The organism is Duganella guangzhouensis, from assembly GCF_009674535.1.
Taxonomy (GTDB): domain Bacteria; phylum Pseudomonadota; class Gammaproteobacteria; order Burkholderiales; family Burkholderiaceae_D; genus Rugamonas; species Rugamonas guangzhouensis.
The window spans coordinates 1-56773 of the sequence record NZ_WKJK01000019.1; the positions used below are offsets into that span (position 1 = coordinate 1).

At 61.9% G+C, this 56773-nt stretch carries 55 protein-coding genes and 1 tRNA gene (1 of these 56 cut by a window edge); 42 read left to right on the forward strand and 14 right to left on the reverse strand.

The window, feature by feature from the left end; genetic code table 11:
* Positions 1-90: 90 nt before the first annotated feature.
* A complete protein-coding gene (hemB, locus tag GJ699_RS27275) occupies positions 91-1098 on the reverse strand; it encodes a porphobilinogen synthase (protein ID WP_154382388.1) in 1008 nt (335 codons plus the stop codon).
* The gene (yihA, locus tag GJ699_RS27280; protein WP_154382390.1) at positions 1091-1807 is read right to left on the reverse strand and encodes a ribosome biogenesis GTP-binding protein YihA/YsxC; all 717 of its coding nucleotides are present in this window, start codon (positions 1805-1807) and stop codon (positions 1091-1093) included. The genes hemB and yihA overlap by 8 nt, the downstream gene beginning before the upstream one ends.
* Positions 1808-1959: 152 nt before the next feature.
* On the opposite strand from yihA, the gene GJ699_RS27285 reads away from it, so the two are divergent.
* The 6 genes from GJ699_RS27285 to GJ699_RS27310 all read left to right on the forward strand — a co-directional run bounded on the left by GJ699_RS27285 (position 1960) and on the right by GJ699_RS27310 (position 8578).
* Complete coding sequence (locus GJ699_RS27285; protein ID WP_154382392.1) at positions 1960-2634, forward strand: c-type cytochrome; 675 nt, start codon at positions 1960-1962, stop codon at positions 2632-2634.
* 121 nt (positions 2635-2755) lie between these two features.
* Positions 2756-4837 carry a cytochrome c biogenesis protein ResB gene (locus GJ699_RS27290; RefSeq protein WP_154382394.1) on the forward strand — a complete coding sequence of 694 codons (2082 nt, stop codon included), beginning with the start codon at positions 2756-2758 and terminating at the stop codon, positions 4835-4837.
* A gap of 13 nt (positions 4838-4850) precedes the next feature.
* The gene (gene ccsB, locus GJ699_RS27295) at positions 4851-6005 is read left to right on the forward strand and encodes a c-type cytochrome biogenesis protein CcsB (RefSeq protein WP_154382618.1); all 1155 of its coding nucleotides are present in this window, start codon (positions 4851-4853) and stop codon (positions 6003-6005) included.
* Positions 6006-6076: 71 nt separating this feature from the next.
* Positions 6077-7048 (forward strand): protein-methionine-sulfoxide reductase catalytic subunit MsrP, encoded by a 972-nt coding sequence (msrP, locus tag GJ699_RS27300; protein ID WP_154382396.1) that lies wholly within the window; start codon positions 6077-6079, stop codon positions 7046-7048.
* Positions 7048-7656, forward strand: coding sequence for a protein-methionine-sulfoxide reductase heme-binding subunit MsrQ (gene msrQ / locus GJ699_RS27305; protein WP_154382398.1), 609 nt, complete (start codon positions 7048-7050; stop codon positions 7654-7656). The genes msrP and msrQ overlap by 1 nt, the downstream gene beginning before the upstream one ends.
* 10 nt (positions 7657-7666) lie before the next feature.
* Positions 7667-8578, forward strand: a complete 912-nt coding sequence (locus GJ699_RS27310) for a transporter substrate-binding domain-containing protein (RefSeq protein ID WP_154382400.1) — start codon at positions 7667-7669, stop codon at positions 8576-8578.
* A gap of 6 nt (positions 8579-8584) precedes the next feature.
* Here GJ699_RS27310 and lysA read toward each other — a convergent pair whose 3' ends face one another.
* Both lysA and lptM read right to left on the reverse strand, forming a co-directional pair.
* Positions 8585-9862: a diaminopimelate decarboxylase gene (gene lysA / locus GJ699_RS27315; RefSeq protein ID WP_154382402.1), complete on the reverse strand. Its 1278-nt coding sequence runs from the start codon at positions 9860-9862 to the stop codon at positions 8585-8587.
* A gap of 6 nt (positions 9863-9868) precedes the next feature.
* Complete coding sequence (gene lptM, locus GJ699_RS34775; RefSeq protein ID WP_371867688.1) at positions 9869-10024, reverse strand: LPS translocon maturation chaperone LptM; 156 nt, start codon at positions 10022-10024, stop codon at positions 9869-9871.
* A 43-nt stretch (positions 10025-10067) separates the two neighbouring features.
* Here lptM and cyaY point away from each other — a divergent pair, with 43 nt between their 5' ends.
* On the forward strand, positions 10068-10403 hold the full coding sequence (gene cyaY / locus GJ699_RS27320) for an iron donor protein CyaY (RefSeq protein WP_154382404.1): 336 nt from the start codon (positions 10068-10070) through the stop codon (positions 10401-10403).
* Here cyaY and GJ699_RS27325 read toward each other — a convergent pair.
* A complete protein-coding gene (locus GJ699_RS27325; RefSeq protein WP_154382406.1) occupies positions 10400-12760 on the reverse strand; it encodes a penicillin-binding protein 1A in 2361 nt (786 codons plus the stop codon). The genes cyaY and GJ699_RS27325 overlap by 4 nt on opposite strands.
* 340 nt (positions 12761-13100) lie before the next feature.
* Between GJ699_RS27325 and GJ699_RS27330 the strand changes: the two genes are divergently transcribed.
* The 11 genes from GJ699_RS27330 to GJ699_RS27380 are packed head-to-tail and all read left to right on the forward strand — an operon-like array spanning position 13101 to position 24175.
* Entirely contained in the window at positions 13101-14183 is a 1083-nt protein-coding gene (locus GJ699_RS27330; protein WP_154382407.1) for a pilus assembly protein PilM, read from the forward strand.
* Positions 14183-14824, forward strand: coding sequence for a PilN domain-containing protein (locus GJ699_RS27335; RefSeq protein ID WP_154382409.1), 642 nt, complete (start codon positions 14183-14185; stop codon positions 14822-14824). Before GJ699_RS27330 ends, GJ699_RS27335 begins: the two co-directional genes overlap by 1 nt.
* Positions 14825-14833: 9 nt before the next feature.
* Positions 14834-15514, forward strand: coding sequence for a type IV pilus inner membrane component PilO (locus tag GJ699_RS27340; RefSeq protein WP_154382411.1), 681 nt, complete (start codon positions 14834-14836; stop codon positions 15512-15514).
* A complete protein-coding gene (locus tag GJ699_RS27345) occupies positions 15511-16056 on the forward strand; it encodes a pilus assembly protein PilP (RefSeq protein ID WP_154382413.1) in 546 nt (181 codons plus the stop codon). The genes GJ699_RS27340 and GJ699_RS27345 overlap by 4 nt, the downstream gene beginning before the upstream one ends.
* The gene (locus GJ699_RS27350; RefSeq protein WP_154382415.1) at positions 16053-18248 is read left to right on the forward strand and encodes a type IV pilus secretin PilQ; all 2196 of its coding nucleotides are present in this window, start codon (positions 16053-16055) and stop codon (positions 18246-18248) included. The genes GJ699_RS27345 and GJ699_RS27350 overlap by 4 nt, the downstream gene beginning before the upstream one ends.
* Before the next feature lie 27 nt (positions 18249-18275).
* Entirely contained in the window at positions 18276-20459 is a 2184-nt protein-coding gene (locus GJ699_RS27355; protein ID WP_154382417.1) for a beta strand repeat-containing protein, read from the forward strand.
* Positions 20460-20477: 18 nt separating this feature from the next.
* Positions 20478-22121: a bifunctional shikimate kinase/3-dehydroquinate synthase AroKB gene (aroKB, locus tag GJ699_RS27360; RefSeq protein WP_154382419.1), complete on the forward strand. Its 1644-nt coding sequence runs from the start codon at positions 20478-20480 to the stop codon at positions 22119-22121.
* 14 nt (positions 22122-22135) lie between these two features.
* Complete coding sequence (locus tag GJ699_RS27365) at positions 22136-23272, forward strand: deoxyguanosinetriphosphate triphosphohydrolase (RefSeq protein WP_154382421.1); 1137 nt, start codon at positions 22136-22138, stop codon at positions 23270-23272.
* Positions 23273-23324: 52 nt separating this feature from the next.
* Positions 23325-23654 carry a hypothetical protein gene (locus GJ699_RS27370; RefSeq protein WP_154382423.1) on the forward strand — a complete coding sequence of 110 codons (330 nt, stop codon included), beginning with the start codon at positions 23325-23327 and terminating at the stop codon, positions 23652-23654.
* Between the two features lie 11 nt (positions 23655-23665).
* On the forward strand, positions 23666-23923 hold the full coding sequence (locus GJ699_RS27375) for a hypothetical protein (protein WP_154382425.1): 258 nt from the start codon (positions 23666-23668) through the stop codon (positions 23921-23923).
* A gap of 15 nt (positions 23924-23938) precedes the next feature.
* Entirely contained in the window at positions 23939-24175 is a 237-nt protein-coding gene (locus tag GJ699_RS27380) for a hypothetical protein (RefSeq protein WP_154382427.1), read from the forward strand.
* Here the strand turns inward: GJ699_RS27380 and mutY are convergent.
* The 3 genes from mutY to mutM are packed head-to-tail and all read right to left on the reverse strand — an operon-like array spanning position 24172 to position 28092.
* Entirely contained in the window at positions 24172-25302 is a 1131-nt protein-coding gene (mutY, locus tag GJ699_RS27385) for an A/G-specific adenine glycosylase (protein ID WP_154382430.1), read from the reverse strand. The two genes, GJ699_RS27380 and mutY, sit on opposite strands and share 4 nt — an antisense overlap.
* Before the next feature lie 12 nt (positions 25303-25314).
* Positions 25315-27243 carry a dynamin family protein gene (locus GJ699_RS27390; RefSeq protein WP_154382431.1) on the reverse strand — a complete coding sequence of 643 codons (1929 nt, stop codon included), beginning with the start codon at positions 27241-27243 and terminating at the stop codon, positions 25315-25317.
* A gap of 12 nt (positions 27244-27255) precedes the next feature.
* Positions 27256-28092 (reverse strand): bifunctional DNA-formamidopyrimidine glycosylase/DNA-(apurinic or apyrimidinic site) lyase, encoded by an 837-nt coding sequence (gene mutM, locus GJ699_RS27395; protein ID WP_154382433.1) that lies wholly within the window; start codon positions 28090-28092, stop codon positions 27256-27258.
* A 136-nt stretch (positions 28093-28228) separates the two neighbouring features.
* Here mutM and GJ699_RS27400 point away from each other — a divergent pair, with 136 nt between their 5' ends.
* The 8 genes from GJ699_RS27400 to GJ699_RS27435 all read left to right on the forward strand — a co-directional run bounded on the left by GJ699_RS27400 (position 28229) and on the right by GJ699_RS27435 (position 35457).
* Entirely contained in the window at positions 28229-30034 is a 1806-nt protein-coding gene (locus tag GJ699_RS27400; protein WP_154382435.1) for a tetratricopeptide repeat protein, read from the forward strand.
* Positions 30035-30634, forward strand: a complete 600-nt coding sequence (locus GJ699_RS27405) for an outer membrane lipoprotein LolB (RefSeq protein WP_154382437.1) — start codon at positions 30035-30037, stop codon at positions 30632-30634. It abuts the gene before it with no gap.
* A gap of 10 nt (positions 30635-30644) precedes the next feature.
* Positions 30645-31511 carry a 4-(cytidine 5'-diphospho)-2-C-methyl-D-erythritol kinase gene (gene ispE, locus GJ699_RS27410; protein WP_154382439.1) on the forward strand — a complete coding sequence of 289 codons (867 nt, stop codon included), beginning with the start codon at positions 30645-30647 and terminating at the stop codon, positions 31509-31511.
* 76 nt (positions 31512-31587) lie between these two features.
* A tRNA-Gln gene (locus GJ699_RS27415) sits at positions 31588-31664 on the forward strand.
* Between the two features lie 153 nt (positions 31665-31817).
* On the forward strand, positions 31818-32768 hold the full coding sequence (locus tag GJ699_RS27420) for a ribose-phosphate pyrophosphokinase (RefSeq protein ID WP_154382441.1): 951 nt from the start codon (positions 31818-31820) through the stop codon (positions 32766-32768).
* A 146-nt stretch (positions 32769-32914) separates the two neighbouring features.
* Entirely contained in the window at positions 32915-33514 is a 600-nt protein-coding gene (locus GJ699_RS27425) for a 50S ribosomal protein L25/general stress protein Ctc (protein ID WP_154382443.1), read from the forward strand.
* Between the two features lie 88 nt (positions 33515-33602).
* Complete coding sequence (pth, locus tag GJ699_RS27430; protein WP_154382445.1) at positions 33603-34184, forward strand: aminoacyl-tRNA hydrolase; 582 nt, start codon at positions 33603-33605, stop codon at positions 34182-34184.
* 10 nt (positions 34185-34194) lie between these two features.
* Positions 34195-35457: an amidohydrolase gene (locus tag GJ699_RS27435; protein WP_154382447.1), complete on the forward strand. Its 1263-nt coding sequence runs from the start codon at positions 34195-34197 to the stop codon at positions 35455-35457.
* On the opposite strand, the gene GJ699_RS27440 is transcribed toward GJ699_RS27435, so the two are convergent.
* Positions 35438-37255 carry a DUF885 domain-containing protein gene (locus tag GJ699_RS27440; protein ID WP_154382449.1) on the reverse strand — a complete coding sequence of 606 codons (1818 nt, stop codon included), beginning with the start codon at positions 37253-37255 and terminating at the stop codon, positions 35438-35440. The genes GJ699_RS27435 and GJ699_RS27440 overlap by 20 nt on opposite strands.
* A 94-nt stretch (positions 37256-37349) precedes the next feature.
* On the opposite strand from GJ699_RS27440, the gene GJ699_RS27445 reads away from it, so the two are divergent.
* Entirely contained in the window at positions 37350-37538 is a 189-nt protein-coding gene (locus GJ699_RS27445) for a FitA-like ribbon-helix-helix domain-containing protein (RefSeq protein ID WP_154382451.1), read from the forward strand.
* A gap of 51 nt (positions 37539-37589) precedes the next feature.
* Here the strand turns inward: GJ699_RS27445 and GJ699_RS27450 are convergent, their stop codons facing one another.
* A complete protein-coding gene (locus tag GJ699_RS27450; RefSeq protein WP_229262331.1) occupies positions 37590-38030 on the reverse strand; it encodes an acyl-CoA thioesterase in 441 nt (146 codons plus the stop codon).
* Positions 38031-38182: 152 nt separating this feature from the next.
* Here GJ699_RS27450 and ychF point away from each other — a divergent pair, with 152 nt between their 5' ends.
* Both ychF and GJ699_RS27460 read left to right on the forward strand, forming a co-directional pair.
* Positions 38183-39274, forward strand: a complete 1092-nt coding sequence (gene ychF / locus GJ699_RS27455) for a redox-regulated ATPase YchF (RefSeq protein ID WP_154382453.1) — start codon at positions 38183-38185, stop codon at positions 39272-39274.
* A 256-nt stretch (positions 39275-39530) separates the two neighbouring features.
* Entirely contained in the window at positions 39531-39845 is a 315-nt protein-coding gene (locus GJ699_RS27460) for a hypothetical protein (protein ID WP_154382454.1), read from the forward strand.
* Between the two features lie 215 nt (positions 39846-40060).
* On the opposite strand, the gene GJ699_RS34260 is transcribed toward GJ699_RS27460, so the two are convergent.
* From GJ699_RS34260 to GJ699_RS27470, 3 genes are all read right to left on the reverse strand, one after another.
* A complete protein-coding gene (locus GJ699_RS34260) occupies positions 40061-40351 on the reverse strand; it encodes a hypothetical protein (RefSeq protein ID WP_195763663.1) in 291 nt (96 codons plus the stop codon).
* Positions 40352-40648: 297 nt separating this feature from the next.
* A complete protein-coding gene (locus GJ699_RS27465) occupies positions 40649-41323 on the reverse strand; it encodes a hypothetical protein (RefSeq protein WP_154382456.1) in 675 nt (224 codons plus the stop codon).
* A 493-nt stretch (positions 41324-41816) separates the two neighbouring features.
* Positions 41817-43046, reverse strand: coding sequence for a glycosyltransferase family 4 protein (locus GJ699_RS27470; RefSeq protein ID WP_229262322.1), 1230 nt, complete (start codon positions 43044-43046; stop codon positions 41817-41819).
* A gap of 241 nt (positions 43047-43287) precedes the next feature.
* Between GJ699_RS27470 and GJ699_RS27475 the strand changes: the two genes are divergently transcribed.
* From GJ699_RS27475 to GJ699_RS27490, 4 genes are all read left to right on the forward strand, one after another.
* Positions 43288-44397, forward strand: a complete 1110-nt coding sequence (locus GJ699_RS27475) for a sigma-54 interaction domain-containing protein (RefSeq protein ID WP_371867689.1) — start codon at positions 43288-43290, stop codon at positions 44395-44397.
* A 103-nt stretch (positions 44398-44500) separates the two neighbouring features.
* On the forward strand, positions 44501-46126 hold the full coding sequence (locus tag GJ699_RS27480) for an NYN domain-containing protein (RefSeq protein WP_154382460.1): 1626 nt from the start codon (positions 44501-44503) through the stop codon (positions 46124-46126).
* A 1-nt stretch (position 46127) separates the two neighbouring features.
* Positions 46128-46979, forward strand: coding sequence for an MOSC domain-containing protein (locus GJ699_RS27485; RefSeq protein ID WP_154382462.1), 852 nt, complete (start codon positions 46128-46130; stop codon positions 46977-46979).
* A 70-nt stretch (positions 46980-47049) separates the two neighbouring features.
* The gene (locus tag GJ699_RS27490; RefSeq protein ID WP_154382464.1) at positions 47050-48216 is read left to right on the forward strand and encodes a GGDEF domain-containing protein; all 1167 of its coding nucleotides are present in this window, start codon (positions 47050-47052) and stop codon (positions 48214-48216) included.
* 6 nt (positions 48217-48222) lie between these two features.
* On the opposite strand, the gene GJ699_RS27495 is transcribed toward GJ699_RS27490, so the two are convergent.
* Entirely contained in the window at positions 48223-50205 is a 1983-nt protein-coding gene (locus GJ699_RS27495; RefSeq protein ID WP_154382466.1) for a monovalent cation:proton antiporter family protein, read from the reverse strand.
* A 127-nt stretch (positions 50206-50332) separates the two neighbouring features.
* Between GJ699_RS27495 and GJ699_RS27500 the strand changes: the two genes are divergently transcribed.
* The 9 genes from GJ699_RS27500 to GJ699_RS27540 all read left to right on the forward strand — a co-directional run.
* Positions 50333-51322: a KpsF/GutQ family sugar-phosphate isomerase gene (locus GJ699_RS27500; RefSeq protein ID WP_154382468.1), complete on the forward strand. Its 990-nt coding sequence runs from the start codon at positions 50333-50335 to the stop codon at positions 51320-51322.
* Positions 51322-51864, forward strand: a complete 543-nt coding sequence (locus tag GJ699_RS27505; RefSeq protein WP_195763664.1) for a KdsC family phosphatase — start codon at positions 51322-51324, stop codon at positions 51862-51864. The genes GJ699_RS27500 and GJ699_RS27505 overlap by 1 nt, the downstream gene beginning before the upstream one ends.
* 18 nt (positions 51865-51882) lie before the next feature.
* The gene (lptC, locus tag GJ699_RS27510; RefSeq protein WP_154382470.1) at positions 51883-52476 is read left to right on the forward strand and encodes an LPS export ABC transporter periplasmic protein LptC; all 594 of its coding nucleotides are present in this window, start codon (positions 51883-51885) and stop codon (positions 52474-52476) included.
* A 19-nt stretch (positions 52477-52495) separates the two neighbouring features.
* Positions 52496-53074, forward strand: a complete 579-nt coding sequence (gene lptA / locus GJ699_RS27515; RefSeq protein WP_154382626.1) for a lipopolysaccharide transport periplasmic protein LptA — start codon at positions 52496-52498, stop codon at positions 53072-53074.
* A gap of 1 nt (position 53075) precedes the next feature.
* Entirely contained in the window at positions 53076-53828 is a 753-nt protein-coding gene (lptB, locus tag GJ699_RS27520) for an LPS export ABC transporter ATP-binding protein (RefSeq protein ID WP_154382472.1), read from the forward strand.
* 6 nt (positions 53829-53834) lie between these two features.
* Positions 53835-55307: an RNA polymerase factor sigma-54 gene (locus GJ699_RS27525; protein ID WP_154382474.1), complete on the forward strand. Its 1473-nt coding sequence runs from the start codon at positions 53835-53837 to the stop codon at positions 55305-55307.
* Between the two features lie 75 nt (positions 55308-55382).
* The gene (hpf, locus tag GJ699_RS27530; protein WP_154382476.1) at positions 55383-55739 is read left to right on the forward strand and encodes a ribosome hibernation-promoting factor, HPF/YfiA family; all 357 of its coding nucleotides are present in this window, start codon (positions 55383-55385) and stop codon (positions 55737-55739) included.
* A 54-nt stretch (positions 55740-55793) separates the two neighbouring features.
* Complete coding sequence (locus tag GJ699_RS27535; RefSeq protein WP_154382478.1) at positions 55794-56708, forward strand: alginate lyase family protein; 915 nt, start codon at positions 55794-55796, stop codon at positions 56706-56708.
* 10 nt (positions 56709-56718) lie between these two features.
* Positions 56719-56773 carry the start of an enoyl-CoA hydratase/isomerase family protein gene (locus tag GJ699_RS27540; RefSeq protein ID WP_154382480.1) on the forward strand. Its footprint extends 1010 nt past the window's final position, so only the first 55 of its 1065 coding nucleotides appear in the window; its start codon is at positions 56719-56721; its stop codon lies off the right edge, out of view.

Genomic DNA, 56773 nt, shown 5'->3' on the forward strand with positions numbered 1-56773 from the left:
GGTCAATCCTCCCAAAGCTACACGGGCTCTACCGTAGCGTTCCGCTACGGTAGAGCCCGTGTAGCTTTGGGAGGATTGACCCCGGATTTTTTATTGCGCTTTCAGCTTGCGGGCGACGTCGAGCGCGAAGTAGGTGAGCACGCCGTCGGCGCCAGCGCGTTTGAAGGCGAGGATGGATTCCATCATCACTTTGTCGTGATCCAGCCAGCCGTTTTGCGCGGCGGCTTTCAGCATCGCGTATTCGCCGCTGACCTGGTAGGCGAAGGTCGGCACCTTGAATTCGTCTTTTACACGACGCACGATGTCCAGGTAGGGCATGCCGGGCTTGACCATCACCATGTCGGCGCCTTCGGCCAGGTCCAGCCCGACTTCGCGCAGCGCTTCGTCGCTGTTGGCCGGGTCCATCTGGTACTGGTTCTTGTCGCCTTTGCCCAGGTTGGCCGCCGAGCCGACCGCGTCGCGGAACGGGCCGTAGAACGCCGATGCATACTTGGCCGAATACGCCATGATGCGGGTGTGGATGTGGCCGGCCGATTCCAGCGCTTCGCGGATGGCGCCGATGCGGCCGTCCATCATGTCCGACGGCGCCACCACATCGACGCCGGCATTCGCATGGCACAGCGCCTGGCGCACCAGCATGTCGGTGGTGATGTCGTTGATGACGTAGCCGTCGTCGTCGATCAGGCCGTCCTGGCCATGGCTGGTGTACGGGTCGAGCGCGATGTCGGTCAGGATGCCCAGCTCCGGGAACGCTTGCTTCAGCGCGCGCACCGCGCGCGGCACCAGCCCTTCCGGATTAGTGGCTTCGATGCCGTCCGGGGTTTTCTTGGCGGTGTCGATCACCGGGAACAACGCCAGCACCGGGATGCCCAGCGCCACGCATTCTTCCGCCACCTTCAGCAGCAGGTCAACCGAAACCCGTTCCACGCCCGGCATCGACTTCACCGCTTCGCGCTGGTGCGTGCCTTCGAGGATGAACACCGGGTAGATCAGGTCCGCCGGCGTCAGCACGTTTTCGCGCATCAGGGCGCGGGAAAACGGATCACGGCGCATGCGGCGCATGCGGATGGCGGGGAATTGGGCAGATACTTTACTCATCGCTATCACTTCCTACTTCTGGGTCTGGGGTGGCAGGTTGGTCGTCCTCCGCCAGGCCGCACAACTCAAGAATCTTGTCGTTGGCTTCGTCGATGCCGACCCGTTTCAGGGCGGAGAACAGTTGCACGGTGAAAGGGAAGCCTTCGCCGTCTTCGTCGACGTAGCTGTCCAGCTTGGCTTTCGCCTGGCGCAGCACGTTGACCGATTCGTTGCGGTTCAATTTGTCAACCTTGGTCAGGATGCAATGGATCGGCTTGCCGGTAGGGGCGAACCATTCCAGCATCTGCACGTCCAGCTCGGTGAATGGGCGGCGCGAGTCCATGATCAGGACCAGCGCGGCCAGCTGGTCGCGGCGCTGCACGTAGTCGCCCAGCAGGCGCTGCCAGTGCAGTTTGGCCGAACCTGACACCTCCGCATAGCCGTAGCCCGGCAAGTCGACCAGCAACGCCTGGATTTCGTCGACGATGGTGGGATCTTTGCGGTGCTGCGCCACATGGGCGCCGCCGATCGAGAAGAAGTTGATGTGCTGGGTCCGGCCCGGCGTCTTGGACGCGAAGGCCAACCCTTTCTGATTACATAAGATGTTGATGGCGGTCGATTTACCGGCATTGGAGCGACCCGCAAAGGCGATTTCCGGCACCTGGGTGTCGGGCAGATCGCGCAATTGGTTAACGGTCGTAAAGAAGCGGGCTTGCCAGAGTTTGGACATGGGGAGGGAGTGGGGAAAAAAGCAACAGTTTAAAGCAGGTATTTTTTTAAGCTATTGTACAATGAGTCGATACCAAGTGCTTCTAAGCACGCATCAGTGCTGCGGTGGGCACTGTTGGTACCAACTTTTTAGACTCCTCCTAGGGTGCTTGAATGAATAGTGTGTTTTCACCGTTTGTAAAAACCATGCTCGTCGCCTTGCTCGCTGTAGCTGCCACCGCTACCGCCTCCGCCGACGATAAGAAGCCCGCCCAACCCGCTGCCCCGAAAATCGATGCTGCCAAAGGCGCCGCCCTGTTCACCGACGGCGATAACGCCCGTGGTCTGCCGGCCTGCGTGTCCTGTCATGGCGCCGGTGGCAACTCCACCATCTCCGTCAATCCCAAGCTGGCCGGCCAGCATGAGGGTTATCTGTACAAGCAGCTGGTCGCCTTCACCACCGCCGATCGCAGCCAACCGGTGATGACCACCTACGCCAAGATGCTGAGCGACGAGGAAAAGCATAACGTCGCGGCCTGGCTGGTGACGCAGAAGCAGAATCCGGGCGCCGCCAAGAACAAGGACACGGTTGAGCTGGGCAAGAAAATCTACCGTGGCGGCATCGCCGAGAAGAGCGTGCCGGCCTGTGCCAGCTGTCATGGCGCCACCGGCGCCGGCATCCCGGTTCAGTATCCGCGTCTGGCCGGTCAGCATCAGGACTATACGTTTGCTCAGCTGGGTCTGTTCAAGGCTGGCACCCGCAAGAGCGTCGAAATGGCCACCATCTCCAAGCGCATGTCGGACGAAGAGATGAAAGCCGTTGCAGATTACGTAGCGGGCCTGAAATAAAATTAAAAATTCTGCATGATTAACGTGCAGACCAGGCAAAAAGAAAGGGGGCGGCTGCGTGAGCAGGCTGCCCTTTTTGTTGGTATGCTGCCGCCTGCCACCACTTTATTAAAGAATCTGAATGAGTAGCCCCAGTACCACCGGCATCCAGCTGAACACCCGCCGCGCCGTCGTCGCTGAAGTTGTCGAGCTGATCTCTTCCATGCGCTTCGCCATCGCCCTGCTGGCGATGATTGCGATTGCGGCCATCATCGGCACCGTGATGAAGCAGGGCGAGCCGGCGTCCAATTACATCAACCAGTTCGGCCCGTTCTGGTATGAGATCTTCCGCAAGCTGGGCCTGTACAGCGTGTATTCGGCCTGGTGGTTCCTGCTGCTGATGACCATGCTGGTGACGTCCACCTCGCTGTGCATCATCCGTAACGCGCCGAAGATGCTGAAGGATATGCGCAGCTGGCGCGAGAACGTGCGCGAGCAATCGCTGCTGAATTTCCACCACAAGATGCAATGGCGCTCGTCGCTGGCGCGCACGGCGCTGGCGCAGCAGAGCGCGGCGCGGCTGGCGGATGCCGGCTATCAGGTCAAGCTGGTCGACAAGGATAATGGCACGCTGGTGGCGGCCAAGCAGGGCGCGGCCAACAAGTTCGGCTACATCTTCGCGCACAGCGCCATCGTGGTGATTTGCCTGGGCGCGGTGATGGATTCGGATATCCCGATCCGGCTGCAGGAATGGTTCCTCGGCAAGACGCCGTTCAATGGCAGCGGCCTGATCTCGCAAGTGCCGCCGCAGCACCGCCTCGGCACCGGCAATCCCACCTTCCGCGGCAATACCATGATTCCGGAAGGGCAGAACAGCAGCACCGCCATCCTCAACCGTCCGGATGGCGTGCTGATTCAGGAACTGCCGTTCACCATCAACCTGAAAAAATTCACCATCGATTTCTACAGCACCGGCATGCCCAAGCTGTTTGCCAGCGATGTGGAAGTGCGCGACAACCAGACCGGCGAAACCGTCAAAGGCACCATCGAGGTCAACCATCCGCTGATCTTCAAGGGCGTGGCGATTTACCAGTCCAGCTTTGAGGATGGCGGCAGCAAGCTCAAGCTCAGCGGCTTCCCGATGAGCGGCAACGACAGCAAGCGTTTCGAGATCGCCGGCGAAGTCGGTGCCTCGACCCCGCTGGGCGATGCCTACACCGTGGAATGGTCCGGCTTCCGTCCCTTCAACGTCGAGAACGTCGGCGCGACCGAAGATCCGCGCTCGGTCAAGAAAGGCAAGAGCTTGCAGGAAGAGCTGGGCGAGCACATGGGCTCGGCCGGCAAGAATGCCGTCAACAAGGATCTGAAAAACGTCGGCCCGAGCGTCAGCTACAAGCTGCGCGACAAGACCGGCCAGGCGCGCGAGTACAACAATTACATGCAGCCGATTACCGTCGATGGCGCCACCGTATTCCTGGCCGGCGTGCGCGCCAACCCATCGGACAATTTCAGCTACCTGCGCATCCCGGCCGACGACGGCCACAGCGTGACTGAATGGATGCGTCTGCGCGCCGCGCTGCAGGATGCAGATCTGCGCGCCGCCGCCGCCAAACGCTACGCCGCCCGCGCCACGCCCAACTCGGCCGCCGGCGACGCGCTGCGCGCCCAGCTGCAAGCGTCGGCCGACAAGAGCCTGACCATCTTCGCCGGCAGCGACAAAGCCGGTGGCTTCATGGCCATCTCGCAGTTCCTGGAAAAAATCCCGGCCGGCGAGCAGGAAAAAGCCGCCGACGTGTTCATGAAAATCCTCAACGGCAGCCTGTGGGACTTGTGGCAAGTGGCGCGCGCCAAGGATGGCCTGGAGCCGGTCGGCGAGGATGAAGTCCACGCCCGCTTCCTGCAACTGGCCACCAACGCGCTGTCCGATGCCTTCTTCTATGGCGCCCCGGTCTACCTGCAACTGGACGATTTCACCGAAATCAAGGCATCGGTGTTCCAGGTGACGCGCTCGCCGGGCAAGAACGTGGTGTATCTTGGCTGTCTGTTCCTGGTGCTGGGCGTGTTTGCGATGTTCTACATCCGCGAGCGCCGGCTGTGGATCTGGATCAAGGATGACGGCACTGGCACCGAGGCGCTGATGGCCATGAGCACCCAGCGCAAAACGCTGGACTTTGAACGCGAATTTGAAATACTGAAGCAAAAACTGCCGCAATCGGCGGCATAAGCAGGAGAACATGATGGAAATGACCCAATCCCAGCAAACCTACACCCAGGCGCCAGGCTACTTCAAGCGCCTGACCGTGGTCGACTGGCTGTACGCGCTGGCGCTGCTGGCCGGCGCCGTGTTTGCGCTGAACCGTTTCGGCCACTACATGGATATCTACGAGCAGGGCATCCTGCTGGCGGCGGTGCCGGTGTTCGCCACGCTGGGCTGGCACTGGAAACCGGTGCGCTGGCTGATGCCGCTGGTGGCGTTGCTGTCGCTGTGGGCGATCTCCATGTACGCCGGCCAGCTGGACAACGGCACCAAGAAATTCTGGCTGCGCATGATGCTGTCCAGCCAGTCGGCGGTGCTGTGGATGAGCGTGATGTTTGTCATCTCCACCGTGTTCTACTGGATCGGCTTTGCCGGCCGCTCGGGCGCGGCCTCCAGCATCGGCTCCAAGCTGTGCTGGTCCGCCGTGGTGCTGGGCTGGACCGCGATGATGGTGCGCTGGTTCGAGTCCTACCTGATCGGCGCCGACGTCGGCCACATTCCGGTCTCCAATCTGTACGAAGTGTTCATCCTGTTCTCGCTGATCACCGCGATGTTCTACCTGTACTTCGAACAGCGCTACGCCACCCGCCAGATGGGCCCGTTCGTGCTGCTGGTGATTTCGGCCGCTATCGGCTTCCTGATGTGGTACACCACCTCGCGCAACGCCGCCGACATCCAGCCGCTGCTGCCGGCGCTGCAAAGCTGGTGGATGAAGATCCACGTGCCGGCCAACTTCATCGGTTACGGCAACTTCGCGCTGGCCGCCATGGTGTCGGCCGCCTACCTGCTGAAAACCTCGGGCTACCTGAAAGACCGTTTGCCATCGGTGGAAGTGCTGGATGACGTGATGTACAAAGCCATCTCGGCCGGCTTCGCCTTCTTCACCATCGCGACGATTCTGGGCGCGCTGTGGGCGGCGGAAGCCTGGGGTGGCTACTGGTCGTGGGATCCGAAAGAAACCTGGGCGCTGATCGTCTGGCTGAACTACGCGGCCTGGCTGCACATGCGTTTGACCAAGGGCTTGCGCGGCCGTCCGGCAGCGTGGTGGGCGCTGGTGGGCCTGGTGGTGACGACTTTCGCTTTCCTGGGCGTCAACATGTTCCTGTCCGGTTTGCACTCCTACGGCAAATTGTAAACTTAAGTTTAATATTCGTTCCGGGGGATTCGGTGTAAGGTTTAGCCCTAGACCAATCTTCTGGAGCCGACATGCTGATCAAGCGTCCCCCTAATGGCATAGACCTGCCGTTTTCCTCTGAAATCACGCCGCGCGAGGTGTACGAAGCGCGCCGCGGCTTCATGAAGCAGCTCGCCATGGGCGCGCTGGGCAGTGCCGCGCTGCTGGAAATGGCGCAGCGCGAAGCCTTCGCCCAGGGCGTCAAACTGCCCGCCAAGCTGAATCCGGCCTTTTCCGCGCTGGACAAGCAGACCGCGTTCAAGGACGCCACCACCTACAACAACTTCTATGAATTCGGCACCGACAAGAGCGAGCCGGCAATGTATGCGGGCACGCTGAAAACGCGGCCGTGGACGGTGTCCATCGAAGGCGAGGTCAAGAAGCCGATCACGCTGGATATCGATGCGCTGCTGAAGCTGGCGCCGCTGGAAGAACGCGTCTACCGCCTGCGCTGCGTCGAGGGCTGGTCGATGGTGATACCGTGGATCGGTTATTCGTTCTCCGAGATCATCAAGAAGGTCGAGCCGACCGGCAATGCCAAATACGTCGAGTTCATCTCGCTGGCCGACAAGAAGCAGATGCCGGGCGTCGGCAGCCGCGTGCTGGACTGGCCCTACACCGAAGGCTTGCGCATCGACGAAGCCAATCACCCGCTGGCGCTGCTGACCTTTGGCATGTACGGCGAAGTACTGCCGAACCAGAACGGCGCCCCGGTACGCATGGTGCTGCCGTGGAAGTACGGCTTCAAGTCGGCCAAGTCGATTGTCAAAATCCGCTTCGTGAAAGACCAGCCGCGCACCTCGTGGAATCTGTCCGCGCCCAACGAGTATGGCTTCTACTCCAACGTCAATCCGGACGTCGACCACCCGCGCTGGTCGCAGGCATCCGAGCGTCGCATCGGCGAGGACGGCTTCCTGTCGCGCAAGCGCAAGACGCTGATGTTCAACGGCTATAACGATGTCGCGCCGCTGTACGCCGGCATGGATCTGAAAAAATACTACTGATGTTGACGACCAAGCAAACCAGCGGGCTCAAGGCCGTGCTGTTCGTGTTGGCGCTGGTGCCGCTGGCGCGCATGGTGTATCTGACCGTGACCGGCCAACTGGTCGATCCGCTGGAATTCATCACGCGCGGCACCGGCGACTGGACGCTGTACTTCCTGTGCTTTACGCTGGCGGTGACGCCGTTGCGGCGGCTCAGTGGCTGGAACTGGCTGGTCAAGCTGCGCCGCATGCTGGGGCTGTACACCTTCTTCTACGGTTTCCTGCACTTCATGACCTTCCTGTGGTTCGACCATTTCTTCGATCTGGCCGAGATGTGGAAAGACGTGCTGAAGCGGCCCTTCATCACGGTCGGCTTCATCGCCTTCGTGCTGCTGATTCCGCTGGCGGTCACCAGCACCAACGGCATGATCAAGCGCCTGGGCGGCAAGCGCTGGCAATGGCTGCACCGGCTGATCTACGTGATCGCGCCGCTGGCCATCCTGCATTTCTGGTGGATGAAGGCGGGCAAGCACAATTTCACCCAGCCGATTATCTTTGGCCTCATCCTCGGCACGCTGTTGCTCGCACGCCTCTACTGGAAGGTGACAACGCGCCGCAACATGGCATAGACTGCTTTGCATGCAGTCTTCATACACGCCAGTATCGCGTCGGGACGTGCTGCTGGCGCTGGCTGCCCTGGCGCTGAGCGCGCGGGGAGTGCGCGCGGCCAACGCCGCCATGGCCTATTTGTACTACGAGTGGGGGCGCACCCCCAAGCGCGACGATTATCAGGTCGCCGCCTTGACGCTGGCGCTGAAGAAAACCGAGCCGGCCTACGGTGCCTTCTCCGTCACCCGGGTGCCGGACAATATGAGCACCATGCGGGTGTGGCGCGAAGTGCATCTGGGTCAGCGGCTGAACGTCCACGTCGGTCCCTGGCGCAGCGACGAGGGCAGCAGCGGGGATGAGCGCAATATCCTGGTCAGCACGCCCATCATGGGTGGCCTGCTGGGCTACCGCCAGTTGATCGTGCGTCAGGAGGATTTACAGAAATTCAGCACCATCGTCAGCCAGGCGCAGCTCAAGCGGCTCACGGCGGGGCAGGGGCGCAGCTGGGTGGATGTCAAGATACTGCGCCACAACGGCTACAAGGTGCAGGCCAGCGGCAATATGGAGACGCTGGTGGAAATGCTGGCCACCAAGCGCTTCGATTATCTGCCGTGCAGCGTGGTGGAGGTGGATTCGCTGCTGGAGCAGCATCCGCGACTGACGTCCGGCCTGACAGTGGTGCCGGATCTGCTGTTGTATTACCCGCTGCCGACCATGTTTTACATCAGTGCCAACCAGCCACGCATGGCCGAGCGGCTGGAGGCCGGCCTGGCGGCGGTCAAGCGCGATGGCTCGCTCGACGCGCTGACCGCGCGCCATTTCCAGAAGGAGATACGGCAGTTGCAATCGGGCAGTAGTCGTTGTTTTGTGCTCGATAATCCGCTGTTGCCGCCGCTGTATGCGAATGAACCGCCGTCCCTGCTGCGCAAGAACGGCGGCTAGCGCGATTTACTTCAGTACCGATTCCAGCGCGTACAGGTCTTCCGCCTTCTCGCGCTGACGCACCAGATGTGGCACGGTGCCATCGACGATCACCTCGGCGGCACGGCCACGGGTGTTGTAGTTGGAGGCCATGGTCATGCCGTAGGCGCCGGCGGTGTGCATCACCAGCAGGTCGCCGGCTTCCACCGCCAACGAACGGTCGCGCGCCAGCCAGTCGCCGGATTCGCAGATCGGGCCGACGATGTCGTAGCTGGCGGTGGCGACGTCGCGCTGCACCACCGGTTGCATGTCCATCCATGCCTCGTACAGCGCCGGACGCGCCATGTCGTTCATGGCGGCGTCGACGATGCAGAAGTTCTTCTCTTCGCCGTGCTTGATGAATTCCACCTTGGTCAGCAGCACGCCGGCGTCGCCGACGATGGAGCGGCCCGGCTCAAAGATCACCTTGATGCCCTTGCCGTTGTGGCGGGCGGTGCGCCAGGCGTCGATCTTGGCGAACAAACGGCCCAGGTAGTCGCCCACCGGCACCGGCGCTTTTTCGCCTTCGACGCGGTAGTCGATGCCGATGCCGCCACCGATGTCCAGGTGGTGCAGCTCGATGCCTTCGGCGCTGAGCTGGTCGATCAACTCGATCAGGCGGTCCAGCGCTTCCAGCAATGGCGCGTCGTCCAGCAACTGCGAGCCGATGTGGCAGTCGATGCCGGCCACGTCCAGGTGCGGCAGCTGGGCGGCGGTGCGGTAGGTGGCCAGCGCGTCGTCGAAGGCGACGCCGAACTTGTTGGCTTTCAGGCCGGTCGCGATGTAAGGGTGGGTCTTGGCGTCGACGTTCGGGTTGACGCGCAGCGAGATGCGCGCTTTCTTGCCCATGGAACCGGCCACCTCGTTCAGGCGGTGCAGTTCGGGGATCGATTCAACGTTGAAGCACAGGATGTCGTGCGACAGCGCCAGGCGCATTTCTTCCACGCTCTTGCCAACGCCGGAGAAGATCACCTTCTGCGGATCGCCGCCGGCCGCCAGCACGCGCTTCAGTTCACCGCCGGAGACGATGTCGAAGCCCGCGCCCTGGCGCGCCAGCAGGTCGAGGATGGCCAGATTCGAGTTGGCCTTCATGGCGTAGCACACCAGCGCGTCGCGGCCCTGGCAGGCGTCGGCGTAGGCGGCGAAATTGGCCAGCAGCGCGGCCTTGGAGTAGACGTAAGTCGGGGTGCCGAACTGTTCGGCGATAGCGCTCAGCGCGGCGTCTTCGGCGTGCAGCACGCCGGCTTTGTACGAAAATTGCGACATAGAGGATTATTGTTGAGTGGCAGCGGGTTCAGAAGTCGGCGCCGGGGCGGTGCTGCTCTTGGCAGCCTTGGCCGCAGGGCTCTTGGGCAGGTACAGGGGGCCGGGTTGGCCGCAGCCGCTCAGCAATACGCTCAGGATAATCAAACGGAGAGTGGACTTCACGATAGAATCACGAATTATTTAAGTGCAGATACTGGAGTGTAGCATGGGCGAATCAGAATTCCTGGCGCAAGCCGAGGCCACCTTGAACGCGATCGAGGCGGCGCTGGACCGTTTGAACGATGCCGATATGACCGATGTCGAGTGCAGCCGCAGTGGCAATGTGCTGGAAATCGAGTTTATCGACAATGGTTCCAAGATCATCGTCAACAGCCAGGCGGCGATGCAGGAGCTGTGGGTGGCGTCGCGTTCGGGCGGTTATCACTACCGTCAGAAGGACGGCCAGTGGCTCAACACCCGCGACGGCTCCGAGCTGTTTGCCACCCTGTCCGAGGAAGTCACGAAGCAGGGCGGCAGTCCGGTGGTGGTCAGCCCGGCTTAAAACAGCTCGTTTTTCACCGCGTCCTTGGCCTTTTCCTCGGCCGGGGTGCCGTGCCCCGGCGCGTCGAGGTTGTTGACCCCGGCGCCCGGCGGATTTTCCGCATAGTAGTACTCATCCCCCACCAGCATCACGCCTTCCGGCACCGCGCGTTCCTCGATTGGAATGCTCTTCAGCGCTTTTTGCATGTAGCTGATCCAGATCGGCAGCGCCAGGCCGCCACCGGTTTCGCGGTTACCCAGGTTTTTCGGCTGGTCATAGCCAATCCAGGCGATGCCCACCAGCTTCGGCTGGTAGCCGGCGAACCAGGCGTCGATCGAATCGTTGGTGGTACCGGTCTTGCCGGCGATGTCGCGGCGGCCCAGTACATTGGCCTTGGCGGCGGTGCCGAAGCGCACCACGTCCTTCAGCATGCTATCCATCAGGAAGGCGTTGCGCTCGTCGATCACGCGGTTTTTCTCGTCGCCGGCCAGGTCTGGATGGGCTTGCGACAGGATCTTGCCGTCGGCATCGGTCACTTTCGAGATCAGGTAAGGGCTGACCTTGTAGCCGCCGTTGGCGAACACCGCGTAGGCGCCGGCCATTTGCAGCGGCGTCACGTTGCCGGCGCCCAGGGCCAGCGTCAGGTAGGGCGGATTCTTTTCAGCGTCAAAGCCGAAGCGGGTCGCGTATTCCTGGCCGTATTTGGCGCCGATGCGGTGCAGGATGCGGATCGAGATCATGTTCTTGGACTTGGTCAGGCCCTTGCGCATGGTCATCGGGCCTTCGTACTTGCCGTCGTAGTTCTTCGGTTCCCACGCCTGGCCGCCGGTCTGGCCGGCGTCAAACGAGATCGGCGCATCGTTGATGATGGTGGCCGGCGACAGCCCGCGCTCCAGCGACGCCGAATAGATGAACGGCTTGAACGACGAGCCCGGCTGACGCCAGGCCTGGGTCACGTGGTTGAACTTGTTGCGGTTGTAGTCGAAGCCGCCCACCAGCGATTTGATCGCGCCGTCGGTGGTGCTGGCCGAGACGAAGGCCGATTCGATTTCCGGCATCTGCGCCACCAGCCAGTCTTTACCCTCCTGCATGACGCGGATCACCGCGCCGCGACGGATGCGCTTGTTCGGCGGGTTCTTGTCCGACAGCCAGGAGCGGCCCTGTTCCAAGCCGGCGCCGCTGATCTTGATTTCCTCGCCCGAGGCGGTGACGGCAGTGATCAGCTGCGGCGTGGCCGACAGCACCATGGCGGCGATGATGTCGTCGCTGTCCGGATGGTCGGCCAGTTCGGTCTCGATGGCGTCGTCGGCCTCTTCCTTGTTGGCCGGGATGTCGATGTACGCCTCGGGGCCGCGATAGGCGTGGCGGCGCTCGTAATCCATCACGCCCTTGCGCAGCGCCAGGTAGGCGGCGTCCTGGTCGGCCTTGGTGATGGTGGTGAACACGTTCAAGCCACGGGTGTAAGTGTCTTCCTTGAATTGCTCGTACACCAGCTGGCGCGCCAGCTCGGCCACGTACTCGGCGTGCACGCCGAATTCGCTGCTGTCGGTTTTCACTTTCAGCTCTTCGTTTTTGGCGGCCTCGAATTGCTTGTCGCTGATGTAGCCCAGCTCATGCATGCGTTGCAGAATGTATTGTTGGCGGGTGCGCGCGCGCTTCGGGTTGACCACCGGATTGTAGGCCGATGGCGCTTTTGGCAGGCCGGCCAGCATGGCGGCTTCGGCCACGCTAATGTCGCGCAGATTTTTGCCGAAATAGATTTGTGCGGCGGACGAGAAGCCGTAGGCGCGCTGACCCAGATAGATCTGGTTCATATAGACCTCCAGAATCTGATCCTTGCTCAGGTTCTTTTCGATCTTCCACGCCAGCAGCATCTCGTACACCTTGCGCTTGATGGTTTGTTCGCTGGACAGGAAGAAGTTGCGCGCCACCTGCTGGGTGATGGTGGAGGCGCCTTGCTTGCCGCCGCTGCCGAGCGCGTTGTGCAGGCCGGCGCGCAGGATGCCGGTGTAGTCGACGCCGCCGTGCTCGTAGAAACGGTCGTCCTCGATCGCCAGCACGGCTTTTTTCATCACATCGGGGATGTCCTTGATGCGCACCAGGTTGCGGCGCTCTTCGCCGAATTCGCCGATCAGCACGTTATCGGCGGAGAAGATCCGCAGCGGCATCTTCGGCCGGTAGTCGGTCAGCGTGTCGAGTTCGGGCAGATTGGGATAGGCCAGCGCCAGGCCGAACACCACCAGCAGCACGCCGGTCACGCCCAGTCCCAGCACGGACAGACCGGCCAGCAGGAAGAAACGGGAAGCTTTGTTGCGCGGTTTGGACGCGCCCTGGTCGGACGGGCCGGATGGTGGCGGGGCCGAATTGGAAGAAGCCATGCAGTTCGATCTTTCTGTTATGTGTGCGGGTGATTATAAGCGAGCGGCAAGGCCCACGGCGCGTCGTGCCAAATGACAGAAATATTTTCCCGATAGCAATAAAATAAATCAGTTGTTTTTGCTGCTACAGAGTGAAAAACAAGTGTGGCGAAACCCTCACACAACGGCAATTGTGCACAGCAGAAATACCTTTACACTTAAATAGGCAGGATTTAATGTACAGGCTGATATAAGCCTTCTAAACGCTGGTTTTAAAACGAGTTCCATTTATGCAAACACTTCGACAGCAGGTTCGGATGCACTGCGGTGCAGGCGCCAGCCATGGTGACGGGGGATGCGCATGATCGATCTCAAAACCCTGCTGGGCCAAGGCAACCCGCCGTTGGTGGGGATTGATATTTCCACTTCCAGCGTGCGGCTGGTGGAGCTGGCGCAGGGCAGCAAGGGCGCCGGCGATTACCGCCTGGAGCGCTATGCCAGCGAACCGCTGCCGCGCAACGCTGTCACTGACGGCAACATCGAAAACCTGGACCAGGTGGTGGAAGCGGTGCGCCGGGTCTGGAAGAAGAGCGGCACCAAGGCGCGCCTGGCCGCGCTGGGCATGCCGCCGGCGTCCGTGATCACCAAGAAAATCATTCTGCCGGCCGGGCTGTCGGAAGACCAGCTGGAAGTGCAGGTCGAGTCCGAAGCCAGCCAGTACATCCCGTTTGCGCTTGATGAGGTCAGCCTGGACTTCGACGTCATCGGCCCGGCCGCCAACTCGGCCGAGGACATTGAAGTGATGCTGGCCGCCTCGCGCCGCGAAAAGGTCGAGGACCGGGTCGCGATTGCCGAAGCGTCCGGCCTCAAGGCCACCGTGATGGACATTGAATCCTACGCCGCGCGCGCCGCGCTGGACCGCGTGATCGCCCAACTGCCGGAAGCCGGTACCAACCAGGTGATCGCGCTGTTCCAGATCGGCGCCCAGGTGACCCATATTTCGGTGATGCTGGACGGCGTTACCGTCTACGAGCGCGAGCAGCCGTTTGGCGGCAACACGCTGACCCAGGACATCGTGCGCAGCTATGGCCTGTCGTTCGACGAGGCCGAGGCGCGCAAGAAAACCGGCGACCTGCCGGAAAACTATCAGGCCGAGCTGCTGACGCCGTTCCTGGAAAGCGCCGCGCTGGAAATCACCCGCGCCATTCAGTTCTTCTACACCTCCACTCCCTACACCCGGGTCGACCAGCTGTACCTGGCTGGCGGCTGCGCGCTGATTCCCGGCCTGCTGGACCTGGTGGCCAGCCGCACCCGCATTTCCAGCGCGGTGATCTCGCCGTTCAAGGGCATGCAGATCGGCCCTTCGGTGCGCGAATCGCAGCTGCGGCTCGACGCCCCGGCCTATATGGTGGCCTGCGGCCTGGCCATGCGGAGGTTCGGCTGATGATACGCATAAACCTGCTGCCGCACCGCGAGGAAAAGCGCAAGCAAAAGAAGCAAGCCTTCATTGCGCTGCTGGCGTTGGGTGCCGTGGTGGGCGTCGGCATCGTGCTGCTGGTGGGCGGCTATAACGCGCGCGCGATCGCGATCCAGGAAGCGCGCAACAAGGAATTGAAAACCGCCATCACCGGCCTCGACAAAAAGATCGCCGAGATCGCCACGCTGAAGCAGGAAATCGAAGCGCTGAAGGCGCGCCAGCAGGCGGTGGAGGATTTGCAGGGCGACCGCAACCAGCCGGTGTATCTGCTGGATGAGCTGGTCAAGCAGACGCCGGCCGGCGTCTACCTGAAGGGTTTCCGCCAGGATGGGCAGAAGGTCGCCGTCAACGGTTATGCGCAGTCGCAGGAGCGGGTGTCGGAATTGCTGCGCAATCTGGCCGGCGTGTCGCCGTGGCTGGAAAAGCCAGACCTGATTGAGGTGAAGTCGACTGGCCTGGGCGCCGGCAAGACCGCGCGCAAGGTGGTGGAGTTCAACCTCAACGTCAACATCAAGCGTCCGCGCGACAAGGACAAGCCGGAAGAGGGCGCCAAGGGCAAACCAGCTGGCGCCGCACCGACCACCGGCATGCCGCCGGCCCACGCTTAGGAACGCGCCATGGCCAAGGCTAATCTGAACATCAACCTCAACGACGTGTTCGCCAATCTGGCGGACCAGTTCCGCGATCTCAGCGGCCGTCATCCGGGCCAGTGGCCGGTGCTGCCGCGCACCCTGTGTGCGCTGGGCGTGACCGCCGCCGTCTGCGTGGCCGGCTATTTCGCCTACTGGAGCTCGCAGTTCGAGGAACAGGACGCCGGCGCCCAGCAGGAAGCCAAGCTGCGCGACGAGTACAAGATCAAGACCGCGCAGGCGATCAACCTGGAGGCGCTGCGGGCGCAGAAGGCCCAGGTCGACCTGTACGTCGACCGTCTGCAGAAGCAACTGCCGAGCAAGGCCGAAATGGCGGCGCTGCTGACCGACATCAATCAGGCCGGCACCGGCCGTGGCCTGCAGTTCGAGCTGTTCAAGCCGCAACAGGTGGTGGTCAAGGATTACTACGCCGAGCTGCCGATCGACATCAAGATCACCGGCAGCTACCACGACATCGGCGCCTTCACCGGCGACATCGCCAACCTGCCGCGCATCGTCACCCTCAACAATCTGGCGCTGAGCACCGGCAAAGATGGCACGCTGATGCTGGAAGCGGTGGCCAAGACCTTCCGCTACCTCGATCCGGAAGAAGTGGCCGCACAGCGCAAGGCCGCCGCCGACAAGAAAAAGGCGGCCAAACGATCATGAAAACCTTGAATTTCGCCTGGCTGGTTCTGTTGACGGCCGCCCTCGCCGGCTGCGGCGACAGTGACGTGCAGGAAGTGCGCGCCTGGATGAAGCAGGTCGACGCCCAGACCCAGGTGCGGGTGCCGCCGCTGGCCGAGCCCAAGACCTTCATCCCTTACGCCTACCAGCACAAGGACGATCTCGATCCGTTCAATCCCAACAAGCTGCTGGCCGAGCTGGCCAAGCAGGCCGCCGCCGGCGGCGGCAACGGCCTCAAGCCGGATACCGAGCGCCGCAAGGAGTTGCTGGAGACTTATCCGCTGGACACCATCAAGATGGTCGGCACCATTGAGAAAAAAGGCGTGGTGCACGCCGTGCTGCAGGTCGACCGCGCCGTGCATCAGGTGGTGGTGGGCCAGCATCTGGGGCAGAACTACGGCCGCATCACCGCCATCAACGAGAACACCGTCAATATCAAGGAAATCGTCCAGGACGCCACCGGTGACTGGGTCGAGCGCCTGTCCAAGTTGGAACTGCAGGAAAGCAAGGAGAACACCAAATGACCGCTCATCATACGGCCCGACGCCTGCTCGCCGCCGCGACCTGGGCGCCGCTATTCGCCCTGGCGCTGTGCATGCAGTTGCTGCCGGCGCACGCCCAGAACGGCGCCGGCAACGCCAACGCCATCGAATCGATTACCGCCAACCAGCAGGGCGCCAACGTCATCGTCAAGATTGCGCTGCGCAACGCGCCGGAGAAAGCGCCGATCAGCTTTGCGATCAGCAATCCGGCCCGTATCGCGCTCGACTTCGGCGCCACCGTCAACGCCACCGGCAAGACCACGCTGGAACTGAACCAGGGCGATCTGCGCGGCGTCAACGTGGTGCAGGCCGGCGAACGCTCGCGCCTGGTGTTCAATCTGAAACGCGCGCTCAACTACGCTACCGTCATCGACGGCAAGTCGGTGATTTTGACCATTGATGGTTCCGGCGGCGTCGCCACCGCGGTCGATGCCAGCGGCGTGCCGGCCGCTCCGGCCGCTCCGGCTGCGCCGGCTGCCGCACCAGCCGCGCGGCAACTGCTGCGCGATCTCGATTTCCGTCGCGGCGCCAACGGCGAGGGCCGCATTGTGGTCGACCTGCCCAACAACCAGGTGGCGGTTGACGTGCGTCAGACCCCGACCGGCGTGGTGGTCGATTTCCTCAAGACCGGCCTGCCGGAAAACCTGCGCCGCAAGCTGGACGTGGGCGACTTCGGCACCCCGGTATCGCAGGTCACCACCGTGCCGCAGGGCGAGAACACGCGCATGACCATCGAGGCGCGCGGCCTGTGGGAACAGACCGTGTACCAGAGCGACACCCAGCTGGTGGTCGACGTCAAACCGATCAAGGAAGATCCAAACAAGCTGACCCAGGGTTCGCAGGGCTATCGCGGCGAGAAGCTGTCGTTCAATTTCCAGAACGTGGAAGTGCGGGCGGCGCTGCAGGCGATTGCCGATATTTCCGGCCTCAACATCATCACCAGCGACAGCGTCAGCGGCAACCTGACCTTGCGCCTGAAGGAAGTGCCGTGGGATCAGGCGCTGGACGTGATCCTGCAGGCCAAGGGCCTGGACATGCGCAAGAACGGCTCGGTGCTGTGGATCGCGCCCAAGGAAGAATTGCTGACCAAGGAAAAGCTGGAGCTGGAACAGAAAGCCCAGATCGCCGACCTGGAGCCGCTGAAGTCGGAAATCTTCCAGCTGAATTACCAGAAGGCCGAGGCGTTTAAAACCGTGTTTGGCCTGGAGGGCGGCGCCGACAGCAAGAACCGCATCCTGTCCAAGCGCGGTAGCGCCATCATCGAGCCGCGCACCAATCAGCTGTTCGTCACCGATATCGCCTCCAAGCTGGACGATGTGCGCCGCCTGATCGCCAAGACCGACGTCGCCACCAAGCAGGTGCTGATCGAGGCCCGTATCGTCGAGGCCAGCGACACCTTCACCCGCAACCTCGGCGCCAAGCTCGGCTTCACCGACCTGCGCACCCAGCAGGGCGGCACCTCGGGTTACCAGATCGGCAGCAGCAACACCAGCGTGGCGGTCAGCGGCAACATCACCGGCGTGCAGGAAACCACCGGCCAGATCGCCGTCACCGACAGCGCCGCCTCCAACTCCCAGTTCGTCAACCTGCCGGCGGCCAGCATCAACGGCAACCAGGCCGGCAGCCTGGCGATCAGCCTGTTCTCGGCGGCGGCCAACCGCTTCCTGAATCTGGAACTATCGGCGCTGGAAGAGGATGGCACCGGCAAGATCATTTCCAGCCCGCGCGTGATTACCGCCGACAAGTCGGTGGCGCTGATCGAGCAGGGCGTCGAGCTGCCGTACCAGGTGGCCACCAGCAGCGGCGCCACCTCGATTCAATTCCGCAAGGCCAATCTGCGGCTGGAAGTGACGCCGCAAATCACGCCGGACGGCAATGTGGTGATCGACGTCGACGTCAACAAGGATAGCGTGGGCACCGAAACCCGCTCCGGTTACGCGATCGACACCAAACACGTCAAAACCCAGGTGATGGTGGATAACGGCGGCACCGTGGTGCTGGGCGGGATCTATCAGCAGACCGAGCGCAGCACCACCGACAAAGTGCCGCTGCTGGGTGACTTGCCCGTGCTGGGTTACCTATTCCGCAGCAACAGCCGCACCAATGACAAGACGGAGCTGTTGGTATTTATCACGCCGAAGATCGTGACCGAGCGCCTGTCAACGGCGCGCTAGATTGAATCAACTTCGAGGAATCGTTTCATGAATAAAATCACAGGATGGCTGACCACGCTCGCCTGCGCCGGCCTGCTGGCCGCGTGCGGCGGTGGTGGCGGCTCGGCAGGTACCCCAGTCAATGGTACCGGCACGGTGACTTCCAAGGCCGCCAGCGTCATTTTGACGGCCGGCGCTACCACCATTGCTTCGTCCGGTGCCGATGGCACCGAAGTGACGCTGACCGCCATTGTGCGCGACTCCGGCGGTAACGCGCTGTCCGGCGAAACCGTCAGCTTCACCACCAGCTCGGGCACGATTTCCAGCACCAACCGCACCACCGATACCTCCGGTCAGGTGATTGAAAAGCTCAGCGTCAAGGGCGATTCCTCGCTGCGCACCATCACCATCACCGCCAAGGCCGGCAGCGTCACGTCGTCGGCCGTCACCGTGCAGGTGGTGAATTCGGTGCCGACGCTGACGCTGACCACCAGTTCCGGCACGTTGGCCTCGGCCGGCATCACCGGCAATGAAGTCACCGTCACCGCGCTGGTGCGCGACGCCAGCAATAATGTGCTGCCGGGCGTGACCGTGAGCATGAGCAGCAATTCCGGCAGCCTGACCGTCAGCAACGCCACCACCGACAGCAGCGGCATTGTCACCGGCAAGCTGGGCACCGGCAGCGACTCGACGTCGCGCGCCATCACCGTTAGCGCCAGCGTCAGCGGTTCGGCGGTGGCCACCACCGTGGTCAACGTCAGCGGCAACAAGCTGACCGTCAACGCGGCCTCGTCGATCAATGTGGGTTCCAGCACCGACGTCACCGTCAAGCTGGTGGACTCGGCCGGCAATGCGCTGACCGGCAAGACTGTCACCTACAGCTCCAACGCCAACTCGCTGAGCGTCAAGGATGGAGGTTCGGCCGTGACCAACTCGGCCGGCCAGCTGGTGCTGAGCTATGCGGCCAGCGGCGGCTCGGCGGATGTGATCACCGTCAAGTCGATGGGCGAGATCGCGTCGACCAGCATTGCCATCAATTCCTCCACCTTCGCGCTGAAGCTGCTGGACAGCAGCGGCAATGTCGAGACCTCGGCCAATATCGGCGGCTGCCAGCAGGTGGCGGTCACCAACGCGCCGGGCAGCACGGTCACCATCAGCACGTCGCGCGGCACCGTGTACAGCAATTCGTCGTGCACCACCGCGCTCAGCAGCGCTCTTAGCGTCAGCAGCGGCGCCGCCACCGCCTACGTCAATGCCACCGGCCCCGGTGTGGCCACGCTGACCGCCACCTCGGGCGGCCAGACCACCCAGAACAACCTGGAGTTCGTGGCGCCGCTGACCAGCAGCGCGACCATCTCGATCCAGGCCGATCCGGCCACCATCGGCGTCAACACCACCACCAGCACCAGCCAGCAGTCCACGCTGCGCGCGGTGGTGCGCGACGGCACTGCGGAGAACAACCTGGTCAAGAATGCGCCAGTGTCGTTCTCGATCCTGGCCGATGCCAGCGGTGGCTCGCTGAGCCAGCCGGCGCTGGTCAATACCGGCACCGACGGCTCCGCCACCGCCAGCTTCATCGCCGGCACCTCGGCCACCGCCACCAATGGCGTGCAGATCCAGGCGCGCATCATCGGCGGTTCCAATGCCACCGCCACCGTCAACCTGACCGTGGCGCAGAAATCGCTGTTCATCAGCGCCGGCACCGGTAACACGGTCGGCGTGCCGACCACCGCCACCTATCAGATGGACTACGTGGTGATCGTCACCGACGCCGCCGGCAATGCGGTATCGGGCGTCAACCTGACCGCCTCGGTGTTGCCGTCGACCTACTACAAGGGTTATCTGGGCTACACCTCGCCGTCCGGTCCGTGGGAACCGGTGGTGCGTATTTCGTGCAGCAACGAGGACGTCAACAACAACGGCATCCTGGATGCCGGCGAAGACACCAACGGTAATGGCAAGCTGGATCCGGGCATTCCGGTCACCGTGACGCCAAGCGTGACCACCGATTCCACCGGCCGCGCCACGGTCTCGCTGGTGTACCCGCGCGACCGGGTTAACTGGCTGGATGTGAACCTGACGATACGCGGTCAGGCCAGCGGCACTGAGTCCACCTACACCTCTCTGGTACACTTGATGGGATTAAGCACCGATTACACTACCCAGACCGTCACCCCGCCGGGCGTGAACAGTCCTTACGGGGTGGCGACTCAGTGCAGCAACCCCTTATAAAAGTAAGTTGGATCGTGCATGCAAAATGTGTTTCTCGTCGGCCTGATGGGGGCAGGAAAGACCACCATCGGCCGCATCCTGGCGCGCAAGCTGGGAATGAAGTTTGTAGATTCGGACCATGAGATCGAGGCGCGCACCGGCGCCTCGATCCCGTGGATCTTTGAAATCGAAGGCGAAGCCAGCTTTCGTCGCCGTGAGGCGGACGTCATTCGTGAACTGAGCGGCCAGCCCGGCCTGGTGCTGGCCACCGGCGGCGGTTGCGTGCTGAATGCCGACAACCGCGCCTTCCTGAAGTCGCGCGGCACCGTGGTCTACTTGCGCGCCAGCATCAACAGCATTCTGCAGCGCACCGCGCACGACAAGAACCGGCCGTTGCTGCAAACCGCCGATCCGCGCAAGAAACTCGAAGAATTGATGGCGGTGCGTGATCCTTTGTACATGGAAATTGCCGATTTGGTCATCGATACCGGCCGTCCTAACGTACAATCGATGGTTCAGACCATAATCAACCAGTTGGCCACCAAGGCTTGCGAAGCCGCGCCCAACTGTGTCACCCATGCCGAACCATCGATGAACGAACAATCCAACATCCTGTTAAACGTAGATCTGGGCGAGCGCAGCTACCCGATCGCCATCGGCCCCGACCTGCTGGACGATGTCTCGCTGCTGGCGCGCCATGTGAATGGCAGCAAGGTGGCCGTGGTCTCCAACACCACCGTGGCACCGCTGTACCTGGCGCGCATCGAAGCCGGTTTGCGTGATGCTGGCAAGCAAGTTATTCCCGTGATCCTGCCGGATGGCGAGGAGCACAAGCATTGGGGCAGCCTGATGCAGATCTTTGACGCGCTGCTGGAACACAAGGCCGACCGCAAGACCACGCTGGTGGCGCTGGGCGGCGGCGTGATTGGCGACCTGACCGGCTTTGCGGCCGCCAGCTATATGCGCGGTGTCGACTTCATCCAGGTGCCGACCACGCTGCTGTCGCAGGTCGATTCCTCGGTGGGCGGCAAGACCGGCATCAACCATCCGCTGGGCAAGAACATGATCGGCGCGTTCTACCAGCCGCGCGCGGTGATCGCCGATACCGCGACGCTGGAAACCCTGCCGGAGCGCGAACTGTCGGCCGGCTTGGCCGAGGTCATCAAGTACGGCGCGGTGATCGACCTGGCGTTCTTCGAGTGGATCGAAGCCAATATTGAAAAACTGATGGCGCGCGACAAGGGCGCGCTGGCCTACGCGATCGCGCGTTCGTGCGAGATCAAGGCCGACGTGGTGCGTCAGGACGAGCGCGAGGGCGGCCTGCGCGCCATCCTCAACTTCGGCCACACCTTCGGCCACGCCATCGAGGCCGGCATGGGCTATGGCGCCTGGCTGCACGGCGAGGCGGTCGGTTGCGGCATGGTGATGGCGACCGAGCTGTCGCAGCGCATGGGCCTGATCGATGCCGACACTGTGGCGCGCGTGCGCAAGCTGATCGCGGCCGCCGGCCTGCCAACCACCGCGCCGGACCTGGGCGTGGAAAAATGGCTGGAGGCGATGGAAGTCGACAAGAAGAACGAGGGCGGCGCCATCAAGTTCATTCTGATGAATGGGCTGGGTTCGCCGAAAATCAGCAACGCGCCGCAGGAATTGCTGCTGGCGACGCTGGCAGCCTGCGTCTAAGCCCGGAGGCGGTCATGGCGCCGGAAGAATATCTCGCTCCCTACGCGGCCCATTCGGAAGGCGGCGCCGGCCGCCGTTATCCGGAGACGTCGCATGCGTCGCGCAGCCAGTTCCAGCGCGACCGTGACCGCATCATTCACTCCTCGGCGTTCCGCCGGCTGGAGTACAAGACCCAGGTGTTCCTCAATCACGAGGGTGATCTGTTCCGCACCCGGCTGACGCACAGCCTGGAGGTGGCGCAGATCGGCCGTTCGCTGGCGCGCAATCTGCGGCTGAACGAGGATCTGGTGGAGGCGATTTCGCTGGCTCACGACCTTGGTCACACGCCGTTCGGCCATGTCGGCCAGGATGTGCTCAATGAGTGCATGAAGGATTACGGCGGTTTCGAGCACAATCTGCAAAGCCTGCGCGTGGTCGATGAGCTGGAAGAGCACTACGGCGCCTGGAACGGTCTCAATCTGATGTTTGAAACGCGCGAGGGCATCCTCAAGCACTGCTCGCTGAATAATGCCAAGCAGTTGGGGACGGTGGCGCAGCGTTTTATTGATCGCACCCAGCCGTCGCTGGAGGCGCAGCTGACCAATCTGGCCGATGAGATCGCCTACAACAGTCACGACATCGATGACGGTTTGCGGTCCGGCCTGATCACCATCGCGCAGCTGGAGCAGGTGGATTTCTTTGCGCGGCTGTGGCGCGATGTGCAGCAAGCCTTCCCTGGCCTGTCGGGCCGGCGCGCGATTTACGAAACCTTGCGGCGGTTGATCACCGCGCTGGCGGACGATCTGATCGTCACCTCCACCGCGCGCATTGCCGAGGTCGCTCCCAAGCATATCGACGATGTGCGCGCGGCACCGCCGCTGATCCGCTTTTCGGACGATATGCGCAAGGATGCGACCGAGCTGAAGCGCTTCCTGTATGCCAATCTGTACCGGCATTACAAGGTGGGGCGGATGCGGGTGAAGGCCAGCCGCATCGTGCGCGAGCTGTTTGATTCCTTCATGGCCGAGCCCGCTTTGCTGCCGCCGGATTACCAGGACAAATCGGGCGATGTGCACAAGCAGGCGCGCAAGATCGCCGACTACATCGCTGGCATGACCGACCGCTACGCCATCCGCGAACACCGCCGCCTGTTCTCGCTGGACGAACTCTGATACGCCTCAACCGGGGCTAGCGTTCCGCTTGACCCGCGCGCTTGTGCGGCCGATGATGAAAGCTACCTCGGAGGCCGCCATCATGGACGAGCAACGCATCAGCCTGCTAGAGACGGACGTCGCCGTCATCAAATCCAACTACGTCCGCAACGATGCCTTTGCCGAATTGAAAGTCACGGTAGAGAGCAACTTCGCATTCTTGAACCAGAAGGTAGACGATAACTTCAACTTCCTGAACCAGAAGATGGATAGCAAATTCCATTATCTGGACGAGAAAATCGACCGCAAAATCCATGAGGCAACCGTCACGATTTTGAAGTGGACATTCGCCATGCAGCTCACCTTCACCGCGCTGATCCTCGGCGCGGTGAAATATTTTTAGCGGAGACCGCCATGGAATTGCAGGAGCTGGAAAAATATTTCGCCACCAAGGTCGACTTGATGGCTTTTCGCGAAGAGGTGGCGAAACAGTTTGGCAGTCTGCAGGCCGAAATAGCCAAGGTACACATCGAAATCATTTCCCGCGACACCAAGCTGGCGTCGCTCGAAACCAAAATTGCCCAATTCGAGACCCGCATCATCAAGTGGTTCGTCGCCACGGCGATGCTGCTGGTCGCTGCAGCCTTTGCGGCCGGCCGTTACCTACCCTAGGCATTGGAGACTGCCATGGAATTGCAGGAGCTGGAAAAATACTTCGCCACCAAGGTCGACCTGATGGCTTTCCGCGAAGATGTGGCCACGCAATTCGGCAAAGTGTACGCCGAGATTGCACATGTTCACGTCGAGATCGCGCGGCTGGAAATCAAGGTGGCCCAGCTGGAGACCCGCATCATCAAGTGGTTCGTCGCCACGGCAATGGTGCTGGTCGGGGCGGCGTTTGCGGCCGGGCGGTATCTGCCTTAGAACATGCGCTGCTGCGCTTCGCGGCGGTCGCCCACCAGTTCCAGCAGCAGCTTTTTCACCGGTGCCGGTAGCGCGGCGTCGGCCAGGCCGGCGACATTCACCCAGACGTAAGCGGTCTGCGCCGCCATCGCTTGTCGGCGCGCCAGTGTGATGTGGTAGGGCGCGATGTGCAGCTTGTAGTGGGTGAAGACGTGCGTTACCGTCGACAGCCGTTCGCAGGACTCCATCTCGCCAAACTTGCCCACCACTTGCAGCAGCGCGTCGTGATCGGCTTCCGGCACCTCGTCATCCTCGGCGCCGACGTGGCCGTCCAGCTCCGGCAGCGACAGCAAACCGCCCCAGATACCACTTGGCGGACGCTGCTCCAGCAGCACCTGTCCGCCATCGACGATCGCCAGCATCACCGCATGCTTTTCCGGTGTCGCCTTCTTCGGCTTGCGCACCGGCAGATCGCGCGTGCGGCCGGTGGCGAAAGCCACGCAGCGCGGCTGCATCGGACAGCGCTCGCACGACGGACTGCTACGCGTGCACAGCGTCGCGCCCATGTCCATCAAACCCTGCGTGTACGACTCGATGCCCACCTCAGGCAACAACGCCTCGGCGCGGCGCCACATGGACTCCTCGGTCTTTTTCTCGCCCGGATAGGTGTCGATGCCGAACACCCGCGCGAACACGCGCTTGACGTTGCCATCCATGATGGCCGCACGCCGGCCGCTGGAAAACGCCGCGATCGCCGCCGCCGTCGAACGGCCGATGCCCGGCAACTCGGCCAGCAACAGCGGATCGGAAGGAAACACGCCATCGTACTCAGCCACCACGCGCTGCGCGCACTTGTGCAGATTGCGCGCCCGCGTGTAGTAACCCAGGCCGCTCCACTGCGCCATCACATCCTCGACTGGCGCCGCCGCCAGATCGCGCAGGGTAGGGAAGCGCTCCAGGAAGCGCGCGTAATAGCCCAGCACCGCCGACACCTGGGTCTGCTGCAACATTATTTCCGACAGCCAGATCAGATACGCATCGCGCGTGTTCTGCCACGGCAGCACATGCCGTCCATGCACTTTTTGCCAGCCGATCAGGTCGGCCGAAAAACTCGGGTCCGCAAAATTCTCTACTGCTACAACTTTCATCGTGTTCCTAAATCAGGCGGCGGCGTCCAGCGCCACGAATTCCGCATTGATGGCGATGCTGATCGCACCGGCCAATTCGTTGAGACGCGCTTTCTGCGCTTCCAGCTCCTGCTGTCCGCGCTCGAAGGCGTCGATTTTCTGTTCCAGGCTGTCGGTCGCATCGTGGATGCGCTGGATCGACGCCAGCCGGTGTTTCAACTGATCCTTGTGTTGCCGGATCTGCGCCTCCAGCGGCGCCATGATGACCTTCAGCCACGCCTCGGCATCGTTGTTGGCCGACTTGAAGCAACCGCGCACGCGCGAGGCGATGGTATCGAAGAACTTCTCCATCAGCACCACGCGGCTGGTGGTCAGCAGCGTCGCGGTGCCGAAGGTCTTCGAATAAATCGCTTCGATGCTGTCCAGCTCGTCGCGGTAGCGCTCCAGCGAAAACGGCATCGGCAAGGCCAGCGTCAGCCCGTGTTCGCTGGAGAAGCGGCGGTACATCACGCCCATCATCTCGGTGATTTCGATGGTCTTGTGCTCGGCCGCGTCGAGGTTGGCGCGGGTGCGTTCGAAATAGCCGCGCACCGCGTCGCGCACGCCGATGAAGAAGCGGCTGCGCTGCATTTCATCGCGCACCAGATCGATATCGTCGCGCACGATGTCCATGCCCATGCAGGTGTACAGCTCGGTCGACAAGCGCGTGAACACCGCGCGCGTGGCCTGCAGCTTGAACAGGCTGGCGTCGAACTCGCGCTTTTCGACATCGATGCGGCGCATCATGTGCGCCACCACGCTCTGGTTCTTGCCGCGCAGGCTGCGCAGCTCGTGCAACTGCTCGACGATGCCGCGCGTGCGCGCGTTCAACATGGCCAGCTGCGCCGTGTTCAGCGCCTGCAATTCCTCGCCCAGCTGCTTGCGCACGATGTCCTTCTTGGCCGGAATCAGTTCGTTGAACAGCGCCGCTTCCAGTGCGTGCAAACGGCTGCGCGCCTGCAGTTCGACGTCGTGATTGATCTTGCCCACCAGCGCTTTTTGCGCCGATACCGGAAACACCTGGCGCGGTTCCAGCGACAGCACATGCGCCACATTGGCCTGCTGCCGTTCGATCTCGGCGTTGACGTCGTCCTCGCCGCGCAGCTCGTCCCACATGCTGTCGATCTTGTTCAGCACCACCAGCCGGCCTGCGCCGTTGCCGATGTGGTTGCGCCAGACTTCGATATCGCTCTTGGTGACGCCGGTGTCGGCGGCCAGGATGAACAGCACCGCGTGCGCGTTCGGAATCAGGTTCAGCGTCAGCTCGGGCTCGGTGCCGATCGCGTTCAGGCCCGGCGTGTCCAGAATCACCAGTCCCTGCTTCAGCAGCGGATGCGGGAAGTTGATGATGGCGTGACGCCACAGCGAAATCTCCACCATCCCGTTCTCGTCCAGCGTGACCGCCAGGTCCGGATCGTCCTCGTCATACAGGCCGTAGCGCTTGGCTTCCTCGACCGGCACCTGGCGCGTCTTGCTGACTTGCTTGAAGGCTTCGTGCATGTCGGCGCCTTCGTCCAGGTTCAGCGGCAGCACCGTCCACGCCGCCGGCTGGTCGCGGTAATCGCTGGTGGACAGATTGTCGGCCCGGGTCTCGATCGGCAGCAGGCGGATCGATGGCGCCAGACTGCCGTCCCACAGCAACTCGGTCGGGCACATGGTGGTGCGGCCGGCCGCCGATGGCAGGATGCGCTGGCCGTAGTCGGCAAAGAAGATGGCGTTGATCAGCTCCGATTTACCGCGCGAGAACTCGGCCACAAAGGCCACCGACAGCTTGTCGTCCTCCAGCCGCGTCAGGGTGCGCACAATGCGCTGCTCGGTGGCGGCATCGGTCAGGGCTGCCTCGGCCACCCACGTCTGGTAGTTCCTCAGTGCGTTGACGACACCTTGTCGCCAGGCGCTGTACTGTTCAAAGTCCCTGACCATCTGTCTGCCCTGTTATTTTTGACAATTCACGCAATAGAAGGTGGATCGCTGCCCCTGTTTGATCTGGCGGATCGGTGCCGCGCATACGCGACAGGGTACGCCAGTCCGATCATAGACGAAATAAGTCTGCTGGAAATACCCGGACTGCCCGTTCACCGCAATAAAGTCGCGCAGCGTGCTGCCGCCCTGGACGATGGCCTCGGCCAGGATCTCGCGCACCGCCTGCGCCAGCTTGTCGTAGCGCGCCAGGCTGATGCGCTTGGCCGGCGTCTTTGGGTTGATGCCGGCACGGAACAAGCTTTCCGATGCGTAAATATTGCCGACGCCGACCACGATATCGCCGCCCAGCAACGCCTGCTTGACCGCAGTGCTGCGCTGGCGGGTTTGATCGTACAGCAATTTGCCGCTGAAACCGGATTCCAGCGGCTCCACGCCCAGTTCGCGCAACAGCACATGGTGTTCCAGTTCGCCATCGGCGGCGTCGTGCCACAGCACGGCGCCGAAGCGGCGCGGGTCTTTCATGCGCAGCACCTGACGCTGGCCGTCCGCACTTTCCACTTCCAGGTCGAAATGGTCATGCTTTTCCGGCGCGATGCCGGGCGCCAGCACGCGTAGATGGCCGGACATGCCGAGATGGATGATCAGCGTGCCATGCTCGAAATGCACCAGCAGGTATTTGCCGCGACGGCCGGTGCGCAGCACGGTGCGGCCGACCAGCAATTGCGGCAGATCGGGCGGGAAGGGCCAGCGCAGGCCGTCACGGCGCAACACGACCTGGCGCACGACGCGGCCCTCGATATGCGGCGCGACGCCGCGCCGGGTAACTTCGACTTCTGGTAATTCTGGCATCTGTCTGGCTGGTACGGAAATAAAGGCGGTGAGAATCTGGCCGTAGCGGAATATTTGGTTACACTACTCAAACCGCGCATCTGATGCGATCGGCGTAGAATCCAAGTGTATTTTTGCTGACTTGCCAGGATCTCCTTTGAAAAACGCTTTCGCCATTGTAACCCTCTCGGCCCTGCTGTCCGCCTGTGCCGTGTCGCCGCAAAAACAGCCAGCCGCCCCTGAAGCTCCACAATCACCGGCGCCAGCGGCGCCGGCCGAGCCGGACCAAGCGGCCGCCGAAACCGCCGACGCCGCGCCGCCGGCCGCCGCGCCGGAAACGCTGCCGAATACCGAGCTGACCGGCGATCTGCTGTACCGCATCACCAAGGCTGAACTGGAATTCAAAAAAGGCCAGTGGCAAGGGCCGTACATCACCATGATGTCGCTGGCGCAGCAGACCCGCGATCCGCGCCTGGCGCGCCGTGCCGCCGAAATGGCGCTGACCGCCAAGCAGACCGGCGAGGGCTTGTCGGCGATCCGCCTGTGGCGCAGCCTGGCGCCGGATTCGGACGAGGCGATGCAATACTTCCTCGGCTTCGCCGTGCTGGCCGACGATCTGAGCGAAGCGGAATCGGTGTTCGAACTGCGCCTGAAAAACGCCAAGCCGGCGGCACGCCCGCTGATGATGTTCCAGATGCAGCAATACCTGCTGCGCGCCAAGGACAAGAACGCCGCCTTCAAGCTGGAACAGCGCGTGCTGATGCCGTATGACGACATGCTGGAAGTACACCTGATCCTGGCCCAGGGCGCCTTCTCGCTGGGCGACCAGGCGCGCGCGCGCGACGAGGCGGCCAAGGCGCTGGCCATCAAGCCGGATTCCGAACTGGCGATCCTGACCACCGCGCAAGTGGCAGGCGACATCGACGCGGCAATGAAGGTGTTGAACGAATTCCTGGCCAAATATCCGAAGGCCGGCGAGGTGCGCGCCGCCTACGCCCGCCTGCTGGTGGACAACAAGCAGCCGGACCAGGCACGTAAGGAATTCCTGTTGCTGCTGAAAGACCAGCCGGACAATCTGTCGGTGCTGTACGCGCTGGGCGTGATCGCGGTGCAGGGCAACGACGTGGCCGAGGCCGAAAAATACTTCGCCCGTTTCGTCACCACGCTGGAAGCGCATCCGAGCGATGAGCGCGATCCATCCAAGGCGCTGATGATCCTGTCGCAGATCGCCGAGCAGCGCGGCGATTTCGCGGCGGCCTACACCTGGCTGGAAAAGATCGACAACAGCGATGAAAAAATCTATCTCGCCTCGCGCCTGAAGATGGCGGTGCTGACCGCGCGCCAGGGCAAGATTGATGAGGCGCGCAGGCTGCTGTCCGAACTGAAGCCGACCAGCGCCGACGACCAGGCCCAGGTGTTCCAGACTGACGCCCAGCTGCTGCGCGACGCCGGCGACCACCGCACCGCCTATCTGGTGCTGGAAGGCGCGGTGAAACGCTTCCCGGACAATCCGGACCTGCTGTACGACTTCGCGCTGGTGGCGGAAAAGGTCGGCCAGGTGGAGTTGATGGAAAAGGCGCTGCGCCAGGTGATGATTGCGGCGCCCGACAACCAGCACGCCTATAATGCGCTCGGCTATTCGCTGGCAGACCGCAACGAGCGCCTGCCGGAAGCCTATGCGCTGATCGACAAGGCGATGCAGATGGCGCCGGGCGACCCCTTCATCATGGACAGCATGGGCTGGGTGCAGTTCCGCATGGGTAAGCTGGACGATGCCGAATCCTTCCTGCGCCGCGCCTACACGCTGCGTAGCGATCCGGAAATCGCGGTGCACCTGGGCGAAGTGCTGTTTGCCAAAGGCGATGTCAGCGGCGCGCAAAAGATGTGGAAGGAAGCGCAAGCCAAAGATCCGAGCAACGACGCGCTGAAGAGCACACTGGCGCGCCTGAACCAAAGTCTATAAATGATACGACCACTGCTGATTGCCCTCGCTTTGTCCACCGTGGCCGGCTGTACCACCACGCCGTCCGTACCGCGCTCCAGCGCTGCCGTTGCGCCTTACCGCGATAGCGCGGACTTCGGCGGCCGCATCGCCATCAACTACAGCCGCGACGGCAAGAAGGAGTCGCTGAACGGCACCTTTACCTGGCGGCAGGGCAAAACCAATACCGATGTCAGCCTGATTTCCCCGACCGGCCAGACGGTGGCGGTGATTAACGTCACGCCGCAATCGGCCACGTTGACCGAGAGCGGCAAGGCGCCCAAAACCGCGCCCGACCTCGATACGCTGACCACCCAGGCGCTGGGCTGGAGCTTGCCGGTGTCCGGCCTGCGCGACTGGCTGCAGGGCTATGCCACCGACAGCAAGGGCCAGCGCTTCACCGCCTCGCCCGCCAACGACAACGTCATCACGCGCGACGGCTGGAAGCTGGAATACGTGTCGTGGCAAGATGACGCCGCGCCGGTGCCGCAGCCGAAGCGCATCGACGTTACCCGCATCGCGCTCGGCCAGGCGGTGGACGACATGCAGATCCGCATCGTCATCTATCCGCCCGAGAAGTAAAATGCCGGGCATGACCGAACTGAACAATTGCCCGGCTCCGGCCAAGCTCAATCTCTTCCTGCACGTGAATGGCCGCCGCGCCGACGGCTACCACCTGCTGCAAACCGTGTTCCAGCTGATCGACCACGGCGACACGCTGCACTTCACGCTGCGCGACGACACGGCGCTGCGCCGCGTCACCGATCTGCCCGGCGTGCCGGAGCAGAGCGATCTGATCATTCGCGCCGCCAGGCTGTTGCAGGCCGAGGTGGTGCGCCGTACCGGCGCCTTGCCACGCGGGGTGGATATCGCCATCGACAAAGTGCTGCCGATGGGCGGCGGCGTCGGTGGCGGCTCGTCCGACGCGGCCACCACGCTGATGGCGCTGAACAAGTTGTGGAACGCCGGCCTGAGCCGGCAGGAATTGATGGATCTTGGCCTGCCACTGGGCGCCGATATCCCGTTTTTCATCTTTGGCGAGACCGCGTTTGCCGAGGGCGTGGGCGAGGCGCTGCGGCCGGTGCGGGCGCCGGATTGTTGGTATGTCGTCATCGAACCTGGTGTCATGGTACCAACGGCTGCAATTTTCGGCTCAGAACATTTGACAAGGAGCACGCCGCTCGTTAATATAGCGGACTTTTCCAGCCACTCCAGAGCAGCGGGGTTTGGAAAGAATGACTTGCAACAAGTAGCAACGAAGTTATTCCCGCCGGTAGCAGAAGCGGTAGAATGGCTAAGTGCTTACGGTGATGCCAGGATGACTGGCTCAGGTGCATGTGTGTTCAGTGCGGTAGCAACCGAGGCGGACGCCGACGCGGTACTTGCAAAAGTACCTGCCAAGTGGATAGCCTGGAAAGCAAAAGCGCTGCATCAGCATCCAATCATCGCGAAGTTGTAGGTCGGCAAAAAAGATTTTGCGAAGCGTGAAAATGGCTGTATAATATCGGCCTGTAACGACGAGCAGTCAGTTGCGTAGGGGAATCGCCAAGCTGGTTAAGGCACCGGATTTTGATTCCGGCATACCAAGGTTCGAATCCTTGTTCCCCTGCCATTCGTTTGTATCTGAGTCCGTCGAGGCACTAGTCTCCGGCCAGATAGAGCAAAAAGTGAGGCGCACGATGCGCCTCATTCCATTTGGTTAGTTCAGCACCGCGCAGCTAGCGCGAGCTCTTCAAGAATCTTCTACAACTTCTCTGGAATCCCAATGGCTTACGAAAACCTGATGGTTTTTACCGGCAACGCTAATCCTGCGTTGGCAGAGGGAGTCGCAAAAAATCTCGGCATCCCTCTCGGCAAAGCAAACGTTTCGAAATTCTCGGACGGCGAAGTCATGGTTGAAATCAACGAAAACGTCCGCGGTAAAGACGTATTCGTGCTGCAATCGACCTGCGCCCCGACCAACGACAACCTGATGGAACTGATCCTGATGGTTGACGCACTGAAACGTGCCTCCGCTGGCCGTATCACCGCTGCGATTCCTTACTTCGGCTACGCCCGCCAGGACCGTCGTCCACGTTCGGCCCGCGTTGCCATCTCGGCCAAGGTTGTGGCCAATATGCTGGAAGAAGCCGGCGTCGAGCGCGTCCTGATCATGGATCTGCACGCAGACCAGATCCAGGGCTTCTTCGATATCCCGGTTGACAATATTTACGCTTCGCCAATTCTGCTGAGCGATCTGCAGAAAAAGCACAACGAAGACCTGCTGGTGGTGTCGCCAGACGTCGGCGGTGTGGTGCGCGCCCGCGCGCTGGCCAAGCGTCTGAACTGCGATCTGGCCATCATCGACAAGCGTCGTCCAAAAGCCAACGTGTCCGAAGTGATGAACATCATCGGTGACGTTGAAGGCCGCAACTGCGTGATCATGGATGACATGGTCGATACCGCCGGTACCCTGGTCAAGGCCGCTGAAGTGCTGAAAGAGCGCGGCGCCAAGAAAGTGGTTGCCTATTGCACCCACGCCGTGCTGTCCGGTCCTGCGATCGACCGCATCAACAGCTCGTCGCTGGACGAACTGGTCGTGACCGACACCATTCCGCTGTCGGAAAACGCCAAGCAGTGCGCCAAGATCCGTCAACTGACCTGCGCACCGCTGCTGGCCGAGACCTTCAAACGCATCATCAAGGGTGATTCCGTGATCTCCCTGTTTGTCGACTAAGTTATAACTAAGCGATAAACAATATAAACAGTTTTACAGGCGGCGCGCCCGGTTTTCAGCCAGGCGCGCCGTTTTTCCCGAAGCTGCCTGGTCGCGGGTGGCTTCATAACACGGGGCGCGAGCCCTGTTATTGATTGGAGTATCACATGAAAGTAGTAGCCTTCAAACGTGAAGTGCAGGGTTCCGGAGCGAGCCGCCGCCTGCGTAATTCGGGCCAGACCCCTGGCATCGTTTACGGTGGCACCGAGGCAGCATTGAACATCGCGCTGGACCACAACGCGCTGTACCATGCCCTGAAAAAAGAAGTGTTCCACTCGTCGATCCTGGACCTGGAAGTCGATGGCAAAACTGAGAAAGTCGTTCTGCGCGACTTCCAGATGCACGCATTCAAGCAACTGGTTCTGCACGCTGACTTCCAGCGCGTTGACGCCAGCAAGAAACTGCACGTGAAAGTAGCACTGCACTTCGCTAACGCTGAAGTTTCGCCAGCCGTTAAACTGCACGGCGCGACCATCAGCCACGTTGCCAACGAACTGGAAATCGAATGCCTGCCAGGCGATCTGCCAGAGTTCATCACCGTTGACCTGACCAACGTGGACGTAGGCCACTCGGTGCACGTTGCTGACCTGACCCTGCCAAAAGGCGTGACCGCTGTTACCCACGGCAACAACCTGACCATCGCTACCGCTTCGGTACCAGCTGGCCACGTTGCCGCTGAAGCCGCAGCTGCTGAAGAAAAGAAGTAATCTGATCTTCGCGTCATGAAAAAACCCGCCCGCTTCGCGCTGGCGGGTTTTTTTTCGTCATAATTGTATTTATTTAACGCGCACTACCATGCCTATCCGCCTCATCGTCGGCCTCGGTAACCCCGGACCCGAATACGAACAAACCCGCCACAACGCCGGCTTCTGGCTGGTGGACAATTTGGCCAACGACGCCGGCGCGCGCCTGCAGCGCGAATCCAAGTACAACGCCATGTACGCCAAGGCATCCATCGCCGGCCAGGAAGTGTATCTGCTGGAACCGCTGACCTTTATGAACCGTTCCGGCCAGTCGGTAGGCGCGCTGTGCCGCTTTTTCAAGATCAACGCCGACGAGGTGCTGGTGGTGCACGACGAGCTGGACCTGATGCCCGGCACCGCGCGCCTGAAGAAGGGCGGTTCCTCGGGCGGCCACAACGGCCTGAAAGACATCACCGCCGCGCTCGGCACGCAGGATTACTGGCGGCTGCGGCTCGGCATCGGCCATCCGCGCACCTTGAACCTGGCGCAGCAGGTGGCAGACTTTGTGCTTCATCGTCCACGGCGGGAAGACCAGGAGCTGATCGAGCGCTCGATCGAGAAAGCGCTGTTGATCATGCCGCAAATCGTCAAGGGCGAGTTCGCCCCTGCCACCACCAAATTGCACACCGACTGAAAGGAAACCGATGAAGTTACTCCCGATCGCCGCCGCCCTGTTGCTGGCCGGCGCCGCGCATGCGCAGCAGGATGTCGCCGGCCAGATCAACGCCATCTACCCGCAACTGGACGCCATCTACAAGGATCTGCACGCACATCCCGAAATCGCCTTCGAGGAAGTGCGCACTGCCGCCAAGCTGGCGGCCGAAATGCGCAAGATCGGGTTTGAGGTGACCGAAAAAGTCGGCAAGACCGGCGTGGTGGCCATCTACAAGAACGGCCCCGGCCCGCTGGTGCTGGTGCGCACCGAAATGGACGCGCTGCCGATGCAGGAAAAAACCGGCCTGCCGTACGCCAGCCAGAACGCCGCCGACCACAGCTGCGGCCACGACATCCACATGACCGCCTGGTTGGGTGCTGCGCGCACGCTGGTGGCGCTGAAGTCGCAGTGGAAGGGCACGCTGATGTTCATCGGCCAGCCGGCCGAGGAAACCGTGTCCGGCGCCAAAGCCATGCTGGAGGACGGCCTGTTCAAGCGCTTCGGCAAGCCGGATTATGCGTTTGCGCTGCACTCGTGGCCGCTGGCCTACGGCACCATCGGCTACAACAGCGGCGCGGTGTCATCGAATTCGGACGCGATCGAGATCACCTTCAAGGGCCGTGGCGGCCACGGCTCGGCGCCGGACAAGGCGCTCGACCCGATCACCATCGCGGCCCGCTTTGTGGTCGAGGTGCAAACCGTCATCAGCCGTGAGAAAGATCCGAAGGAGTTCGGCGTGGTGACCATCGGCGCCATCAACGGCGGCACGGTAGGCAACATCATTCCGGAATCGGTGAAAGTGCGCGGCACCATCCGCACCTACAGCCCGGCCGTGCGGGAGAAAATCCTGGCTGGCGTGCGCCGTATCGCCAACGCCTCGGCCGCCATGGCCGATGCGCCGGCGCCGGACGTCGAGCTGATTCCGGGTGGCGTCGCCATCGACAACAACGATGCGCTGGTGACCCGCACCGAAGGCGTGCTGAAGCAAGCCTTCGGTGACGCCAACGTGTCGCGCATGCCGGCCATGACCGCCAGCGAAGACTTCTCGCTGTTCGTCAACCAGGGCGTGCCGGGCATGTTCTTCTTCACCGGCGTCTACGATCCGAAAGTAGTGGCGGAAGCGGAGAAGGGCGGCAAGCCGGTCGCCTTCAACCACTCGCCGTATTACGCGCCGGTGCCGGAGCCGTCGATCAAAACGGCGGCCCAGGCGATGACGGTGGCGGTGATGAACGTTATGGCTTCGAAGCCGTAGCGATCCAGCGGTCCACGCGCTGTTCCAGGATCGGCAGCGGCAGTGTGCCGTCGCCGATCACGACTTCGTGGAATTTCGGATAGCTGAACTTGTCGCCCAGCGCTTTTTGCGCGCGGGCGCGCAGCTCCAGTATCTTCAGCGAGCCGATCTTGTAGCTCAGCGCCTGCGCCGGCCACACCATATAGCGCTCGATCTGGTTGCGCGCGCGCGGCTCGCTCCAGCCCAGCGTGTCGACCAGATAGGCGATCGCCTGCTCGCGGGTCCAGCCCTTGGCGTGGATGCCGGTATCGACCACCAGCCGCGCCGCGCGCAGCATCTCCGCATTCAGATGGCCGTAATAGGCCACCGGATCTTCATACAGCCCCATCTCCCGGCCCAGTGTTTCCGAATATAGCGCCCAGCCCTCGGTGAAGGCCGCGACGTTCTGATTCTCGGTGCTGAATTTGCGGAAGTCGGGGATATCCAGCTCCTTCAGCAGGGCCGCGTGCAAGTGGTGGCCGGGCACGCCCTCATGCAGGAACAGGCTGACCATGTCGACCCGGCTGTACTTCTTCGGATCGTTCACCACCGGCCAGAACACGCCCGGATGCGAACCGTCGGCGGCCGGCGGCGTGTAGTGGTCGGAGGCGGTGGCGCGCGTCAGCTCCGGCTCCAGATGCAGTTCCAGCTTCGCCTTCGGCAGCAGGCTGAAGTAGGTCGGCAGCTTGGCCTGCACCTGCGCGTACAGGGCGCGATAGGCGTCCAGCACCTGCTCGTCGGTGCTGAAGATATTGAACTTGGTTTGCGCGCCGACCCACTGCGGCAATTGCTTCTCCGGACCGTCATAGCCGAGCTTGGGGCCCAGCTCGGTCAACTGCTGCTGGATGCGCGCCACTTCCTTCAAACCCAGCGCATGCACCTCGTCGGCCGACAGCGGCAGGGTGGTGCTGTCCCGGATGTGCGCCGCGTACCAGGCCGCGCCGTTGGGCAGCGAACTCCAGCCCGCGCTGGCGCGGCCGGCCGGCAGATATTCGTTTTGCAGGAAATCGACCAGGCGGGTCAGCGCCGGTGCCACCTTCTTGTCCACCGTGTTCAGATACGCGGCGGTCAGCTTCTTCTTGTCCGCCTCGGAGAACGAGGACGGGAAGCGCGTCACGGGTGAATAATACACACTGTCCTCGGGCGAGGCCGCGCGCAGATTCTGGAACTGCGGCAGCATCGCGACGATGATGGCCTTTGGTTGCACCACGCCGCTGTGTATGCCTTGCTTCATGTTGGCGATGGCTTGATCGATCCACGTCGGCAACTGGTCCAGGCGGTTCAGATAAGCCTGATATTGCTTGACCGTTTGCAGCGGCTGCGAGCCAGCGCCGCCGGCGTAATTGGCCAGCGTGCTGGGCACGTTGTCGAACTGATTCAGCGGCAGCAGATTCTCGGGGAAAGACTCCAGTTGCAGCGCGTTGTTGAGCTCGTAGCTCAGCAGATCGTAGGTCAGCTGATCCGGCGCGCCCAACTGAGCTCGGTTCAGCGCCATCAACTGCTTTTGCAGCGCGCGGTACAGCGTGAACTGCGCCGCGCGCACCTTGGGCGAAATCGCCAGGCCCAGCTGATCGTCATAGCGGCTGTCGCCGTTGGCGGTGGCGTACAGCAGCGGCTCGAACTTGCAGCGCGCCACGTGGAAAGCCGCCGCCAGCTTGGCCAAGTGCTTCTGCGCCTGACTGGCCTTGGCCGCCACCGGCACCGTCGCCTGCGCCGGCAAGCTAGACACACCAGCCAGCATCAGGCTGGCCACCAGAACAGAAGTACGCAGACGGGACATGAAGATTTCCAGAGGGTTGTGATAGCCGAAGAGTCTAGCATTAAACCAGCCACTCTCCACCTCAGCTTGCTTGAGACAGTCGGGGCGGCGGCGTATGATGAAATCAATCCACAACGTCGATCCCGATTGGGTTGCGACGCTCGGCGAACTGGCTGCGCAGCACGGCCGTAGCCAGGAAGAAGAGCATCGTGAAATTCTCAAGCGGGCGCTGCATCGCACCACCAGACCCGACCCTGCCACATCCATCGCTCGCGCCCGCGACCTTTGCGGCGAACGAAATTGATGCCGCCAAGCGGGCGGGTAGAAAAGCTGAGGCGAGCATTTCCTCAAGCGACTATTTCACTACTGCAGTGGTGATGATGGACTCGAGCACCTTGCGTACCACGTCCGGAATCGGCACCGTGCGGTTGCTGGCGCGCTCGACGTAGACGTGGACGAAGTGGCCGGCGGCGGCGGGCAGGGGATCGTTGTTACGGTACAGCGCGATTTCGTAGCGCACGCTGGAGTTGCCCAGCTTGCTGACGCGGATGCCTGCATGCACCACATCCGGAAACGCCAGCGGCGCAAAGTACGAACAACCGCTATCGACCACGAAGCCCACCACCTCGCCGTGGTGGATGTCCAGTACGCCGGCCTCGATCAGGTACTGGTTGACCGCCGTATCGAAGTAGGAGTAGTAGACAACATTGTTCACGTGGCCATAAATATCATTGTCCATCCAACGTGTCGGGATGGTCAGGAAGTGGCGGAACTGTTCGCGTCCAGCGTCGCGCATGCTCATGGAGTCTCCGTTTTTTTGAAGTGTGGGGGCAAGGGCGGTACAATGGACCCTTGAACGCTGTAAACAGCAAGAATATCCAAAAACGCCCCCGCAGGGCCGTTTTCACCAGCCGCTTGCCGGCAATATTGATAATTTAAAGGTTTTTCATGAGTCTCCAATGCGGCATCGTCGGCTTGCCTAACGTCGGCAAGTCCACCCTGTTCAACGCCCTGACCAAAGCCGGCATCCCGGCTGAAAACTATCCGTTCTGCACCATCGAGCCGAACGTCGGCGTGGTTGAAGTGCCGGATCCGCGCATGGCCGCGCTGTCGGACATCGTGAAACCGGAACGCCAGGTCAACGCCATCGTTGAATTTGTCGACATCGCCGGCCTGGTGGCGGGCGCGTCGCAGGGCGAGGGTCTGGGCAACCAGTTCCTGTCGCACATCCGCGAAACCGACGCCATCGTCAACGTGGTGCGCTGCTTTGAAGATGACAACGTGATCCACGTGGCCGGCAAAGTCAGCCCGCTGGACGACATCGAAGTGATCCAGACCGAGCTGGCGCTGGCCGACCTCGGCACGGTGGAAAAAGCGGTTCACCGCGAAAACAAAAAAGCCCGCTCGGGCGACAAGGACGCGATCAAGCTGGTGGCGCTGCTGGAACGTCTGGTGCCGCACCTGAACGACGCCAAGCCAGTGCGCTCGCTGGGTCTGGACGCGGCCGAAATGCTGCTGATTAAGCCGCTGTGCCTGATCACCGCCAAGCCGGCCATGTATGTGGCCAACGTGTCCGATACCGGCTTCACCAACAACCCGCTGCTGGACCAGCTGACCGCCTACGCCGCCACCCAGAACGCGCCGATCGTCGCCATCTGCGCTTCCATCGAAGCCGAAATCGCGGATCTGGATGACGCCGACAAGGCCGCCTTCCTGGCCGACATGGGCATGCAAGAGCCAGGCCTGGACCGTCTGATCCGCGCCGCCTACAAGCTGCTGGGCCTGCAAACTTACTTCACCGCCGGCGTCAAAGAAGTGCGCGCCTGGACCATCCACATCGGCGATACCGCGCCACAGGCGGCCGGCGTGATCCACACCGACTTCGAACGCGGCTTCATCCGCGCCCAGACCATCGCCTATGACGACTACATCCAGTACAAGGGTGAGGGCGGTGCCAAGGAAGCGGGCAAGATGCGCGCCGAAGGCAAGGAATACGTGGTCAAGGATGGCGACGTACTGAATTTCCTGTTCAACGTCTAAACTCAAACCATCAAATTACTGCATTTCAGGGCATGTCAGAAATGCCATGCCCTAAAGCCCTGTGGATACGGGGCTTTTTCATATCTGGCCATCTCACATCGAATCTTTGCATCTCACGCAAACCTGGTATGAACGGACGTTGAGCACATGTTGAGCGATCGTTGAAAATCACCCACTTGCGGGGAAATTCGCGCCCACTTTGAGTGGGGCGCAGATACCAGAATGTCCGGTGCTTTCATAAAATATTGACGGCAAAATGGTCCAGTCGGGGACGACAGGGACTCTGGTCGTAACTCGTGATACGGGTTTTATGGGAGGTGGTTGCTATCTGTCTGTTTCTCTCAATGGCACACTTGCCGCACGCTTGGATGTCAGCGAAAAATCCACTTTCTTCGTGCCTCAAGGAGAAGTGCTGATACGCGCCGGTCGTGATCCAGAGGGAAAAGCATTTTCCAGCACAAATCAAGACAACTGGACGCAGCGAGAGACAATTATCAAAGCCGGCGAGACTAAATATTTCCGTTTATCTATAGATGCAAACGGTAAACCGGATATTCAGCGCAGCGAATGAGTTGCGCATTTTTGAAGGTGTTTAATCTAGCAGGTCAGAGTCACGCGATGATACCGGAACACTGCCATCGTCAGGCGGGACGACACCCCGCCGACGACGAGCGAAAACTTTTTGGCATCAGCAGCGTGCCAGTACCGTCCTGGCCTGGTGCGCCACCGGAGCACGAATTGAGCTGGCGCTGACCGGATATTTTCGGTCAGCTCCTCCAGCGGTCGTTAATTATGCGCAGGTATCTGTCTCCAAGCCTTACACAGGACTGTTCGGCCCGCAACCCGGAGCACCACTGCATCATATTTCTGCGAATCGATCACAAGAACGATTGGTTGGTCAGGTGTGAGAAAGTCGACCTCATGCGGAAACGTCAGCTGGGCATCAGCTTGCGATTCGACTGTCTGTCGCCATTGTGTTGTTCCCTGTGGCCCAGAAACTTCCTTGGGCAGCTGGGGCTTGATGCGCTGAAACTTGCACTCGGTCTGCTTGCCATCGTGGTTTAAGTAGGTATTCATAATTGCCTCTCAATAAAAGTCTAACCGCGACTTATGCCGCGCCAACCACCACAATGCCTTACGCTTATGCTGCTTTCTTTAGCAGTTTTCCATAGTAAGCTAATTATTTTATTGGCAATACTGTTTGTTGCTGTCAAATTCAGCTGGTGAGAAACGTCTTAACGGTTCTCCACTCGCTCGCCTATCCTAAAAAAGCTCCGGATAAAGACGGTGCCCGGATGCCCGAAACGATAAGGCGGACAACCGCCAGCAGGCGGTCTAATGCGAACCCTCGGTCTCAGATGCATCGACAACAGTTTATTGGCTAGTGATGATGCTGAATTGCTGGCGCAGATTTACCCCCGAGACGGGTTGCCCTTCATGAATCTGGTATTTGCCATAATCCGCCTTGTCCATCTCGATAATTCCAGCAACCACCCCCGATGCCACGCCGCCATTAACCCCTGCCTGCATCACGCTACTGTTGGCCAATGCAGGGCTAGACGGTTGAGCGTTGAGGGCGAAGGTGATTGGAACTTGGTTTTCCTGCAGCTTGTCCACTTGTCGCGAACTGCCTGGCGCGCTCGAAGGTTGTTCGCCGTGGATGCGGAAGATTTGGGGCGTCAACGCTGGATCATTTGGTACAAATATGCCACCGCTAGAGACTGTAGGGACGCCTACCCATTCCTTGGCGTAGCCGGTCGCGCCGCCTCGGTCGACCACGGTATTCGTCATCGATTCACGGTTGCCCAAGTACCAGACTCCTTTTCCATCCTCGCCTACGCCCTTGTAGGTGCCAGGCAATAAGACAACCTCACGCAGTACGGCCAAACCAGAGCTGAATTTATAAACAATGGGCGTCGACAACTGAAGGTCTTTTGCCGGTTTAGGCGGGGGCAATGCAGATGGCTCGATCATTGGTGTTGAGCATCCAGCGGTGAGCGTTAGTAAGGTGGTGGTCAATCCGGCTGCGGCGAGCTGAAGAATTTTCATAGTTAAGTGAATAGTGGGAGTTGACCGAGAATGCGAGCAATCCGAGGTTATTAAAAAAGCATTATGTCATGGGTTTTTCAGCGCAGCAACATACAGTGCTCAGTCATCGCGACCTGCCATCTGATTGCCTGCGTCGGTTTCGCTGAAGATAAATGTAAAACCGGGTATGAAACCGGGTATAAAAATGATGCCTCTCGATGCTGTGCGGAATAAAGCTGTCTAAGAAGTTGGATTTTGCATTCAACGTGTGAGTCGTTAATAGCATTTCCTGAATCATCCGAAATGCTTGGTCCCGCCCTCTGACAAGAGGGCGTTTTCATTTCTGGAGATTAGTCCAAAATGAACTAGACATCGCCAGCAAACTTCTAACCATCCTTGCTGTAGAACCGGGTCATGTCGATGTCTTCCTTGGATCACGCTTCTTCAAGTATCTCCAGATCGCGGTCCTGACCGGCACCCCGACGGCCAACCTCAACGACTACCAGTTCGTCGCTTAGGGCTGAACGAAACGCAGCAGCGCTGGCAGGCAGTGCTGCTGCAGGTCATAGCGCTCGACGATGGTCTGGCGGGCGGCGGTGCGCAGGTGTTGCAGTTCGCTGCGGCGCTCCAGCGTGTCCGCCACGGTGGTGGCCAGCGCCTGCGGGTCGAAGAAGTCGACCAGCAGGCCGTTGCGGCCGTGCTCGATCACTTCCCGCACCGGCGCGGTGTCGGACGCCACGATCAGGCAGCCGCAGCTCATCGCTTCCATCAGCGACCATGACAGCACGAACGGATAGGTCAGATAGGTGTACACCGCCGCCACCTGCATCAGCTGGGTCAGCACCGTGTGCGGCACTTTGCCGACGAAGTGGACGCGGCGCATGTCCAGCTGCTCCTTCACCTCGTCCAGGAAGATCTGTTTCCAGCTCTTGCCCTGCGGCGGCGCGGCGCCGTAGCTGACGCCGTCACCACCGACGATCACCACCCGCGCATTCGGCCGTTCGCGCAACAGCTGCGGCAGTGCGCGCATGAAGATGTGGTAGCCGCGATAGGGCTCCAGCTGGCGCGCCACAAACACCACCACCTCATCGGCGGGACGCAGCGTGATGCCGGCCGCCTGCAGGCTGACATAGGCCGAGGGATCGGGCCGGAAGCGGCGGCTGTCGATGCCGTCGTGAATCACGCTGATGCGCTCGCGCGCCCAGGCCGGATGGCGGTCGCGCTGGAAGGTGGTCGGCGACAGCGCGCCATCGGCCGCCGACAGCGCGTGCAGCAAATGGGTGTTACGCAGCCGCAGCCGTTGCAGCGCGCCGTTGTCGGGACGGGAGAATTCCGGATCGAAGAAGGCATCGCCGCCTTCGCCGCCGTAGTAGTACTCGGCGTAGACCAGCAGCTTGGCCTTGGGGAACACATCCTTGACGAATAGCGCCTCGCCCCAGCCGGGGTGGACGAACACGACGTCCGGCGCAAAGCCCTGTTGTTTCAGCGCTTCCAGCGTCGCTGCCGCCGATTCGCCGCGCAGCACCTTGCCATACAAATCCTTCAGCTGCGACGGCGGGCGCGGGCCGTGGCTGGCGTCTTTCACGTCATGACGGAAATAGCGCACGCCGGGTACCGGCGGATTGGGCTGGTTCATGCCGAGACCGACCACCTCGTGGCCCTGCGCGGCCAGCGCGGGCGCCAGGTGCTTGAATTGTCCGGGGAAGTTCTGATGGATGAAGAGATAGCGGCTGCGCGTGTTCAAGGGATAGCTTTCCATGGTGCTTGAACCGCGATTGTGCCTCAGCGGTTATCACTACCGCAACCGTTGAAAATACAACAGTTGTGGCCTGTGGCACCGTGCCCCGTATTGGTGCGAGCCGCATGACTCATAGGGCGCCGGGCCAATATCCAGAATGCGCATTTGTTTTTTCGGAATGATTCGTGGGCGAGGGTTGACGATCCCGCTAACGTTGGACGCATCTGATGAATGATGGATCACACAAGTGGAAAAAATTCTGACCTTCCCCGATCAATCCGCCATGGTGTTGTCGATCCGCGCCAAGGCCATGCTGTTTCACGATCCGCGCTCGGTCGAACTGTTGCGGCAGGTGGAGCGCATCGCCCGTAGCGACGCCACCACGTTGATTATCGGTGAAACCGGCACCGGCAAGGAGCTGGTGGCGCGCCATTTGCACGAGCAGAGCGGGCGGCGCGGGCCGTTCGTGGCGGTCAACTGCGGCGCGTTCAGCGAAACCCTGATCGACGCCGAGCTGTTCGGCCACGAGGTCGGCGCTTTCACCGGCGCCACTCAGGCGCGCGCCGGCTGGTTCGAGGAAGCCAATGGCGGCACGCTGTTCCTGGACGAGATCGGTGATCTGTCGCCGGCGTTGCAGGTCAAGCTGCTGCGCGTGCTGCAGGAGCGTCAGGTGGTGCGGCTGGGCGCGCGCCGGCCGGTGGCGCTGAACGTGCGGCTGGTGGCGGCCACCAATGTTGACCTGCACAAGGCGATTGACGCCGGCCGCTTCCGCTCCGATCTGTACTACCGCCTCGGCGTGGCCACGGTGCAGTTACCGCCGCTGAGCGAGCGCGCCGGCGACATCCTGCCGCTGGCGCGTCATTTCATCGGCGTCTACAGCGACAAGCTCAGCTGCGGCAAGGTGAGCTTGTCGGCGGCCGCCAGCGCGGCGCTGCTGTCCTATCCATGGCCGGGGAATATCCGCGAACTGGAGAATGTGATGCATTACGCGTTGATCGTCTGCAGCGGCAGCGTGATCGAGGCCGAGGATCTCAAGCTGAGTGGCATTGCCCACCGCCGTCCGGCATTGCCGGCGCGGCCGTCGATCGATGACGCGGCGGCGGCGGAAGGCGATCTGCAGCAGTTGGCGGTGCTGTTGAGTCGCATGATGGAGGCTGAGCATCCGGATCTGTTCGACAGCGTGGAGGCGACATTGGTCCGCACCGCTTTTCATAGCTGCTATCGCAACCAGGTGCAAACCGCGCGCGTGCTGGGCATCAGCCGCAACATCCTGCGCACCCAGCTCAAGCGCTATGGTTTGATCGGCTTCGAGGATGGCGCCAATGCACGCGTCCCCCACGCCGAGCTGCTGCAATAAATAGCGCTGCAAGTCATTGTTTTTTCTGGAGTCGCCGGGGGAGGGCGGCAGTTCGGTATAATCGCCGGATTGCCCGCTTTACTTCTACTAGAAAAAACTCTTCATGGCTTCCTCCAACGATAACGTCAGCATGGCGCTGTTCTGCGATTTTGAAAACGTGGCGCTGGGCGTGCGCGACGCCAATTACGACAAGTTCGACATCAAGCCGGTGCTGGAACGTTTGCTGCTCAAGGGCAGCATTGTGGTCAAGAAAGCCTATTGCGACTGGGATCGCTACAAGTCCTTCAAGGCGTCGATGCACGAGGCTAACTTCGAGCTGATCGAGATCCCGCACGTGCGTCAGTCCGGCAAGAATTCGGCTGACATCCGCATGGTGGTCGATGCGCTGGACCTGTGCTACACCAAATCGCACGTGGATACCTTCGTCATCATTTCCGGCGACTCCGATTTTTCGCCGCTGGTGTCCAAGCTGCGCGAGAACGCCAAGAAGGTGATTGGCGTCGGTGTCAAGCAGTCGACTTCCGATCTGCTGGTGGCCAACTGCGATGAATTCATTTTCTACGACGATCTGGTGCGCGAGAGCCGCCGCGCGCGCCGTGAGTCCAGCAACGACAAGCCGCAGGTCAAGCGCTCGCCGGAAGAGGAACGCGCGCGCCGCGACGAGATGGAGAAACGCCGCACGCAGGCGGTGGAAATCGCCGTCAATACCTTCGAGGCGCTGGTGCTGGAGCGTGGCGACAGCGGCAAGATCTGGGCCTCCGTGCTGAAGGAGGCGATCAAGCGCCGCAAGCCGGATTTCAGCGAGTCCTATTATGGCTTCCGCACCTTCGGCAATCTGATCGAGGAATGCAAGGCGCGCGGTCTGCTGGAGTTTGGCCGCGATGAGAAATCGGGTGCGTATGTGTACCGTGGCAACGGTGTGCCGTCGGCCAGCGTGCCGCTGGCGGGCGAGCAGGCTGCCGGTGCAGATGGTGTGGCAGCTGCCGCGCCAGCCGAGGGCGGTCAGCAGGAATCGCGCCGTAGCCGTAATCGCGGTCGTACCGCTGCGGAGCGGTTTGCCGAGCGTCAGGCTCAGCGTTTGGCACATCCGCCGCGTGCTGTGCCAGCGGAAGGTGTCTCCAGCGAGGCGGTAGCGCCGGCCGAGGAAGTCGTTGTGGCGGTGGCCGACAGTGCGCCGGTGGTGCTGGAAGCTGCTGTTGATCTGCCGTCGTCGGACGCTGTTGCGCCGGCCAAGAAGAAAAATGGTACCAAGCCGCCAGCGCGCAAGATGAAGAACGCTGCCAAGAAAGGCAAGGGCGCCGCGGACGAAGCACCGGCGGCGGTAGCGCCGCGCGCAGCCGATGCCCCGGCCGAGGTGGCCCCGGCGCCGAGTGCGCCGGTTGTTGCCGCGCCTGTGGTGGAGGCTCCGGCCGTGGCGGCCCCCGTATCGGCCGAGGCGCCGGCGGTCAATGCCAAGCCTGGCAAGTCGACGCAGGGCAAGCCGAAAGCCAAGCCTAAGGCCAAAGCCAAACCGGCCGGCGACGCCGATGCCGGCACGGCCAACGCCAAGCCCAAGGCTGCGAATCCAGCCAACGTGGCCAACGCCAATGCGAACGCTGCCAACGCCAACTCCAACGCCGGCGCAGCCAACGCCGCTGGCGCTGGTGCGGGCAAGCCCGCCAAGCCGGCCCGCAAGCCAGCCGCGCGCACGCCGCGTCCGCCTAAACCCGTCGCCGCCACCGAGGAATAAGATGCCCACGTTGTCCGCCATTACGCTGTACCCGATCAAATCCTGTGCCGGCCTGTCGCTGGCGGAAGCCACGCTGACGCCGATGGGCGTCATGACCGAGCAGATTTACGATCGTGAATGGATGGTGGTGGACAGCAACGGCCTCGCGCTGACCCAGCGCGAGCATCCGCGCATGGCGCTGATCAAGCCGACGCTGAAAGGCACCACGCTGGAAGTGCAGGCGCCCGGCATGCTGCGGCTGGAAATCCCACTTGGCCTGCCGGACCCGGCAACCGCCCCCACGCTGACCACCCAGGTCTGGGACGACACCGTCTTGGCCTACGACTGCGACGAGCTGACCGCCGAATGGTTCACCAAGGCCGTCGGCGTGCCATGCCGGCTGGCGCGCTTCCACGCCAACGCCGAGCGCGCCGTCAGCACCAAATGGACCGACGGCGTGCAGACCAGCACCATGTTCTCGGACGGCTATCCGATGCTGGTCACCGGCACCGCGTCGCTGGACGATTTGAACCAGAAACTGGTGGCCGCCGGCCGTCAGGCCATTCCGATGAATCGTTTCCGTCCAAATCTGGTGATCGACGGCATCGAAGCTTTCGAGGAAGACTACGCCGAATCGTTCCAGCTCGGCGATGCCCTGCTGAAACCGGTCAAACCCTGCCCGCGCTGTCCCATGCCGTCAATCGACCAGGCCACTGGCGAGTTCGGCCCGGACCCGCTGGACATCATGCAAAGCTACCGCGCCAAGCCCGAGCTGGAAGGGGCGCTGTGCTTCGGCATGAACAGCATCCTGATCGCCGGCGAGGATATCCGTGTGCGGGTTGGCCAGGAAATCGAGGTTACGCTCGCTTTTTAAGTAGTCCGGGCATTCCCAATCGCTTAAACTTGGCGTAATGTTGATATATGCATGACATCAGGTAAGGGACATGACTCAGACTGCAACAGGTAAACTGGCACCGCCAGCCAGCCACGCCGAACCGGCGCATGATCTGGCGGCGGAAAATCGTGCCTTGCGCGCGCGCATGGCTTACCTGCTGGAGCAGGCCGAGCGTAACCATTCCATCATGACCCGCCACCAGGCGTTCGACCTGGATATCGTTGGCGCCAGCAATTTTCCCGAACTGGTCGGCACCATCTTCCGCGTGCTGCCAGTCATCTCCGAACTCGATAATGTGACGTTGACGCTGATCGACGAGGACGCCGACATCCGCACCGTGATGGCCAAGCTGGATGTGGTGTTTGCCGATTATCCCGACTTGCTGTTCGTCGAGACGGCGGATGAGCTGGGCCTGGACCTGGGCCGCCGCAACGCCTATTCGCCGACGCCCAAGCCGCTGCTGGGCATGTACGACAAGCAGCGCCATGCGGTATCGTTCCCGAACGCGCCGGCCGGTCTGCAAAGCGTGGCGCTGGTGCCGCTGCTGCGTAACAAGCGCATCATTGGCAGTCTCAATCTGGGCAGCTGCGATCCGACCCGTTTCACGCCCAGCCTGGGAACCGACTTTATTGAGCATATGGCGTCCATCATCGCCATCTGTCTCGAAAACGTGATCTCCAACGAGATGCTGAAGTACATCGGCCTGACCGATTCGCTGACCGGGGTCTACAACCGGCGCTATATCGACCGCCGCCTGCTGGAAGAAATCGCGCGCGCGCGCCGGCAGCAGTACCCGATTTCCTTCATGTATCTGGATATCGACCACTTCAAGCGCGTCAACGACACCGTCGGCCATGGCGGCGGCGACGAGGTGCTGCGCGAGGTGGCCAGCCGCATCAAGAACGAGCTGCGCACCTCGGACGCGCTGGCGCGCTTTGGCGGCGAGGAGTTTGTGGCGCTGCTGATTAACGCTAATCTGGAAAGCGCGGCGTTTGTGGCCGAGCGTATTCGCGCCAGCGTGGCCGGCAGCCTGATTACGCTGTCGCCGTCGCTGCAATTGTCGGTGACGGTGTCGATTGGTGTGGCGACGCTGGATCTGGCGGCCGAAGGCGAGGGCGCGGACATCGCACGCGAGTTGGTGGCGCGCGCCGATGGGCTGCTGTATCACGCCAAGGAAAGCGGCCGCAACCGCGTGGTCAGCGTCCGCGCGGCCTAGGCGGGGTTAGCGCGTCAGCCGCTGTTCGGCCTTGTTGACCGCATCGGCCGGGCCGCGCAGCACCACCACATCGCCGGCCTGCAGCAGCGTGTCCGGCGACACCTCCAGCGCGCCCTGGCCGCGGCGGATGCTGGCCACTTCACAACCGACGCTGCCGACATCGATCGCGCCCAGCGTGCGGCCGACGCAACCGGCGGCGCCGCTCAGCGTCACCGAGTGCAGCAGTTCGTTGTCCGATTCCTCTTCCGCATCGTTCATGCCCGGGAAATAGCCGCGCAGCGAGGCATAACGCTCTTCGCGCGCCGCCTGCACCCGGTGCACCACGCGCCGCAGCGGCACGCCCAGCAGCACCAGCGCGTGCGAGGCCAGCATCAGGCTGCCCTCCATGACTTCCGGCACCACCTCGGTGGCGCCGGCCGCTTTCAGCCGGTCGAGATCGGCGTCATCATAGGAGCGCACAATCACCGGCAGCGCCGGCGTCAGTTCGTTCACCTGGCGCAGCACGCGCAGCGCGGAGGCGGTGTCGGCATAGGAAATCACCACCGCGCTGGCGCGGTAAATACCGGCCGCCACCAGGCTTTCGCGCCGGCCGGCGTCGCCGTAGGAGACGTGGGCGCCGGCCATCTGCGCCTCGTGGACGCGCTCCGGGTCGAGGTCCAGTGCGTGATAGTCGATTTTTTCTTCCGCCAGCAGGGTCGACAGGCGCTGGCCGCTGCGGCCGAAACCGCACACGATCACGTGCTTGTTGGTGGACATGGTGCGGCTGGCGATCTTGGTCAGCTGCAGCGACTGCATCATCCACTCGTTGCTGGAGAATTTCATCACGATCTTGTCCGACTGCGCGATGATGAAGGGCGCCAGCAGCATCGACAGCACCATCGACGCCAGCACCACCTGCACCACGTAGGACTGCATCAGATTGTGGTCGGCCGCCAGATTCAGCAGCACGAAGCCGAACTCGCCGGCCTGCGCCAGCGCCAGGCCGGTGCGCATCGATACGCCGTCCGATGAGCCGAACGCCTTGGCCAGGCCGGCGATCAGCGCAAATTTCATCAGCACCGGCATGCACAGCAGTACCAGCACCAGCCACCAGTTATCCAGCACCATCCTGAGGTTCAACAGCATGCCGATGGTGATGAAGAACAGCCCCAGCAGCACGTCGCGGAACGGTTTGATGTCTTCTTCCACCTGATGCTTGAATTCGGTCTCGGAAATCAGCATGCCGGCCACGAAGGCGCCCAGCGCGAGCGACAGGCCGGCGCGCTCGGTGATCCAGGCCGCGCTCAAGGTCACCAGCAGCAGGTTCAGCATGAACAATTCCTGCGAGCGGCGCTTGACCACGATGGTGAACCAGCCGCGCGTGACCTTGTGGCCGACCGCGAACAGCAGGGCCAGCACCACCACCGCCTTCAGGCCGGCCCAGCCCAGCGTTTCCATCAGCGCGTCCGGACGCTCGCCCAACGATGGGATCAGGATCAGCAGCGGCACCACCGCCAAATCCTGGAACAGCAGAATGCCGATGATTTTGCGGCCATGTTCGGATTCCAGCTCCAGCCGTTCGGTCAGCATTTTGGAGACGATGGCGGTGGACGACATGGCCAGCGCGCCGCCCAGCGCAAACGCGGCCTGCCAGCTAATGTGCAGACTGGGCGGCAACTGGGTGGCCAGGGTCAGGCCAAAAATCATGGTGACAACGATAGTGAGCACTACCTGCGCCAGCCCGAGCCCGAACACAATCGAGCGCATCGCTTTCAATTTTGGCAAGGAGAATTCCAGGCCGATCGAGAACATCAGGAACACCACGCCGAACTCGGCCAGGCCGTGGGTGGTTTCGCTTTGTTCGGCCAGGCCCAGCGCATGGGGGCCGATCAGGATGCCGACGGTCAGATAACCGAGCATGGGCGGCAGATGCAGCATGCGGAAGGCGACCACGCCCAGCACCGCACTGCCCAGCAACAACAATGTTAATTCCAGAGGTGAAAACGTCATTTCAACATCGCCAGTAGGTAAAGATTCGTTGTTTGCGGTGCGCTTCGCGCGTTATGTTTTGACTGGCAAGTTTTTTGCTTTCTCAATTCGGCTATACTTGGGCATGAGTGTAACCCATGAAAAAACAATGCTGAAAGCTTTTGATGCAAAAACGGCACTGCGTCTTGCCCGAGACACGCTGCAAAACGAAGCGGATGCCATCAATGCCCTGAACGCCCGCCTGGAAAACGATGACAGCGTGGTGCAGGCGATTTCCCTGCTGCTGAACTGCACGGGCCGCGTGGTCGTGTCCGGCATCGGCAAATCCGGCCATATCGGCCGCAAGATCGCCGCCACGCTGGCGTCGACCGGCACCCCGGCGCTGTTCGTGCACCCGGCCGAAGCCGCTCACGGCGACCTCGGCATGGTGACCGCCGACGATGCGTTTATTGCCATTTCCTATTCCGGCGAGAGTTCGGAACTGATGACCATCCTGCCGGTGGTCAAGCGCATGGGCAGCAAAGTCATCGCCATCACCGGCAAGCCGGGCTCCAGCCTGGCCACCATCGCCGACGTCCACCTGAACGTGGCGGTGGCCAAGGAAGCCTGCCCGATGAATCTGGCGCCGACCACCTCCACCACTGTCACGCTGGCGCTGGGTGACGCGCTGGCGGTGGCGCTGCTGGACCTGCGCGGCTTCAAGGAAGAAGATTTCGCCCGCTCGCACCCGGGCGGCGCGCTGGGCCGCCGTCTGCTGACCCATGTGCGCGACGTGATGCGCAGCGGCGACGCCGTGCCGCAAGTGACGGCCGACGTCAAGCTGACCGACGCGCTGCTGGAAATCACCCAGAAGGGCATGGGCATGACCGCCATCGTCGACGCCGACGGCAAGCCGGTCGGCGTGTTCACCGACGGTGACCTGCGCCGCATGATTGAAAAAGTCCAGGATTTCAGCAAGGTCATCATCGGTGACGTAATGCACGCCAATCCGCGCAGCATCTCGCCGGAAAAAATGGCGGTCGACGCCGTCGCCGTGATGGAGCAGTACCGCATCAACCAGATGCTGGTGACCGACGCCGACGGCAAGCTGGTCGGCGCGCTGCACATCCATGACCTGACCCGAGCCAAGGTGATTTAATGAGTCTGACCGAAGTAAAGCTGACCTACTTGGAACGCGCTGCGCGCGTCAAGCTGATGATTTTCGACGTCGACGGCGTGCTGACCGACGGCAGCCTGCATTACGGCGTCGAAGGCGAGGCGCTGAAGACCTTCAACGTACAGGATGGCCTGGGCATCAAGCTGATCCAGGAAGCCGGCATCGACACCGCCATCATCAGCGCGCGCAAGTCGCCGCAGGTGATCAAGCGCGCGGCCGATCTCGGCATCAACCATCTGCACCAGGGCGGCCACGACAAGCTGACCCCGTTCAACGCGCTGCTGGCCAAGACCGGGTTGACCGCCGAACAAGTTGGCTTCATCGGCGACGATGTGGTCGATTTGCCGATCCTGACCCGGGTCGGCTTCGCGGTGGCGGTGCCGAACGGCCGCCAGGAAGTGCTGGAGCGCGCCCACCACACCACCGTTGCCTACGGCGGCAAGGGCGCGGTGCGCGAAGTGTGCGAACTGTTGATGCATGCGCAAGGCAGTTATGAGCGCGTGATGGCACAATTCCTGGTTTGACAACGACGAGGATTAGGCATGCGTAAGAGAACAGCCCATCGCTGGCAACTGACCCTGATCATGATGGTCGGCGTGTTTGTGGCCGTCGGCAGCTTCTGGCTGGTGCAGGTGGTCAACCAGTCCGGCCACGAGGCCGAGGTCGACAAGTTCCGCGAAGAGCCGGACTACATCATCGACCGCTTCAGCGTGGTGCGCATGAACAAGAACGGCCAGCCGGCCTACATCATTTCCGGCGACAAGCTGACCCACCAGCCGGTGGGCGATGTGTCGGTGATCGACAAGCCGTATGTGCACAGCCTGGCCACCGACCAGCCGCCGATGAATATTCACGCGCAGACCGCGTATGTCGATCAGGGCAATACGCGCGTGCGCCTGCATGATAATGTGGACGTGGTGCGACCCGCCACCAAGCAAGCACAAGAGCTGCGCCTCAAGACCAGTACGCTGACCGTGTACCCGGATGAAGAGCGCATGGAAACCGATGCCGCCGTCGAGATGCACTCGGGCGATACCGTCGCCACCGGCACTGGCATGCAGGCGAACAACGCCACCCGCCAGATCACGCTGGGCGGACGCGGAACGATTACGATGCCGCCGCGCGCGGCACACTAAGGACACAACGATGAACAAGATGAACAAACTGGTGCTGACCGCAACCCTGCTGCTGGCGGCGGTGGCAGCCCAGGCCGAGAAGGCCGATTCCAGCAAGCCGACCCAGATCACCTTCGACCAGCTGGACGCCGATGACGTCAAGCAGGTCAAGACCTTCACCGGCAACGTGGTGCTGACCCGCGGCACGCTGCTGATGAAGTCGCCCAAGGCGGTGGTAACCGAGGACCCGGAAGGCTATCAGTACGTGGTGCTGAACAGCGCGCCGGGCGTGCAGGCGACCTTCCGCCAGAAGCTCGACGGTCCCAACGAGCAGTGGGTGGACGGCCAGGCCGACCGCATCGAATACGATGGCAAGACCGAGCTGGTCAAGCTGTTCGCCAAGGCGCAGCTGAAGAAGACCGAGGGCGGCAAAACCGCCAGCCAGGTCGATGGCGAATTCATTTCCTACGACAGCCGCAAGGAATTCTTCGCGGTGAAGAACTCGTCCAGCGGCGAGACCAAGCCGGGCGGCGGCCGCAGCACCATGGTGATCCAGCCGGCCAACAAGCAGCCGGCCACCGCCACCACGCCAGCCACGCAGCCGACGCCGGGGAAATAAGATGGAACCATCCTGCGGTAGCACCCTGATCGTCAAAGGCTTGCAGAAGACCTACGGCAAGCGCCAGGTGGTGCATGACGTCTCGCTGCAAGTGGAGTGCGGCGAAGTGGTCGGCCTGCTCGGCCCCAACGGCGCCGGCAAGACCACCTCGTTTTACATGATTGTTGGCCTGGTGCCGTCCGACGCCGGCAGCATCGACATCAGCGGCACCGACATTTCGTCGCTGCCGATCCACCGCCGCGCCTCGCTGGGTTTGTCCTACCTGCCGCAGGAAGCGTCGGTGTTCCGCAAGCTGACTGTGGAAGAAAATATTCGCGCCGTTCTCGAAATCCAAAAGGTGAACGGCAAGTCTTTATCCAAGGCTGAAATTGATGAACGGCTGAATACCCTGCTGGCCGATTTGCAAATCGAGAAGTTGCGCGAGAACCAGGCGCTGTCGCTATCCGGCGGCGAACGTCGCCGGGTCGAGATCGCGCGCGCACTGGCGACCAACCCGCGCTTCGTGCTGCTCGATGAACCATTCGCCGGGGTCGACCCGATAGCCGTGATTGAGATCCAGCGCATTGTGCGCTTCCTCAAGGAACGCAATATCGGCGTCCTCATTACCGATCACAATGTGCGCGAGACGCTGGGCATTTGCGACCGCGCATATATCATCAACCAGGGCTCGGTGCTGGCATCAGGCCGTCCGGACGACATCATCGCCAACGAGTCGGTGCGTCGTGTCTACCTGGGTGAACACTTCCGTATGTAACCCCTAATGAAACAGTCTTTGCAACTGCGCACGTCGCAGCACCTCGCGTTGACGCCCCAGCTGCAGCAGTCGATCCGGCTGCTGCAACTGTCGACGCTGGAGCTGCATCAGGAACTGGAACAGCTGCTGACCGATAACCCGCTGCTGGAGCGGCTCGACGATCCGCTCGATCATTCGCTGCGGCTGCTGGCCGATGGCGCCATCAACCAACAGGCGCCGGCCACCGAGGCGCCGGCGGAAGGCCCGCAAGCGGAAGCCGCCAGCGCCGAGGCCGACACCTACGAGGCGCCTGGCGCCGACACCGAAAGCACCACCCCCGACGCCGACATGGACTGGGGCGATTCCGGCCGCAGCAAGAACAGCGACGACGAGGAAGCGCGCCCGCAGCTGGAGGCGCATCACTGCACGCTGCGCGAACATCTGATGGAACAGATGCGGGTGACGGTGCTGGAAATGCGCGACCGCGCGCTGGTCGAACTGATCATCGACGCGCTCGACGAAAACGGCTATCTGGAAGAGGCGCTGGAGGAAATCCACGCCCGCCTGCCGGAAGAACTGGAAGTCGAGATCGAGGAATTGCAGACCGCGCTGAAGCTGCTGCAAAGCTTCGACCCGGTGGGCGTGGGCGCGCGCAATGCCGCCGAGTGTTTGGCGATTCAAATCCGTCGCTTGCCTGGCGTGCCGCTGGTGACGCGGCGCATGGCGCTGGCCATCGTCGAAAACCATCTGGCCTGGTTTGCGCAGCGCGATTTCAACAAGTTGAAAAAAGCGCTGCTGTGCGATGACGAAGATTTGCGCGAGGCGCAGGCCGTGATCCGCCAGTGCAATCCGCATCCGGGCGCGGCCTTCGCGTCGGACGTGTCGGACTATGTGGTGCCGGACGTGATCGTCAAGAAGTCGCGCAATGGCTGGCAGGTCAGCCTGAACAACGACGTCATGCCGCGCCTGCGCGTCAACCAGATGTACGCCAATCTGCTCAAGCAGGGCAAGGGCGAGAGCGCGATGGGGGCGCAACTGCAGGAAGCCAAGTGGTTGATTAAAAATATGCGCCAGCGTTTCGACACCATCCTGCGCGTGGCACAAGCGATAGTAGAAAGACAAAAGAACTTTTTCTCGCACGGCGCGGTTGCGATGCGACCCCTTGTGCTTCGCGAAATTGCTGATACACTGGGTTTACACGAGAGCACAATTTCTCGGGTAACAACTCAAAAATATATGCTGACCCCGCACGGCATGTTTGAGCTGAAATATTTCTTTGGTAGCCATGTCGCCACCGAAGCTGGCGGGGAAGCAAGTTCGACGGCGATACGTGCCTTGATAGTGCAATTGACAGGAGCTGAAGACCCGAAAAATCCTTTATCCGACAGTAAGATTGCGGACATGCTGGGTGAACAGGGCATGGTGATTGCGCGACGGACTGTTGCCAAATATCGTGAAGCTCTGAAGATCCCACCAGTCAGCCTCCGCAAGTCTTTGTAGTGTGTGGTTACTGTGCGCCCGGTTGCAATGGGCACCGCACTGACCGTCAGTAGCGACTTATCTTTAGGAGTGTGTATGAATCTCACCATCAGTGGACATCATCTCGAAGTGACTGCAGCTATTCGTGAATACGTACAGAATAAGCTGGAGCGCGTCACCCGCCACTTTGATCAAGTGATTGATATTGCTGTCATCCTGACCGTAGATAACCTTAAAGAGAAAGAGAAACGCCAGAAGGCCGAAATCAACCTGCGTATGTCCGGCAAGACCGTGTACGTGGAAAGCCTGTCGCAAGACCTGTACGCCGCCATCGATACGCTGATCGACAAGCTGGATCGCCAGGTCATGAAATACAAAGCCAAAGTGCAAGGCCACGATCGCGACGCGATCAAGCACATCCCGGACAGCTACGAACCCGCTGCCGCCGCCTGATCTTCAGGCACTTCAATCAAAGGGCGCGAGAGGGCGCCCTTTTTTGATGTCTTCATGATAAATCGTTTATCCTGTTTTGCCGGGCTGGCCCTGGCGCTCGCCATGGTTGGCGCCGCCGCGTGCGAGATGCCGCCGCCAGCGCGCGTCGACATCGATGCCAACAGCTATTACAGCGACGCGCATCATTCGGTGATCGATCCGGTTCTGCAAGCAAAGAACATCGCCAACGTCAAGCCGATCGAAGACTTCCTGGCGCGGGTGGCCCGCGACGCCAGCGGCCGCGATCCCGGCTGCGCGCTGCGCTGGCTGGCCAGTTGGGGCGAGCAGCAGGCCATGCTGGGCAAGCTGTCCAGCGAACAGGCGTATTACGTGCGCAAATGGACGCTGAGCGGTCTGGCGCTCAGCTATGCGCGGGTACAGGCCCAAGCCACGCCGGCGCAGCGTGCCGTCATCGAAAGCTGGCTGCGTCGGTTGGCCGACGCCACCATCGCCCATTCCGACGCGTTCCGCGGCACGCGCAACAATCATTACTACTGGGAAGGACTGGCGGTGACGGCGGTGGGCGGCGTCACCGGTGACGCGCGCTATCTGGCGTGGGGCCGCAAGGTGTTTGCGTTTGCCATGTCGCAGGTGGCGGATGATGGCGCGCTGCCGGCCGAGATGGGGCGCGCGGGCAAGGCGCTGCACTATCACTTGTTTGCTGCCACCCCGCTGGCGATGATGGCGTCCATCCTCAACCTGCATGACGCGCGGCTGGATAAGCTGGTGTCTTTCACCATGGCGGCGGCGGCCGATCCGTCCGGCCTGGCGCGCGTGACCGGCGTGGCGCAGGAACCGGAGCGCAGCGACCAGCTGGCGGTGATCTACAACCGTCACGCCGGGCGGCCGGCGCCTGGCGGCCAGGGACTATGGCAGGCGCGGCTGGGCGGTGCATTGGATGTGGCTAATCCGCTGGAGCATCTGCAGTAGAATAGGCCGCATGAGCGCATACATCCACACCAGCATCAGCAACGGTACCGGCCTGATCGTGCTGG

Coding starts and splice junctions, on each gene's coding strand:
- hemB (WP_154382388.1), bottom strand. CDS start 1,098: ATGAGTAAAGTATCTGCCCAATTCCCCGCCATCCGCATGCGCCGCATG.
- yihA (WP_154382390.1), bottom strand. CDS start 1,807: ATGTCCAAACTCTGGCAAGCCCGCTTCTTTACGACCGTTAACCAATTG.
- GJ699_RS27285 (WP_154382392.1), top strand. CDS start 1,960: ATGAATAGTGTGTTTTCACCGTTTGTAAAAACCATGCTCGTCGCCTTG.
- GJ699_RS27290 (WP_154382394.1), top strand. CDS start 2,756: ATGAGTAGCCCCAGTACCACCGGCATCCAGCTGAACACCCGCCGCGCC.
- ccsB (WP_154382618.1), top strand. CDS start 4,851: ATGGAAATGACCCAATCCCAGCAAACCTACACCCAGGCGCCAGGCTAC.
- msrP (WP_154382396.1), top strand. CDS start 6,077: ATGCTGATCAAGCGTCCCCCTAATGGCATAGACCTGCCGTTTTCCTCT.
- msrQ (WP_154382398.1), top strand. CDS start 7,048: ATGTTGACGACCAAGCAAACCAGCGGGCTCAAGGCCGTGCTGTTCGTG.
- GJ699_RS27310 (WP_154382400.1), top strand. CDS start 7,667: ATGCAGTCTTCATACACGCCAGTATCGCGTCGGGACGTGCTGCTGGCG.
- lysA (WP_154382402.1), bottom strand. CDS start 9,862: ATGTCGCAATTTTCGTACAAAGCCGGCGTGCTGCACGCCGAAGACGCC.
- cyaY (WP_154382404.1), top strand. CDS start 10,068: ATGGGCGAATCAGAATTCCTGGCGCAAGCCGAGGCCACCTTGAACGCG.
- GJ699_RS27325 (WP_154382406.1), bottom strand. CDS start 12,760: ATGGCTTCTTCCAATTCGGCCCCGCCACCATCCGGCCCGTCCGACCAG.
- GJ699_RS27330 (WP_154382407.1), top strand. CDS start 13,101: ATGATCGATCTCAAAACCCTGCTGGGCCAAGGCAACCCGCCGTTGGTG.
- GJ699_RS27335 (WP_154382409.1), top strand. CDS start 14,183: ATGATACGCATAAACCTGCTGCCGCACCGCGAGGAAAAGCGCAAGCAA.
- GJ699_RS27340 (WP_154382411.1), top strand. CDS start 14,834: ATGGCCAAGGCTAATCTGAACATCAACCTCAACGACGTGTTCGCCAAT.
- GJ699_RS27345 (WP_154382413.1), top strand. CDS start 15,511: ATGAAAACCTTGAATTTCGCCTGGCTGGTTCTGTTGACGGCCGCCCTC.
- GJ699_RS27350 (WP_154382415.1), top strand. CDS start 16,053: ATGACCGCTCATCATACGGCCCGACGCCTGCTCGCCGCCGCGACCTGG.
- GJ699_RS27355 (WP_154382417.1), top strand. CDS start 18,276: ATGAATAAAATCACAGGATGGCTGACCACGCTCGCCTGCGCCGGCCTG.
- aroKB (WP_154382419.1), top strand. CDS start 20,478: ATGCAAAATGTGTTTCTCGTCGGCCTGATGGGGGCAGGAAAGACCACC.
- GJ699_RS27365 (WP_154382421.1), top strand. CDS start 22,136: ATGGCGCCGGAAGAATATCTCGCTCCCTACGCGGCCCATTCGGAAGGC.
- GJ699_RS27370 (WP_154382423.1), top strand. CDS start 23,325: ATGATGAAAGCTACCTCGGAGGCCGCCATCATGGACGAGCAACGCATC.
- GJ699_RS27375 (WP_154382425.1), top strand. CDS start 23,666: ATGGAATTGCAGGAGCTGGAAAAATATTTCGCCACCAAGGTCGACTTG.
- GJ699_RS27380 (WP_154382427.1), top strand. CDS start 23,939: ATGGAATTGCAGGAGCTGGAAAAATACTTCGCCACCAAGGTCGACCTG.
- mutY (WP_154382430.1), bottom strand. CDS start 25,302: ATGAAAGTTGTAGCAGTAGAGAATTTTGCGGACCCGAGTTTTTCGGCC.
- GJ699_RS27390 (WP_154382431.1), bottom strand. CDS start 27,243: ATGGTCAGGGACTTTGAACAGTACAGCGCCTGGCGACAAGGTGTCGTC.
- mutM (WP_154382433.1), bottom strand. CDS start 28,092: ATGCCAGAATTACCAGAAGTCGAAGTTACCCGGCGCGGCGTCGCGCCG.
- GJ699_RS27405 (WP_154382437.1), top strand. CDS start 30,035: ATGATACGACCACTGCTGATTGCCCTCGCTTTGTCCACCGTGGCCGGC.
- ispE (WP_154382439.1), top strand. CDS start 30,645: ATGACCGAACTGAACAATTGCCCGGCTCCGGCCAAGCTCAATCTCTTC.
- GJ699_RS27420 (WP_154382441.1), top strand. CDS start 31,818: ATGGCTTACGAAAACCTGATGGTTTTTACCGGCAACGCTAATCCTGCG.
- GJ699_RS27425 (WP_154382443.1), top strand. CDS start 32,915: ATGAAAGTAGTAGCCTTCAAACGTGAAGTGCAGGGTTCCGGAGCGAGC.
- pth (WP_154382445.1), top strand. CDS start 33,603: ATGCCTATCCGCCTCATCGTCGGCCTCGGTAACCCCGGACCCGAATAC.
- GJ699_RS27435 (WP_154382447.1), top strand. CDS start 34,195: ATGAAGTTACTCCCGATCGCCGCCGCCCTGTTGCTGGCCGGCGCCGCG.
- GJ699_RS27440 (WP_154382449.1), bottom strand. CDS start 37,255: ATGTCCCGTCTGCGTACTTCTGTTCTGGTGGCCAGCCTGATGCTGGCT.
- GJ699_RS27445 (WP_154382451.1), top strand. CDS start 37,350: ATGATGAAATCAATCCACAACGTCGATCCCGATTGGGTTGCGACGCTC.
- GJ699_RS27450 (WP_229262331.1), bottom strand. CDS start 38,030: ATGCGCGACGCTGGACGCGAACAGTTCCGCCACTTCCTGACCATCCCG.
- ychF (WP_154382453.1), top strand. CDS start 38,183: ATGAGTCTCCAATGCGGCATCGTCGGCTTGCCTAACGTCGGCAAGTCC.
- GJ699_RS27460 (WP_154382454.1), top strand. CDS start 39,531: ATGGTCCAGTCGGGGACGACAGGGACTCTGGTCGTAACTCGTGATACG.
- GJ699_RS34260 (WP_195763663.1), bottom strand. CDS start 40,351: ATGAATACCTACTTAAACCACGATGGCAAGCAGACCGAGTGCAAGTTT.
- GJ699_RS27465 (WP_154382456.1), bottom strand. CDS start 41,323: ATGAAAATTCTTCAGCTCGCCGCAGCCGGATTGACCACCACCTTACTA.
- GJ699_RS27480 (WP_154382460.1), top strand. CDS start 44,501: ATGGCTTCCTCCAACGATAACGTCAGCATGGCGCTGTTCTGCGATTTT.
- GJ699_RS27485 (WP_154382462.1), top strand. CDS start 46,128: ATGCCCACGTTGTCCGCCATTACGCTGTACCCGATCAAATCCTGTGCC.
- GJ699_RS27490 (WP_154382464.1), top strand. CDS start 47,050: ATGACTCAGACTGCAACAGGTAAACTGGCACCGCCAGCCAGCCACGCC.
- GJ699_RS27495 (WP_154382466.1), bottom strand. CDS start 50,205: ATGACGTTTTCACCTCTGGAATTAACATTGTTGTTGCTGGGCAGTGCG.
- GJ699_RS27500 (WP_154382468.1), top strand. CDS start 50,333: ATGCTGAAAGCTTTTGATGCAAAAACGGCACTGCGTCTTGCCCGAGAC.
- GJ699_RS27505 (WP_195763664.1), top strand. CDS start 51,322: ATGAGTCTGACCGAAGTAAAGCTGACCTACTTGGAACGCGCTGCGCGC.
- lptC (WP_154382470.1), top strand. CDS start 51,883: ATGCGTAAGAGAACAGCCCATCGCTGGCAACTGACCCTGATCATGATG.
- lptA (WP_154382626.1), top strand. CDS start 52,496: ATGAACAAACTGGTGCTGACCGCAACCCTGCTGCTGGCGGCGGTGGCA.
- lptB (WP_154382472.1), top strand. CDS start 53,076: ATGGAACCATCCTGCGGTAGCACCCTGATCGTCAAAGGCTTGCAGAAG.
- GJ699_RS27525 (WP_154382474.1), top strand. CDS start 53,835: ATGAAACAGTCTTTGCAACTGCGCACGTCGCAGCACCTCGCGTTGACG.
- hpf (WP_154382476.1), top strand. CDS start 55,383: ATGAATCTCACCATCAGTGGACATCATCTCGAAGTGACTGCAGCTATT.
- GJ699_RS27535 (WP_154382478.1), top strand. CDS start 55,794: ATGATAAATCGTTTATCCTGTTTTGCCGGGCTGGCCCTGGCGCTCGCC.